General features: G+C 41.1%; 65 protein-coding genes (2 of these 65 running past the window's edge). 23 read left to right on the forward strand and 42 right to left on the reverse strand.

The window, feature by feature from the left end; translation table 11 throughout:
* From pntA to CHJ_RS21400, 3 genes are all read right to left on the reverse strand, one after another.
* A protein-coding gene (gene pntA / locus CHJ_RS21390) for a Re/Si-specific NAD(P)(+) transhydrogenase subunit alpha (protein WP_171753620.1) crosses the window boundary here: on the reverse strand, nucleotides 1–287 show its 5' end (the start). It extends 1249 nt beyond the left edge of the window; only the first 287 of its 1536 coding nucleotides appear in the window; the start codon lies at nucleotides 285–287; its stop codon lies off the left edge, out of view.
* Between the two features lie 326 nt (nucleotides 288–613).
* Nucleotides 614–889 (reverse strand): HlyU family transcriptional regulator, encoded by a 276-nt coding sequence (locus tag CHJ_RS21395; protein ID WP_171753621.1) that lies wholly within the window; start codon nucleotides 887–889, stop codon nucleotides 614–616.
* A gap of 22 nt (nucleotides 890–911) precedes the next feature.
* Nucleotides 912–1277: a late competence development ComFB family protein gene (locus CHJ_RS21400; protein WP_171753622.1), complete on the reverse strand. Its 366-nt coding sequence runs from the start codon at nucleotides 1275–1277 to the stop codon at nucleotides 912–914.
* A gap of 217 nt (nucleotides 1278–1494) precedes the next feature.
* On the opposite strand from CHJ_RS21400, the gene CHJ_RS21405 reads away from it, so the two are divergent.
* From CHJ_RS21405 to CHJ_RS21430, 6 genes are all read left to right on the forward strand, one after another.
* Nucleotides 1495–2724 carry a GGDEF domain-containing protein gene (locus tag CHJ_RS21405; RefSeq protein ID WP_253822097.1) on the forward strand — a complete coding sequence of 410 codons (1230 nt, stop codon included), beginning with the start codon at nucleotides 1495–1497 and terminating at the stop codon, nucleotides 2722–2724.
* A 117-nt stretch (nucleotides 2725–2841) separates the two neighbouring features.
* Nucleotides 2842–3291, forward strand: a complete 450-nt coding sequence (locus CHJ_RS21410) for a DUF1499 domain-containing protein (protein ID WP_317918972.1) — start codon at nucleotides 2842–2844, stop codon at nucleotides 3289–3291.
* A gap of 195 nt (nucleotides 3292–3486) precedes the next feature.
* Entirely contained in the window at nucleotides 3487–3699 is a 213-nt protein-coding gene (locus tag CHJ_RS21415; protein WP_171753624.1) for a cold-shock protein, read from the forward strand.
* A gap of 314 nt (nucleotides 3700–4013) precedes the next feature.
* Entirely contained in the window at nucleotides 4014–4454 is a 441-nt protein-coding gene (locus CHJ_RS21420) for a DUF3069 domain-containing protein (protein WP_317918973.1), read from the forward strand.
* Between the two features lie 171 nt (nucleotides 4455–4625).
* Complete coding sequence (locus tag CHJ_RS21425; RefSeq protein WP_317918974.1) at nucleotides 4626–5090, forward strand: GNAT family N-acetyltransferase; 465 nt, start codon at nucleotides 4626–4628, stop codon at nucleotides 5088–5090.
* Between the two features lie 128 nt (nucleotides 5091–5218).
* On the forward strand, nucleotides 5219–5401 hold the full coding sequence (locus CHJ_RS21430) for a hypothetical protein (protein WP_171753627.1): 183 nt from the start codon (nucleotides 5219–5221) through the stop codon (nucleotides 5399–5401).
* A gap of 47 nt (nucleotides 5402–5448) precedes the next feature.
* Here CHJ_RS21430 and CHJ_RS21435 read toward each other — a convergent pair whose 3' ends face one another.
* Entirely contained in the window at nucleotides 5449–6672 is a 1224-nt protein-coding gene (locus CHJ_RS21435) for an HlyD family secretion protein (RefSeq protein WP_171752456.1), read from the reverse strand.
* Nucleotides 6665–7009: an MFS transporter gene (locus CHJ_RS21440; RefSeq protein WP_317918975.1), complete on the reverse strand. Its 345-nt coding sequence runs from the start codon at nucleotides 7007–7009 to the stop codon at nucleotides 6665–6667. Before CHJ_RS21440 ends, CHJ_RS21435 begins: the two co-directional genes overlap by 8 nt.
* Before the next feature lie 124 nt (nucleotides 7010–7133).
* Here CHJ_RS21440 and CHJ_RS21445 point away from each other — a divergent pair, with 124 nt between their 5' ends.
* Nucleotides 7134–8135, forward strand: a complete 1002-nt coding sequence (locus CHJ_RS21445) for an AraC family transcriptional regulator (protein ID WP_171752458.1) — start codon at nucleotides 7134–7136, stop codon at nucleotides 8133–8135.
* A 268-nt stretch (nucleotides 8136–8403) separates the two neighbouring features.
* Here the strand turns inward: CHJ_RS21445 and CHJ_RS21450 are convergent, their stop codons facing one another.
* From CHJ_RS21450 to CHJ_RS21460, 3 genes are all read right to left on the reverse strand, one after another.
* Nucleotides 8404–10125, reverse strand: coding sequence for an SgrR family transcriptional regulator (locus tag CHJ_RS21450; protein WP_317918976.1), 1722 nt, complete (start codon nucleotides 10123–10125; stop codon nucleotides 8404–8406).
* 102 nt (nucleotides 10126–10227) lie between these two features.
* The gene (locus tag CHJ_RS21455; protein WP_171752460.1) at nucleotides 10228–10461 is read right to left on the reverse strand and encodes a DUF3389 family protein; all 234 of its coding nucleotides are present in this window, start codon (nucleotides 10459–10461) and stop codon (nucleotides 10228–10230) included.
* Nucleotides 10461–10892 (reverse strand): hotdog fold thioesterase, encoded by a 432-nt coding sequence (locus CHJ_RS21460; protein WP_171752461.1) that lies wholly within the window; start codon nucleotides 10890–10892, stop codon nucleotides 10461–10463. The genes CHJ_RS21455 and CHJ_RS21460 overlap by 1 nt, the downstream gene beginning before the upstream one ends.
* A 263-nt stretch (nucleotides 10893–11155) precedes the next feature.
* Here CHJ_RS21460 and CHJ_RS21465 point away from each other — a divergent pair, with 263 nt between their 5' ends.
* Both CHJ_RS21465 and CHJ_RS21470 read left to right on the forward strand, forming a co-directional pair.
* Complete coding sequence (locus CHJ_RS21465; protein ID WP_253822059.1) at nucleotides 11156–11941, forward strand: M48 family metallopeptidase; 786 nt, start codon at nucleotides 11156–11158, stop codon at nucleotides 11939–11941.
* 121 nt (nucleotides 11942–12062) lie between these two features.
* Nucleotides 12063–12632: a PhnA domain-containing protein gene (locus CHJ_RS21470; protein WP_317918977.1), complete on the forward strand. Its 570-nt coding sequence runs from the start codon at nucleotides 12063–12065 to the stop codon at nucleotides 12630–12632.
* A 180-nt stretch (nucleotides 12633–12812) separates the two neighbouring features.
* Here CHJ_RS21470 and CHJ_RS21475 read toward each other — a convergent pair whose 3' ends face one another.
* The 5 genes from CHJ_RS21475 to CHJ_RS21495 form a co-directional block, all read right to left on the reverse strand.
* Nucleotides 12813–13532 (reverse strand): hypothetical protein, encoded by a 720-nt coding sequence (locus CHJ_RS21475; RefSeq protein WP_317918978.1) that lies wholly within the window; start codon nucleotides 13530–13532, stop codon nucleotides 12813–12815.
* Between the two features lie 99 nt (nucleotides 13533–13631).
* The gene (locus tag CHJ_RS21480) at nucleotides 13632–14738 is read right to left on the reverse strand and encodes a hypothetical protein (RefSeq protein WP_317918979.1); all 1107 of its coding nucleotides are present in this window, start codon (nucleotides 14736–14738) and stop codon (nucleotides 13632–13634) included.
* A complete protein-coding gene (locus CHJ_RS21485) occupies nucleotides 14735–15496 on the reverse strand; it encodes a molecular chaperone (RefSeq protein ID WP_317918980.1) in 762 nt (253 codons plus the stop codon). The genes CHJ_RS21480 and CHJ_RS21485 overlap by 4 nt, the downstream gene beginning before the upstream one ends.
* On the reverse strand, nucleotides 15489–17915 hold the full coding sequence (locus tag CHJ_RS21490) for a fimbria/pilus outer membrane usher protein (RefSeq protein ID WP_317918981.1): 2427 nt from the start codon (nucleotides 17913–17915) through the stop codon (nucleotides 15489–15491). Before CHJ_RS21490 ends, CHJ_RS21485 begins: the two co-directional genes overlap by 8 nt.
* A 32-nt stretch (nucleotides 17916–17947) precedes the next feature.
* Entirely contained in the window at nucleotides 17948–18544 is a 597-nt protein-coding gene (locus CHJ_RS21495) for a fimbrial protein (protein WP_317918982.1), read from the reverse strand.
* A 240-nt stretch (nucleotides 18545–18784) separates the two neighbouring features.
* Here CHJ_RS21495 and CHJ_RS21500 point away from each other — a divergent pair, with 240 nt between their 5' ends.
* Entirely contained in the window at nucleotides 18785–19726 is a 942-nt protein-coding gene (locus tag CHJ_RS21500) for a helix-turn-helix domain-containing protein (protein WP_317918983.1), read from the forward strand.
* 203 nt (nucleotides 19727–19929) lie between these two features.
* On the opposite strand, the gene CHJ_RS21505 is transcribed toward CHJ_RS21500, so the two are convergent.
* Nucleotides 19930–20265, reverse strand: a complete 336-nt coding sequence (locus CHJ_RS21505) for a hypothetical protein (protein ID WP_171752469.1) — start codon at nucleotides 20263–20265, stop codon at nucleotides 19930–19932.
* A 166-nt stretch (nucleotides 20266–20431) separates the two neighbouring features.
* Complete coding sequence (locus CHJ_RS21510) at nucleotides 20432–21352, reverse strand: LysR family transcriptional regulator (protein ID WP_317918984.1); 921 nt, start codon at nucleotides 21350–21352, stop codon at nucleotides 20432–20434.
* A gap of 174 nt (nucleotides 21353–21526) precedes the next feature.
* Between CHJ_RS21510 and CHJ_RS21515 the strand changes: the two genes are divergently transcribed.
* Nucleotides 21527–22618, forward strand: a complete 1092-nt coding sequence (locus CHJ_RS21515; RefSeq protein WP_317918985.1) for an alkene reductase — start codon at nucleotides 21527–21529, stop codon at nucleotides 22616–22618.
* Nucleotides 22619–22739: 121 nt separating this feature from the next.
* Here CHJ_RS21515 and CHJ_RS21520 read toward each other — a convergent pair whose 3' ends face one another.
* The 12 genes from CHJ_RS21520 to CHJ_RS21575 form a co-directional block, all read right to left on the reverse strand.
* The gene (locus CHJ_RS21520) at nucleotides 22740–23195 is read right to left on the reverse strand and encodes a GNAT family N-acetyltransferase (RefSeq protein WP_317918986.1); all 456 of its coding nucleotides are present in this window, start codon (nucleotides 23193–23195) and stop codon (nucleotides 22740–22742) included.
* Nucleotides 23196–23347: 152 nt separating this feature from the next.
* Nucleotides 23348–23695, reverse strand: a complete 348-nt coding sequence (locus tag CHJ_RS21525; RefSeq protein ID WP_317918987.1) for an SH3 domain-containing protein — start codon at nucleotides 23693–23695, stop codon at nucleotides 23348–23350.
* 138 nt (nucleotides 23696–23833) lie between these two features.
* Nucleotides 23834–24433 (reverse strand): GNAT family N-acetyltransferase, encoded by a 600-nt coding sequence (locus CHJ_RS21530; protein WP_171752474.1) that lies wholly within the window; start codon nucleotides 24431–24433, stop codon nucleotides 23834–23836.
* Nucleotides 24434–24490: 57 nt separating this feature from the next.
* Nucleotides 24491–24997: a GNAT family N-acetyltransferase gene (locus tag CHJ_RS21535; protein WP_317918988.1), complete on the reverse strand. Its 507-nt coding sequence runs from the start codon at nucleotides 24995–24997 to the stop codon at nucleotides 24491–24493.
* A gap of 40 nt (nucleotides 24998–25037) precedes the next feature.
* Nucleotides 25038–25550, reverse strand: a complete 513-nt coding sequence (locus tag CHJ_RS21540; protein WP_317918989.1) for a DUF6653 family protein — start codon at nucleotides 25548–25550, stop codon at nucleotides 25038–25040.
* Nucleotides 25551–25711: 161 nt separating this feature from the next.
* Nucleotides 25712–26227, reverse strand: coding sequence for an adenylate kinase (locus CHJ_RS21545; protein ID WP_317918990.1), 516 nt, complete (start codon nucleotides 26225–26227; stop codon nucleotides 25712–25714).
* A gap of 176 nt (nucleotides 26228–26403) precedes the next feature.
* The gene (locus CHJ_RS21550; RefSeq protein WP_317918991.1) at nucleotides 26404–26553 is read right to left on the reverse strand and encodes a hypothetical protein; all 150 of its coding nucleotides are present in this window, start codon (nucleotides 26551–26553) and stop codon (nucleotides 26404–26406) included.
* Between the two features lie 578 nt (nucleotides 26554–27131).
* A complete protein-coding gene (locus CHJ_RS21555) occupies nucleotides 27132–27620 on the reverse strand; it encodes a hypothetical protein (RefSeq protein WP_317918992.1) in 489 nt (162 codons plus the stop codon).
* Nucleotides 27621–27633: 13 nt separating this feature from the next.
* Nucleotides 27634–27825, reverse strand: a complete 192-nt coding sequence (locus tag CHJ_RS21560; RefSeq protein WP_317918993.1) for a hypothetical protein — start codon at nucleotides 27823–27825, stop codon at nucleotides 27634–27636.
* A gap of 126 nt (nucleotides 27826–27951) precedes the next feature.
* On the reverse strand, nucleotides 27952–28341 hold the full coding sequence (locus tag CHJ_RS21565; RefSeq protein WP_317918994.1) for a hypothetical protein: 390 nt from the start codon (nucleotides 28339–28341) through the stop codon (nucleotides 27952–27954).
* A 33-nt stretch (nucleotides 28342–28374) separates the two neighbouring features.
* Entirely contained in the window at nucleotides 28375–29403 is a 1029-nt protein-coding gene (locus CHJ_RS21570) for a HEPN domain-containing protein (protein WP_317918995.1), read from the reverse strand.
* A 628-nt stretch (nucleotides 29404–30031) separates the two neighbouring features.
* Complete coding sequence (locus CHJ_RS21575; protein WP_317918996.1) at nucleotides 30032–30481, reverse strand: GNAT family N-acetyltransferase; 450 nt, start codon at nucleotides 30479–30481, stop codon at nucleotides 30032–30034.
* 703 nt (nucleotides 30482–31184) lie between these two features.
* Here CHJ_RS21575 and CHJ_RS21580 point away from each other — a divergent pair.
* Together CHJ_RS21580 and CHJ_RS21585 are read left to right on the forward strand one after the other, a co-directional pair.
* Nucleotides 31185–31571: a phage antirepressor N-terminal domain-containing protein gene (locus CHJ_RS21580; RefSeq protein WP_317918997.1), complete on the forward strand. Its 387-nt coding sequence runs from the start codon at nucleotides 31185–31187 to the stop codon at nucleotides 31569–31571.
* Between the two features lie 225 nt (nucleotides 31572–31796).
* Complete coding sequence (locus CHJ_RS21585) at nucleotides 31797–32726, forward strand: DNA/RNA non-specific endonuclease (protein WP_317918998.1); 930 nt, start codon at nucleotides 31797–31799, stop codon at nucleotides 32724–32726.
* A 299-nt stretch (nucleotides 32727–33025) separates the two neighbouring features.
* On the opposite strand, the gene CHJ_RS21590 is transcribed toward CHJ_RS21585, so the two are convergent.
* A complete protein-coding gene (locus CHJ_RS21590; protein ID WP_171752486.1) occupies nucleotides 33026–33217 on the reverse strand; it encodes a hypothetical protein in 192 nt (63 codons plus the stop codon).
* Between the two features lie 631 nt (nucleotides 33218–33848).
* Nucleotides 33849–35588 (reverse strand): bifunctional metallophosphatase/5'-nucleotidase, encoded by a 1740-nt coding sequence (locus tag CHJ_RS21595; RefSeq protein ID WP_317918999.1) that lies wholly within the window; start codon nucleotides 35586–35588, stop codon nucleotides 33849–33851.
* A gap of 368 nt (nucleotides 35589–35956) precedes the next feature.
* Here CHJ_RS21595 and CHJ_RS21600 point away from each other — a divergent pair, with 368 nt between their 5' ends.
* On the forward strand, nucleotides 35957–37597 hold the full coding sequence (locus CHJ_RS21600; protein WP_171752488.1) for an ATP-dependent endonuclease: 1641 nt from the start codon (nucleotides 35957–35959) through the stop codon (nucleotides 37595–37597).
* A 172-nt stretch (nucleotides 37598–37769) separates the two neighbouring features.
* On the opposite strand, the gene CHJ_RS21605 is transcribed toward CHJ_RS21600, so the two are convergent.
* Both CHJ_RS21605 and CHJ_RS21610 read right to left on the reverse strand, forming a co-directional pair.
* Complete coding sequence (locus CHJ_RS21605; protein ID WP_317919000.1) at nucleotides 37770–38270, reverse strand: DUF1097 domain-containing protein; 501 nt, start codon at nucleotides 38268–38270, stop codon at nucleotides 37770–37772.
* A 263-nt stretch (nucleotides 38271–38533) separates the two neighbouring features.
* The gene (locus tag CHJ_RS21610) at nucleotides 38534–38827 is read right to left on the reverse strand and encodes a hypothetical protein (RefSeq protein ID WP_317919001.1); all 294 of its coding nucleotides are present in this window, start codon (nucleotides 38825–38827) and stop codon (nucleotides 38534–38536) included.
* Between the two features lie 358 nt (nucleotides 38828–39185).
* Between CHJ_RS21610 and CHJ_RS21615 the strand changes: the two genes are divergently transcribed.
* Both CHJ_RS21615 and CHJ_RS21620 read left to right on the forward strand, forming a co-directional pair.
* The gene (locus CHJ_RS21615; protein WP_317919002.1) at nucleotides 39186–40358 is read left to right on the forward strand and encodes a MerR family transcriptional regulator; all 1173 of its coding nucleotides are present in this window, start codon (nucleotides 39186–39188) and stop codon (nucleotides 40356–40358) included.
* A 3-nt stretch (nucleotides 40359–40361) separates the two neighbouring features.
* The gene (locus CHJ_RS21620) at nucleotides 40362–40868 is read left to right on the forward strand and encodes a GNAT family N-acetyltransferase (RefSeq protein ID WP_317919003.1); all 507 of its coding nucleotides are present in this window, start codon (nucleotides 40362–40364) and stop codon (nucleotides 40866–40868) included.
* A 172-nt stretch (nucleotides 40869–41040) separates the two neighbouring features.
* Here CHJ_RS21620 and CHJ_RS21625 read toward each other — a convergent pair whose 3' ends face one another.
* Nucleotides 41041–41946: a LysR substrate-binding domain-containing protein gene (locus tag CHJ_RS21625; RefSeq protein WP_171752493.1), complete on the reverse strand. Its 906-nt coding sequence runs from the start codon at nucleotides 41944–41946 to the stop codon at nucleotides 41041–41043.
* 200 nt (nucleotides 41947–42146) lie between these two features.
* On the opposite strand from CHJ_RS21625, the gene focA reads away from it, so the two are divergent.
* Complete coding sequence (gene focA / locus CHJ_RS21630) at nucleotides 42147–43601, forward strand: formate transporter FocA (protein ID WP_317919004.1); 1455 nt, start codon at nucleotides 42147–42149, stop codon at nucleotides 43599–43601.
* Nucleotides 43602–43721: 120 nt separating this feature from the next.
* On the opposite strand, the gene CHJ_RS21635 is transcribed toward focA, so the two are convergent.
* The 3 genes from CHJ_RS21635 to CHJ_RS21645 form a co-directional block, all read right to left on the reverse strand.
* Nucleotides 43722–44291, reverse strand: coding sequence for a YceI family protein (locus CHJ_RS21635; RefSeq protein WP_317919005.1), 570 nt, complete (start codon nucleotides 44289–44291; stop codon nucleotides 43722–43724).
* Nucleotides 44288–44827, reverse strand: coding sequence for a cytochrome b (locus CHJ_RS21640; RefSeq protein WP_171752496.1), 540 nt, complete (start codon nucleotides 44825–44827; stop codon nucleotides 44288–44290). The genes CHJ_RS21635 and CHJ_RS21640 overlap by 4 nt, the downstream gene beginning before the upstream one ends.
* Nucleotides 44828–45068: 241 nt before the next feature.
* A complete protein-coding gene (locus tag CHJ_RS21645; protein ID WP_171752590.1) occupies nucleotides 45069–45308 on the reverse strand; it encodes a DUF2164 domain-containing protein in 240 nt (79 codons plus the stop codon).
* 96 nt (nucleotides 45309–45404) lie between these two features.
* Between CHJ_RS21645 and msrP the strand changes: the two genes are divergently transcribed.
* The 4 genes from msrP (at nucleotide 45405) to CHJ_RS21665 (ending at nucleotide 48125) form a co-directional block, all read left to right on the forward strand.
* Nucleotides 45405–46418: a protein-methionine-sulfoxide reductase catalytic subunit MsrP gene (gene msrP, locus CHJ_RS21650; protein WP_317919006.1), complete on the forward strand. Its 1014-nt coding sequence runs from the start codon at nucleotides 45405–45407 to the stop codon at nucleotides 46416–46418.
* A gap of 29 nt (nucleotides 46419–46447) precedes the next feature.
* Nucleotides 46448–47056 (forward strand): protein-methionine-sulfoxide reductase heme-binding subunit MsrQ, encoded by a 609-nt coding sequence (gene msrQ / locus CHJ_RS21655; RefSeq protein WP_317919007.1) that lies wholly within the window; start codon nucleotides 46448–46450, stop codon nucleotides 47054–47056.
* Nucleotides 47057–47087: 31 nt separating this feature from the next.
* Nucleotides 47088–47726 (forward strand): hypothetical protein, encoded by a 639-nt coding sequence (locus tag CHJ_RS21660; protein ID WP_171752498.1) that lies wholly within the window; start codon nucleotides 47088–47090, stop codon nucleotides 47724–47726.
* A 198-nt stretch (nucleotides 47727–47924) separates the two neighbouring features.
* Entirely contained in the window at nucleotides 47925–48125 is a 201-nt protein-coding gene (locus CHJ_RS21665; protein WP_171752499.1) for a DUF2986 domain-containing protein, read from the forward strand.
* Here CHJ_RS21665 and CHJ_RS21670 read toward each other — a convergent pair whose 3' ends face one another.
* Nucleotides 48126–48599, reverse strand: a complete 474-nt coding sequence (locus CHJ_RS21670) for an NYN domain-containing protein (RefSeq protein ID WP_171752500.1) — start codon at nucleotides 48597–48599, stop codon at nucleotides 48126–48128.
* 6 nt (nucleotides 48600–48605) lie between these two features.
* Nucleotides 48606–49001, reverse strand: a complete 396-nt coding sequence (locus tag CHJ_RS21675) for a nitrous oxide-stimulated promoter family protein (RefSeq protein WP_171752501.1) — start codon at nucleotides 48999–49001, stop codon at nucleotides 48606–48608.
* 221 nt (nucleotides 49002–49222) lie between these two features.
* Between CHJ_RS21675 and CHJ_RS21680 the strand changes: the two genes are divergently transcribed.
* Nucleotides 49223–50593, forward strand: a complete 1371-nt coding sequence (locus tag CHJ_RS21680) for an L-serine ammonia-lyase (RefSeq protein ID WP_171752502.1) — start codon at nucleotides 49223–49225, stop codon at nucleotides 50591–50593.
* Nucleotides 50594–50705: 112 nt separating this feature from the next.
* Here the strand turns inward: CHJ_RS21680 and CHJ_RS21685 are convergent, their stop codons facing one another.
* On the reverse strand, nucleotides 50706–50897 hold the full coding sequence (locus CHJ_RS21685; RefSeq protein WP_171752503.1) for a hypothetical protein: 192 nt from the start codon (nucleotides 50895–50897) through the stop codon (nucleotides 50706–50708).
* A 198-nt stretch (nucleotides 50898–51095) separates the two neighbouring features.
* Between CHJ_RS21685 and CHJ_RS21690 the strand changes: the two genes are divergently transcribed.
* Nucleotides 51096–52763 (forward strand): AMP-binding protein, encoded by a 1668-nt coding sequence (locus CHJ_RS21690; RefSeq protein ID WP_317919008.1) that lies wholly within the window; start codon nucleotides 51096–51098, stop codon nucleotides 52761–52763.
* Nucleotides 52764–52847: 84 nt separating this feature from the next.
* On the opposite strand, the gene fucU is transcribed toward CHJ_RS21690, so the two are convergent.
* The 4 genes from fucU to CHJ_RS21710 form a co-directional block, all read right to left on the reverse strand.
* On the reverse strand, nucleotides 52848–53279 hold the full coding sequence (gene fucU, locus CHJ_RS21695) for an L-fucose mutarotase (protein WP_317919009.1): 432 nt from the start codon (nucleotides 53277–53279) through the stop codon (nucleotides 52848–52850).
* 177 nt (nucleotides 53280–53456) lie between these two features.
* Nucleotides 53457–54410 carry an ABC transporter substrate-binding protein gene (locus CHJ_RS21700; protein WP_253822061.1) on the reverse strand — a complete coding sequence of 318 codons (954 nt, stop codon included), beginning with the start codon at nucleotides 54408–54410 and terminating at the stop codon, nucleotides 53457–53459.
* A 57-nt stretch (nucleotides 54411–54467) separates the two neighbouring features.
* Nucleotides 54468–55463: an ABC transporter permease gene (locus CHJ_RS21705; RefSeq protein ID WP_317919010.1), complete on the reverse strand. Its 996-nt coding sequence runs from the start codon at nucleotides 55461–55463 to the stop codon at nucleotides 54468–54470.
* A gap of 4 nt (nucleotides 55464–55467) precedes the next feature.
* Nucleotides 55468–56876 carry the 3' portion of a sugar ABC transporter ATP-binding protein gene (locus CHJ_RS21710; RefSeq protein ID WP_317919011.1) on the reverse strand. The gene runs 91 nt beyond the window's last position, so the window shows 1409 of its 1500 coding nt (coding positions 92–1500); its start codon lies beyond the right edge, outside the window — the gene reads right to left on this strand; its stop codon occupies nucleotides 55468–55470.

Consider the following 56876-nt stretch of genomic DNA (forward strand, 5'->3'; position numbering starts at 1 on the left):
GCAGGCCAAATAAAGCTGACTAAGCTTGCGCCCTCTTTCATCGATTCAATTTCGTTGTCAGAAGGTGCATTCACTTTAAAGACAATGTCTGCATTCCATATTTCTTCAGTAGAGGCTACTGAAGCACCCGCTGCGACGTACGCAGCATTATCAAAACTGGCTAAAGCACCAGCATCAGATTCAACAATGACGTCGAATCCCAGTTTTTTAAGCTGTTCCACCGATTTCGGTGTTGCAGCAACTCGAGTTTCACCTGCGAGTATCTCTCTAGGCACACCAATTTGCATAGTTATTCCCTACTATTGGCACAATGAATTGTTGGTTTTTATCAAAAGATGGAGTAATAGGATAAAATATAGTCAATATACTAATATTTAATACAATACACCTAAAATAGCCGTGAATTTTCTCTCTTCGCCAGTGAAAAGACAACACATTAAGCACTGAGCTGAGGTCAAACCAGATACAGAAAATATAGGCTAACTAGTCGATAGTACGTGTCTGATCTTATCTAATTACAAAAAGAGTCATCAGCATATACGCTAATGACTCCTTCAAACATGATAAATATCAAACTGTATAATTTAAACAGTTGGAATATCAGTAGTTATCTTTAATCGAATATTTTGCCATTCATCTGATCAATAAACATCTTTGCTTTATTCAACATTAGATCATTAGCATCTTGTTCTGAAGAAACAACGTCAGAACGAATAAATCTATGTTCCTTTATCTCGCCGTCAATTTCTTTGGTAATTCTACCAGCAATTCTATACTGACCGGATTCAGCGATCGCTTGCTGATAAATTAAAAAATCTTTGTACTCTACAGGCTCAACATGCTTTGCTTGTTTCTCTTTGCCTGAGAATAAACTTGAAAAAAATCCCACCAACTACTCCTTAAAACCGAGGTTATTTCTTTTTATTACCTAAAATTGGCTCTTCAAACCATTCAAGTTCACGATCTTCTAACTCTTCTTTATCAACCGAGATAACTTCTTCTTCTGTGCGTTCCAATCGTCTGTCGTCTTTAATCATCGTCTCAGCGGCTTCTATTGCCATAGTTACCTGATGTTGGAACTGCACTCTTCTTTCTTCCGCTAAGCGGGACAGAAAGTCAATATCATAGCGAATATAAACAGGTCGTAACTGATTCAAAGCTAGGCAGGCAAGATCCGCAAGCTGTTCGTTATCGTAGTTTTCTGTATACACGTCTTCGGCCAACTTGGTCCCTACCAAAGTTTCCATATAATTGTGTACATCAACATTTATTTGCATATTCAAACTCCATAAATGACACATAGTAAAACTAGCACTATGAGAGAGAGTAGAAAACTATTCAGCGACATCTATTATCATTTTTCTACCAATTATGCCGATTTAACCACATTTTGCGGCGGTTAGAGGTTTTTTATTAAGACGATAGTCGTTATCCTATGCTAATGAGCTCAACGTTATTAAAACGCTAAATACAAAGCGTGTGATTCTATAAAAAATGTCAATAATTCATAGCAGTTTCTTTCGACTATCATTGCCTATTGTCCTTATTTCCATACTGTTTTACTTTATGGAAGAAGTAGCGATATTAGTTGAAGTAAACTTTAATCTAGCAGCTCAACTGCCCTACTTTCTATTTGCGCTGTGCATAATCCTTTGCCAGAGCTTTAATCAAGGCCGAATGGGAATGATCGCTGTAGCCATGGCGATTGCTTACTGGGTTATTCAAAGCCGTCTACAGCACCCGCTTAGCTTTGGCACCACAAAAATAGAGTATGTGCTTCTCGCCTTCACATTCCCTACTGCCTGTGTCGTTGTTTATCTGTTTCCCGAAAAACGTTTCTTCTCTTTATCCTTTTCCGGATTCGCGTATTGCGCATTAATCGCGGCGTTGTTAGCGTGGAGTAACTTGTTTGTTGATCACATTGCCATCAATGGCATCAGTGAAACATGGCAAACCATCTTGTTTGAAATCCCACAAGTCTCACGTTTGCCCTTTATCATTATCTTATACAACGCTTTAGTGGTTGGCTTATTTGGTATTTTTATTCTTAAAAAGAACGTCATTATTGATGTGGCCATTTATACTGCATTGATCATTTCAACCCTAACATTTGTATTTTTTCAATACTCTTATATCTCAACCATTTTGTTCTCACTCGGTGGTGTATTACTTATTCTATATATAATGATCACCAATCATAGCCTTGCTTATGTCGATCTGCTGACCAATATCCCCGGACGACGAGCGTTAGAAACCGAGATCAAACATCTTGGAAAAAAATACACAATCGCCATGTTAGATGTAGACCACTTTAAAAAATTTAATGATACATACGGACACGATACCGGAGACGATGTTCTAAAATTAGTCGCATCTCAAATGACAAAAATTGGCGGTAAAGCAAGAGTTTATCGCTACGGTGGTGAAGAGTTTACAGTACTGTTTAAAGGTAAATATGTAGATGAAGCATTAGAGTACTTGGAAGAGTTGCGCGAGAACATCGCCAATTATCAAATGATGATACGAAACCAAGACATGAGGCCAAAAAGTAAACTGGGCCTAGTTAACCGGGGTAAAGGCACCAGAGATAAATCCGTTTCTGTCACTATCAGCATAGGTGTCGCCGACAGTTATGAAACTAAAAAACCACACCATGTACTGAAAAATGCAGATACTGCTCTCTACAAAGCGAAAAATGCGGGCCGTAACTGTGTTTCGTCATAAGCAGGTCTTTCATAATCGCCTTTTCATCATAGAAAATTATCTAATAAACGACTAAATTGATAACGCTCAGTACCAACACAGTCTCATCATAACAACAATGAAAACAAGGAAATGTTAATGATTTTAAAGATAGTCTCAGCTCTAGTTTTACTGGTCGTTGCTTTTATGTTTTATAAAAACAGCACCACTCCGGATTATTTGGGCGTTCAACAGGGCAAGTTTGCGCCAATGCCCAGCACACCAAATGCCGTTTCTTCTCAGACCGACATTGCAGAGAAAAAGGTCGCTTCATTGCCTTTTGACAGTGTTGAACAAGCTAAGCTTACCGTTACTAAGGTATTGCAAGCGATGGGCAACAACAGCATAGAGAGCGAGAGCGACAATTACATCCACATTGTTTTCACCACAGATAAAATGCGTTACAACGACGATGTAGAGCTGTTTTTTGATGTACAAAATCAGCAACTTCATTATCGCTCGCAATCTCGGGTTGGTTACAGTGATGGCGGCGCAAATTTAAAGCGTTATCAACGTTTTACTAAACACTATCAAGCGCTATCTGAATAACGATAACCTCTGGTAAATATTGACAATAGTCTTAGTAAACCGATTCACTTTGGAGCCACTTCGCGAAATTGCTACATTAATCGTTGTCGAGATCACATCTTAGTGAATTGGTGATTTTTTCGCCTATTTTGTTATTGTAACGTAAATTATGTGATGCGCTTTTGCATCAGTTACTTAGGTGAATAGAGTTTTATTATGAGTGAAAAAATCAATGGCACTGTAAAGTGGTTTAATCAAGACAAAGGATTCGGCTTCATTACCCCTGAGAATGGTGGAAAAGATGTGTTTGTTCACTTCTCTGCGATTAACGGTTCTGGGCGTCGAAATTTACAAGACGGTCAGCAAGTTTCGTTTGTGGTTACCAATGGCCAAAAAGGCCCTCAAGCAGAAGATGTTGATGCCGTTTGATAAGCCAACACATTAGCTTATTATTAATGCAACGGTTACAACGCAATTTCATATATTACTTTCAAGCCACCGACTCTGAGTTCGGTGGTTTTTTATTTCTATCGCAACGTTATCTGCTTGCACTCAAGGTCAATTCTATCAATACCGTGATTCAGTAATTGATGATTTTATCTACAAATCATCACTGTCCTCGCTCTTTTTGCGTTACAACGTCTCTTTTATCCGAGTTTAAGTACCGTTTTTAATCGATAATTATTGACTTTTTTTAGGTTCTTTTTAGCATTGATTATTCAAATAACGACTAAGATAAAATTATGACTACCGATGTAAATGAACCAACACCAGAAGCTGTAGATTTGGATCAAATTTCACCTGAACTAAAAAAGGTAATAGAGTTTGATCAAGTTCCTGAACAGATGTTCGATATGGTGGTTTCTATTCACGAAGTTTCCGAGCAAGCTGTTCGAGAATCATGGGATGCAATGCCAGCAAGCGCGCAAAACGTGTTAGACAATTTTGAACAGTTTCACGCGTTAATTTCTGTAAGCCAAGCATTTGCAGGTGTGAATTTTATGGAAGAATTCCCAACATTGGATCTTCCTAAAGATATGTCTGAAAGCGATCAAGAAGAGTACCGCGCACAACTACTCGATCAAGTGTTGCATAACTGTGTTAAAGACATGGTTAAACAAGTCAAGAAAGCTCGTAGAGACGCCATCCTTAAGAAAGACTTTAAAGACGTATTTGCGAAATAGCCACCGCTGATTGCTTGATACAGTAAAGACTCTTGCTATAACCCAAGAGTCTTTTTGTATGCAGCGGGTTCTTATATAGAAAATAGCTGTATAACAGAGAACTTATTGCTATTTGACAGAACTGTAAATAACACTTATTTTCTATAGACATTGTATATACTTTGTAATTCTATGGACATTAGTATAAAAAAGGCCAATAGACGAGATATCAGCACCATAAAAGATATTCTCACTGAATCTCGCAATGAGCACTTACCCTATGCTCCAATGCGTTATAGCGAAAAAGAGATACGCTATTGGGTTGGAGAAATACTGTTGGTAAAAGCCAACGTTTGGCTGGCGATTAAAAACGGTATTGCTATTGGCGTTTGCGCCTGTAGCGACAAAGGAATTGATACTTGGATAGAGCAACTCTATATTAAACCGGGTTACTTACAGCAAGGAGCAGGCTCTAAATTGCTCGACGTTGCTGTGAAGCAATCTAAGTTTAAACACATTAAAGTTGCCTGCTTTGAGAAAAATATTCAGGCAAAAAACTTCTATATTAAGATGGGTTTTAAAGTAAAACAGCAACGTGATGGTTCGCAAAACGAAGAAGGTTTGGCAGATTTGATCCTTGAGAAAAGGGTCTCTTGATTATAACTTCAACAAAAATTGTTCAGTTATTCTACATAATCGCCATTTCTTTCAATCCGTTGTTGACTCCGATTATTGAACGCATATAAAGTTCTATGCGTTGTATATACATGACTCAAGGTGTCACTGTGAACACTAAGAAAAAAAAAGAAGCAAACAAAAAAGATAGCCAACTGATCATTCGCATTAATGGCGAGCAAAGAGACGAATTTGTATCTCTTTGTGAAGATCTAGATACTTCCGCAGCACGAGAAGTTAGGCGCTTTATTAAACATTTTATTGCTGATAACAAGAAAGAAGAAGATGAATAAAAAAAAGACCAGGATTACTGGTCTTTTTTGTCTCTTTTTTTGCCATTCTATATCGAGTATATGTAGTAGATCTGCGCTTTCATTCTAATGATAATTCCGCGTATTACATCTAAGAAACTCATAAAGCTATTCGGCTTCTCGCCACTTATCCATGCTAATCCTACAGAGCCTACCGGAATGTCATAGTCCGCACCCTCTTCCAGCTTAAGCCTTACAAAATGGTGTTTATTCTGTAAGTTCTGCACTGTCGTCTTCGCCACTGAAGGTTCTAGCCCTAATAAGTTTGACTGTGCTTCTGCTGTCGCTTCAACTATCCCTTCCACTTGCGCTGAAAATACTTTACCCGGATAGACAGGGCTCGCAAATTCAGCCGCTTGACCTACTTTCACGTTTCTAATTGCCTGATGATTTACACGAGTCAAAATGTACTTTTCATCGGTATACATCTGGATTCTTGGTACAACCCCAACGTACTGTCCCTCACGCAAAATAAAGTTAGTAACATAGCCGTCTGTTGGCGCATAGACTTTTGTCTGCTCTAAGTTCCACTCTGCTTGAGCCAATGCTTCTGTTGCACTATCAATTTGAGCTTGCTGGTTTTTCACCGTCAGCTTGGCTCTATCAATCGCAATCACCGCTTTCTCTTTTTCAACTAGGTACTTGTCTATCTGAATAATAATGGTGTTCAGTTTTTGCTGAGCTAACTCAACCGCATTCTTTTGTTCATCAATCATACTTTCGGTAATGGTGTGTTTTACCGCGCTATTCTGTTTTTTATAGCGATCTAGTGTTGTCTTTTTCCAGTCTAAATCCGCTTCAGCTGCGCTTTGTTCACTTTGGCTTATCTCAATCGTTTTGTCTGCTGTTTCAAGCTGTGCAATGGCAACTTGAACATCTTCTAACGCAACTTGATAAGACACCATAGCAGACGAGAGAGTCACTTTAGCCTGATTAAGAGCAATTTGGTAAGGCTTGTCGTCCAACTCATATATAAGTTGACCGGCAGTCACGCTTTCATTTGGTTTAACATGAATGGCTTCTACTTTACCTTTGATATTAGTATTGCCCGGTCGTAATTGAATATGAGGCGACTGAACAATGGATCCACCGCTAAGATCCATCGGCGTGTAGTTGATCAACCCGATCCAAACAAATATTAGCCACGCACCACCGCCAATATAAGCAAACCCTTTGCTAAACTTGTTCCAAGGCATTCCTACTAGTCGCAATAAATAGATAAACAGAGCCCATACCGCTAAACCTTCAAGCATGATTGTTCTCCTCTTTGTTTGAATCGATGTCTGACTCTAATTTGGCTTCGCTTTTCCAGATATCTCTAATTCGAATCAGCGCTTTTTCAGCATCCAAAAATGCAACAATGACCGCCAGTACCCAAACCCAATGCCAAATAAACCCTATCCAAGTTAATGTAGTAATCAAACCAACTTGTTGGTGCTGCTTACTGTGAGCCTGATTAATTGGCATTTCATGGAATTTCCAAAAACCAATGGCAACGGCAATAACACTGCCTAACAACACAGTCGCAGCCACAACATGAAGCACCGTATCAGTGCCAGTACCAACAAATGGAACACTTAATAAACTCAAGATAACGCCCTCAATTAATAACTTGGCTGAATTATTGTCTATTAAACACTCTATTCTCAATGATAATGTACAGATTCTTTTAATTTGGCTACTATAATGAGGTTTTCTGTTGCAGGGTTGTGCTATGTTTGAACCTATCTCCTTTATTCGATCGGTAACCATTGAAGAGATATACAATAATTTATACAAGTATTATCGCGTTAATCCTGATGAGTTAGACTTGCCTGCATCGATCTTTCGTAATCCAATGACATTGATTCCTTGTCACGAAGTCGCCAACTGGTATCAAAATATTGAAGTCGTATCTGGCGATGCCGACTTTATGTTTAATCTCTCTAAATACGTTCACTTCGATCGCTTGGGTAGCTTAGGGCAGTGGTTCTTATCCGCAAAAGATCTGGCGTTGACCTTCAGGCGCTTTAATTATGGGATGAGCTGTGTTCAATCTGGTGCTTACTTTTATGGAGTGCAGAACGGAAAGATTCTGAAATGGACATATAATACCGACAGTTTTTCTGGGCGTGCGCGCTTTCACGACAGCGTTCGTGTCTTGCTGCTCATGATTGGCTTGCTAAGAAAATATTTAGGCGACGATTTTTGCCCACTAAAAGTTTGCCTTCCCTACCGCAGTGAGCAAAGAAAACGTTACGAGGCGTTTTTTGGTTGTGAGGTTGAATGGAATAGTCCTCGAACCGAACTGTGGTTAAATATAACCACAGTCACAAACCAACACTACGTAGAGTATCAACCAGATAACCAAGCTGGGATGAACTTTGGCTACTTAGACAATTATATTAATATGCCTCAGCCCAACGACCATATAAAAGTCATCTACGAGCTGATCAACTACAGTTGTCACTTTGGCACTCCGTCGTTAAACAAAGTCTCTGCCATGATAGGGTTATCACCGCAGCAGTTTCAACGGAGGCTAACCTCACTTGGATTCAATTTTACCAATATCACCGGATACGTATTGTGCAATATAGCGGCGCAGCTACTGCAACATGAAACAGACATAGAACAAATTGCCAAACAGTTGGGCTATCAGCATAAATCCAGCTTTGTACGCACTTTCAAAAAATATCGTGGATTAACTCCCAGCGAATACATTAAAAGCTTACAGTGACCTAAGGGCTGTTGACCTTTCGCAACAATTTTTTGCAGCAGTTTGTTGGTGTTTTATACAAGGCTGCACCTGTGCAGAGTAGTCATCTACGCAAATCAGGTGATAACGCGGTAGAAAGTGCCAACAAACGCTGCCCGAAAGGTTCATCTGAAAATACCTTGAGCTGTGTTATGAGTCGTTTACATCGAATAACGATGCTGCTCTCCTCATACCTTGCTCGAACCCCTTTCAGGTTGAACAAAATCTATTGTCGAAAGATCAACAGACCCTAGAGATATGCTCTGTTTTGCGCAATTTCAGGATCGTTTATCGTCGGCTTCAGCCAAACCTTACTAAAATCAAACCAACCTAACGCATTGCATTTCGCATTTTGTAAAGATCCACACTGATCTTTACTTACACCTAACCAGCAGTGAAACATCGGAATGATTTGGTTATTTTCAACCAGTGACTTACCAAGCTCTCTTGCTGGGAAAGGTTGTTCTTTCTCTTCTCGCCACAGATCCACTAATCGTTGCCATTGGGCAAAAGTATCCGAATTACTTAGTAACTCGATATCGCTATAGCCTAACAGCCAACTTGCAAGCGCATCGTCCCGATAAGTCGCTAGCCCCATAGGTTTAAGCCAAATATCGACAATATTGGGATCATCAACTGTTTGCTGATACTCGATAAACTCAACCCGAAGGCCAATATTAGCTAACAGCTTTTTAATCACCTTGGCCAAGATGGGAAACACCGGATGCTCACCATGGTATGCCACTGTAACCGGCTGTTTGCTTTCTGTTTTTGGAGGCGTCGCGCTACCGACAGTATGGTACCAACCCGGTTTTAAACCGTGAGCAGGCAATAATCCCAGTTCAATCACTTTGTCTTCAGGCAACTCATTAAATAGATTAAACGAGTTTAAAATGGAGCTAAGGTATCTCGCCCACTCATCATCTTTGGCAATACCCTGCTTTCTATTTAAGAGCAGATAAGTACAGCCTGGATCCAAAGCTACATCATTATCGCCAACGTCGGTTGGTTTGCTGGGGTGCGATAAACTTGGGAAAACAAACGAGGAGTGAGCTTCATCCACTACCCACACTTCCACTTTATCTACCAGCGGTCGATAGCCAAAATATCCATCAAATGCTTCTAACACCAATCGTTGGTCATCATTTCTCTCAACCTTATAAGGTCCAGTACCAATTGGATAAAGGTCACCATTCGTTGAGATCCACTCTGATGGTGGTAGTACCTTAGCGCACGATTCAGTAAAGAGCAGCGGTAAGTGCCAATCGTCTTGGTTCAGATAGATATCAAGCACTAAAGGCTTAGGTGAGTCTACTTTTTCGATATGAGAAAAAAGAGGCAATGCCGCGAGAGCCGTGATTGACTCGGTGATATGACCCTGCTCTAACAAGTTGCCATTATGAAAACGAACCCCCGGCCGGAGGTAGAACCGCCAATGCCGAGCACTGAGAGCTTGCCATGAATGAGCTAGATCAGGCTTCACTTTCTCATTTTCATCCATCACGGTTAAACCGCTAAATATCTGACTAATGATATTCTGTTCAGAACGTCTATGAGGCTTGGAAGGATTTAACATAGATAAAGGACGATAATACGGCAGGCGCATCACCTGCTGGCCTTCGCTATGCTGGATGCCGAGATAACCGTGCAGAATTTGACTCAGTCGACTGACGTCTTTACCAAGTACATTTAACGCTTGTTCTATTTTACCTTCTTCGAGGTAACGTTTGGCCAAGCTTTCACTGACATCATTTTGATTTTGAATGAAATTTAAGCGAGACAAGTTCCCTCTTCCCGCTGCTGGCATCCACTCTATCCAGCCTTCATCACTCAACTTATTTAAAACAATACGCGCATTGCGGCGCGTACAAAACAGAATATCCGTAATATCCTCTAGGCGAATATCACTGTCTTTGCCTTTAAAATGTTCGAATAACGCTTCAAATTGAGTACGAAGTCTTGGACTGCTCATAAAGAGGAAATCTCGCTATTTAAGCAAATATAAGTATTTCCTATTTTATCACAGTAACCCTGTGTCAGTTAGACGCAACGGTTACATTTTTTTATGGCGCGGCTAAAGAATAGGCAAACTCATTTCTTTAGCAATTTGTTCTAACTGCTCTGCCTGCGGTAGCTTAACCGACCATTTGCACTCACTGCCATTAACAGAGATAACATTTGCCCCCTTACCGATAAGCTGAATGGCGTCATTTTGAGCCTGTAAGGTTGTTTTATAAGCATCATCTAAACGAACCACCAGCTCAAATGCATTAACAATGATTTTTCCGCCTTCAATTGGGATAACCATTATTTTTCTCGCTTATGCTTTTTAACCGCAATGGTTAAACGGCTGGTACACACTAGTCGTTCCCGGTTATCTGTAATGGTAATTTGCCATACTTGGGTCGTCGCCCCTAAATGCATCGGTTCTGCTTTACCAATAACATGACCACTGCGCATGGCTCGTATATGATTGGCATTAATATCTAATCCGACACAGTAGTGGTTTTGATCAACACAAAAATTCGCCGCGATTGAGCCTAATGTTTCTGCCAGCACAACAGAGGCACCACCATGGAGCATACCTAACGGCTGATGAGTAAAACTACACACAGGCATAGTGGCAGAAATAGTATTATCGGTTAATTGACAGTACTCAATGTTCAGATGTTCCATCATTGTGTTTTTCGATGTAGCATTGAGAAGATCAAGGCTGATCTCTCTTTTCCAGATAGACATATTGTGTCCTTAATGAGTGACGTTTTGTAATACCCTTAGCAGCATCAGATAATCTTGAATAGGGTCTATTATATTTTTGTATATTGTAATAAGAATTAAACTAAAAAATCTTCGCTCAAACAACTACTAACAAAGCAAAATTAATCATAAACGACTTTCTAAGGCAATTCCTTGCTCAGACATTTTTCAGTTTTACTATAACGTTATAAAAAGCATGCTGTTATAATTGAGGTAATAATTAAAATCAAATTGGATAGAGCATTTTGACCTCACATAAATTCGCCATTTTAACGTCGGTTGTACTTTCGCTTGCTGCATGTACCTCTTCTCCTACCGGAAGAAGTCAATTGATCCTCTTTTCTGATCAGCAGATGAGTTCATTAGGGTCACAATCTTTTGAGCAGATGAAAAGTAAGCAGAAAATAAGCACCGATAAAAAAACCAATGAGTACGTGCAGTGCGTAACGAACGCAATACTGCCTAATGTACCTAAGCAAGACGGTTTTTCTGAATGGGAAGTAGTGGTGTTTGATAGCGACCAAGTTAACGCATTTGCCCTCCCCGGCGGTAAAATAGGCGTCTATACCGGATTACTAAAAGTCGCAGAGAACCAGCATCAACTTGCCACGGTTATCGGCCATGAAATCGCTCACGTACTCGCGGATCATAGCAACGAAAGAATGTCTCAGACTCAACTGGCTCACGCCGGTTTGCAAATAACCAATATCGCTATGAATAATTCTGAGTATAAAGTCGCGACAATGGCGGCGTTGGGCTTAGGTGTTCAATACGGTTTACTACTCCCTTATGGACGAACTCAGGAGTCAGAGTCAGATATTCTTGGTTTAGAACTAATGGCAAAAGCAGGATTTGATCCGTACCAGAGTGTCGACTTGTGGAAGAACATGGCCAAAGCCTCTGGCGGTAATCAGCCACCTGAGCTGTTGTCGACTCACCCGTCCCACAGTACGCGAATTAAAGATCTCAAAAACAAGGCAGACTCGTTACCTCGTTACGATGTAGAAACGCCACAGTGCCAAAAACCATAATGTTGTGGAATTAAATCACAGCGTAATATACTATTCCGCCCAATTAGTTAGCCGACCATATCGCTTATATTCTTTACGATATGGTCTTGCTTTCCCTTTCTAAAATACACAGGTAATAAATATGTCTACTGAAGCAACTATGCTAGAGCGCTGCGATTCTAAATGCGAATTGTGCGGCTCTTCATCATCTTTATCTGCTTTTGTGGTTGCACCGCACAGCCAAGTGACGGTTGATCATGCAGTTATGCTATGCGACACATGTCACTCACAAATTGAAAACCCAGAAACAGTAGATGTTAACCACTGGCGCTGTCTTAATGACAGTATGTGGAGCCAAACACCTCCTGTTCAAGTTATGGCATGGCGACAACTTACCCGTCTTGCAAAAACTGAAGGCTGGGCAACCGACCTACTAGATATGATGTACCTAGAAGAAGACGTGGCTAAGTGGGCAGAGACTGGGATGGACGCAGACGGCCAAACACACGTTGATTGTCACGGTGCTGAGCTTAAAGCGGGTGACAACGTCACTATCATCAAAGACTTACCGGTAAAAGGCTCTAGCATGGTAGTAAAACAAGGCACAATGGTAAGAAACATCGGCCTTGCAAAAGATGACTTCGACCTGTTCTCAGGCAAAGTAGAAGGCCAATCCATGTGGTTACGTTGCGAATATTGCCGTAAGAAGTAAGCTTACTGAGCTATATTTGAAACAGAGAAAAGGCGCTGATTTGGCGCCTTTTTTTTGTAAAATATTCCATAGTCTCGCTTTCAATATAACCTTAATCATTACGAACGTTGTCTTGAACTGGCGTATCCATGCACTATCAAGTTTAAGCACAACTTCAGTTATGCCTTTCATTTATTACTGTTATGCACTGCTACGTATTGTATCAAAGGCATATCCTTGCATTAAAACCTTAGCATGGCATATCCGTTTTACATCATCACTCGTTTCAACACGTTCGACGATAATAGATAACTCCGGAAACTTACTGGTCAGCTTTTGTAGCTCCCTTGAAAAGTTCTCATTTCTTGAATAATCAACTTTAAGGTAGTGGTACACTCCCAATCCGACTTCTTTGATCCGAAAATCCTTCTGTATATCAAAGTCATCTGCTGCTAATAATACTCCGGATTGATCCAACTTAAGCAACGCCTGTTTTATTTCAGGACACTCGCAGCAAAAACTTAATTCCCTTTCGGTTATTTCAACCACTAATATGATATCAAATGCTTGCAATAGACTATTAAATAGAATGACTTCATTAATGAGCATTTCTACACAGAGGCAGGAGCGTTCAACATTAATAAAAAGCTTTTTCCCTCTTAGTACATTTAAATCCCTGCCATTGAGCAAAGAGCCCAATAACCGAGTCATCAAATTGCTAACTAAAAAGGGACTATTAATTTCGTAGTTAAGTACGCTCTCTTTCTGTCCAACATTAACATCTGTGAAATCAATCAGGCATTCATAACCAATGGATACACCACGACGATTAACTATTGGCTCAAGCTTGTAGCCAAATACCGTCGAATATAACTTATCCGAACTAGAACTTAATAAATTGTTTAAATGAACGCAAGCCATAAGGCACTTCCTTTTTTGATAGTCTATTTACTATCTAAACTGTCATTATTTCCGAAATTATATTTATTGCTAACAGGTACAGCTCGTAGCGACAGATCCCTAGTTATATTCAATGGTAGAAATAACATTAATCTCGTAATTGCCACTTTTCGAATCGTTGTTCGCTTTCAGATGTGCGGTAAAAGGAACTTCAAATCTATTCCCCGTACCAAATGAAGGCAATTTGGTTTTCCTTCCGAACACAACATTTTTGTTGGTGGAATTATCGAATAGCCGTAAATTAACCTTTACGCCATCTTTGCTATAAGAGGCGAATGTCGGGTTAGAAGGATCAAAAGAAACCGAAGAGGATTTCACTACATCAAAACTGTAGCTGATATTTTTAGTCCCCCCAGAGGATACATTTGGGCAAAATATCTCTAATTTAAAGTTCTTACTGACACCTTCTCCACCTCGCGTTACAGAATCAAATTCAACAAAGGAAGGAATCTCCTTTCGGCAACTTGGATCATACAACTCTATAGTCGGTCCCTGTATTTTGAGATTAGAGTGCCAGACACTTTGGGGGCTCTGCTCATGTAAGTAAGTAGAAAACCTGACCGGAGAGCTCAGCCAAATATTTTGTAACCTTGTAGAAGCAGACGACGAAACATTCTTATTTTTGTGCACGTAGAACATAGTCACACTATAGCTTCTTCTAACTATGTCATTCGGTTTATAGTCTCCTCCCCAGCCGTAACGCTCTAACAAAATAGATCGCGATTCTCCACCGTAGGTTCCGGTTCTCATTCCTGTATTCTTTGTCAGTGTTCCGGCCACATCACTTTTCGGAGGCAGTCTCAAAACTAGACCATCGATATTGCTCTTATAAATTCCTTCCGTTCCCCAGCTAGGTCCTGAAATAAAGCTCCGGCTGGAACCTGAAAAAAAAATACCTAACGATATATTATTGCTGGGCGCCGATGTATGAGTTTTGCAGGTAAAATTAAAATGCCCGACAATCTTTCCAATAGGCGATCTGAAACTTGAATCCATAAACTCCGTTCCTGTCGGTATCTTACCTGACTGCCCTCTTAGAGAAACGTACTGAGTAGTTACAGAGATCGGATTGCACTGTCCGGCTGACAGGCTCGCATAAGCGCCAGCACTCCAGAAACAGAGAGCTAACAGCACCATCTTTTTAGTAAAAGGAGAAAAAGGAATCACTGCGCTACCTCTTCAACGTCGATCTGCTGAGTGATTAAACCGCTTACTCCCCCAAAATCATTAATATAGGCATAGTTAAAGGTAAGCGTATCTTTCTCTAGCTTTTCCCGGCTTACAACAAGTTCATAGTCAGAGTAAGGAGAAAGATTCACAAAGACATCGCTTAAGGCGTTTAACTTGCCGTCTTTTTGGTATTCAAAGTCGGTAATGGCAAAGTTGAAGGGGGTTGGATTGTCAGCTTTCAGCAGCAGTTTTTCGCCACGCTCAACCAGCTGCCAAGTTACTTTTTTAAATTGCTTGCTGATATCGAGTTTATTTAACTGTTCAGGGCGAACAATAAGTTTGATTTTGGTTCTTACCGCGATACGCAAGGCGTTCTTATCGCCGTCTGTTTTCTTTGGGATCTCCTGAAATACCAGTAGATAGACGCTTTCTCTCTCCTTTGGCAGTGCATCGACAACAGGTAGAACTTTCACTCCCCCTTTAGAATTGCCGTCAATTCGGAATATAGGTGGGGTAACGACAATAGGAATATTTTTTCGTTTTCCCTGCAATGTTTCCATCCATACCTGAACCATATAAGGTGAAGAAGAGCTATTCTCAACATCTACCTGATGTTCCTTCGGTTTTAGCTCCACAATTTCACGGGTGCGCTCAGGCCGAACACCTGAGTAACCCGAAAAACTTACCGTGCTTAATAACATCAGTAAAAGAGTAACCATTGTACTGTTAATAATGGGTTGACGAATTCTACTCACAGGAAACCTTCTTAATATTGGTTAAATTGTTAACATCAAACTCAGGACTTGAGTTCACTTCAAAACGGCACTCAATACTCTCTACGGAACTTCCGATTCGGTAGCTCAGTTTTTCTCCCATTGGTACACCAGATAAATAAACAATATTTTCGTCACCAACATAGGAGACAATCTTATTGTCGTTATTAAACACAGGCTGGCCGAACAGAGATTCCTTTGCGGTTATTCTGTAAAGCCCGCGGTTGCCTATCATGGCGTTCGGTTTCACTTTTACTAAGCTACCTTTCGACGGATAAACAGGTTTAATCTGCCCCTGAAGCTCTACCATTGGGCTCTCTTCACTATTCAGGTAGACACGGTTCTCGTCATAAGCGGTAATATATGGAACAACCCCAAGGCCTTCTTTATTGGTGCGGTTATTGTTTCCGTAACCAAGCTGTACGTTTTCAGCTCCCTGACCAAGGTCGATCAACAGGCTGGTTTCGCCAAGGCTTTGGGTCATCAACACATTGTCTCCGGTCAACAGAACACCCCCGCTGACAGACAGGCTGGAATCATACCTCTGTTCATTGGCCGACAATCCAAAGGCGTAGCGTCCTTTAGCTGACTGCCAACTAACATTGGTGTTGGCCGCCAGTACATTGTTATCTGATCCGTAATTTAGCGAGGCACTATATTGGTAATCGTCGTTACTTCCGCTATAGGAAATGTTGTGATTGTTTACGCCTTTGTTATCAAAGTCGGAGTTCAGCCCGAGCCGGCCTGACGAGTAACCCAAAGGAATAGAAAGCGAGACACCAAATGCAACATCATCTTCTGAGGATCCACTCCTCTCTTCCTGCCGACCATAAACCCGCACCGGAATGCCCGCCACATCAAAACCGAGGGACGCATAGAGTGATCGACTGATTTCTCTGTCTTGCTGATGGTAGGTCTTAATATTGTAAGAAATATAACTGCTTATCTCGCCGATAGGCTGCGATAAACTGAGAGTAAACTCGTTTTTTGGTGCTGATAAATCGCTTCGTTGGTCGTGCCGATCAGCCAAATAATCATTCAAGTTATAAAAATTTTTCGAGTTATAGCGCAACGCCGCTAAACGGATGTCTGAACCAGTAGCAAAAAAGCGTTTTGCGTATTCAATACCCAACTTATAACCAAGCTGATCACCATCATCAAATTTAGCGCTGGATACCGCGCTTTCCATGCCGACGGCACCAATCATGCCTAAATTGTAATATCCATTATATCCACCGGATAGGTAATCCGAATCTGTGGTTAAAGTGGTAAAAGTGCCAAGGGTAAACTGGTCAAAACCTCTCGAATAGTAGCCGGACATCACTACCTCTTCTCCGTAGTCAGAACGGTAACGACCAAACGAGAGTGAATAGTCATTGCGACCGGGTCTTAATAGGTTGGGCAAGCGCGAGTATACGATTGTACGATCTATGGTTCTTCCGTCTGACTCTTCTATGCGCAGCAGCAGATCGGAGCTTGTACCGGGAAGATCTAACGAGGTAATTTCAAATTCACCGGGAGCCACTTTAGATTGATAGAGCAGCTTCCCTTGCTGCAACACAGATACCGTTGCCTGTGTTGAGGCATAACCCTTAATAACTGGCGAGTATTCCCTTTCTTTGCGGCTAAGCATATCGGACGGGTTTTCAACACCAACACCTGTTATCGCCAGACCATTGTTTAGTGAACTGTTGGTTTCAGAGCGGATCTGACCAGCACTAATGCGCAGTTTTGACTCATTCAGATCAGTGTAGAGATAGGCGTTACCCCAATTCAGGTTGGCTGTATCAGCGGAATAAGACACAGAGCCGTTAATTCTTGCCCTGATCTTAGCATATTTACTAAAACTATTGAGAGACAGGTAACCTGACACATCATCGTCTGAATTTAACCCAGCAAACCCGTTGTAATTAAGTTTGGTGTGGTTGATCCCCTCGTCCCATACCACATCATTAAGATAAGAAAACGCACTGGTATCTTTGTGGTAGATATTGGGAACCTTCAAAGTCAATGTTGAAAAGCTAGACTGATACTCGGTGGATGCACCTTCAAGGTAATCACTGGCTATCTGACACGAAGAAGTAGCTACTTTCTCGGGCAGTTTTTCAAGGTTAATACCCAGCTCATCCAGTTGCTCTGGCGTGAAGCAAGGCAAAACCTGACCATTGCGTTTTACAAATAAAATGTCCATTTGAATTGGCGCATTCGGGTACAACTCAACCGCTACCGAGTGGTTGCCCTCGGTAATACCGAAGTCAAACCAATCCATATTAAACTGCGAACGGTCATACCCTTGCGGTAAATTGAGGAATGCAATATCAAACTCCTCACCAGCCGTTGTTTCTGCCGCGCTGCTTACAGCCGGGCTTATCAGCATCGCCAATAAGCCCGAGGTAAGCATCGCTTTTACCTTGAACCTTGCCACCGACAGGATTACTGGTAAGTAACACTAAATGCAACGCTTGCACTTACATCCCCTGAGGGTGAAGAATTTCCGCCATAGTTGTAATACTTAGCGACTAAAGGCAGATTAAGAATAGCATTGGAGATAGGCCTTGAGGTGGCATCCATTGTGATAATCTGGTTTTTATCGTGGGCACCGTTGATTATCATTTGGTCGCCGTTATTGTCACCACCACCAGAATAAATGGCGATACCAATACCCGTCGCTCCGCCACTCGTTTCATTAACCAGTACATTGGTTGCGTCGGTGTCAGTTGTACCTTCGAATGTCAATCCTACGGTTTTTTTGCCAGTAGATAAATCACACTTCTCAAGACTGATCACAAAAGGCATGCTACCAAACGCCGTCCCTTTCGCGCTCAATGCACTATTTGAAATTTTTTCCAGTGTCACATTGAGGGTTTTTGATTTGACACTACAGGTTGGCGCATAAACTGAACCGGCAAAGGTTATTTGACCATCTGCCGCGTATACACCGCTCGATAGCACTGCTGAGCACAACAGTAAACTTGCGTGCTTAAAGGACTGGCCATTATTTTTACCTATAAATATTTTGCTAAACTTCATTACTACTATTCTCCATTTGTACTTGTGTTTTCTGGGCGTCATACTATATTGGAGTCAACGCCTGACGAATTAGCATTAGAGAACTGTTTTTAACTGAACTGCTAAAAATTCATCACCTCGCTATATGTATAATAAAAACTTATAAATCATAGAAATAACTCATTAAATTGATACCAACGACATCAGTAGATTTAAATGCAACTCAATTGCATATATATTAATTAGGAGAGACTGTAACTTATGAGTCTTAGATTTCATGAACAACTTGCAAAATGGTTGGATGAAAAAGAAATAACCCGAAAAGATTTTATCGCTTTATTACAAAGTCACTATCACGCGGAATTTTCAGGATTAGATTCTGTCACTTTATCTCGCTGGATTAAGGGGCACAGCACACCAAGTGTTGATAAACAGTTGTATATAGCAAAATGCTTAAATGTTGACATGGTTAACTTAATTACGGATATCGAACTCAGTAAAAGAAAAACACCAGTCAAACACAGCACGGCAATATCTGAACTATCAAAAATTCTCGATAAAACAACATCATACTTCTCTTATGACATAATAATCGGTGAAGCGGATATTGAAATTAAAGCGCTAACTCATAGCGAATACGTTGAAAAATTTGGTAATTTCGACAAAAATGCGTCGGCACTAAAAGGTTATTATCACGAGTTAAATAGCATGGGGAATGAGATTAATTACTCCTGCATACTGATCAATAATGAGCATAACAATACCATTGGGCACTTATCTGGCATTACAGATATTCGCAAATTAAGTTTATTTAAATCTCTTAATGATATTCCAAAGAGCGATTTCGAAAGAAGTTGCATTATACATCTGGGAAAATACACAAGTTCAAAGCATTATTTTGAATTGGTTTATCAAGCCCTTTGTCTTTACTTATTAAAATATTCAAGCCGTCTTGATAAAGCCTATTTTTTTATTCCAGACTTCACCGCTATGATGCTTTTCTGCAAATTGGTGCTTAAAGCAAAGATCATAAAATACTTCCCGTCTAGTACAAAAACAGAGATCGGAGTTTATCTTGTTTCATTCGATATATTAAAAGTAATTGCATCACCGATCATTACTCAGGAAATTAGGTCCAGATTAGAGTGTGTCATGAACTGCGATCCTAACTGTAGGAAATGTAACTTGCGTGACTTCTTATAGTTAATATGGTCAAGAAGAACCGATGCCCCCTATTCAAAATCTAAAGTCATGTTGATGTTGGTGGACTCAAAGATAATAATGACCACCAGCGCATGTTGATCCTTACAAAAGTAGAAACAGAATCCTTTAACAATAGCCCCTACAACCTGCAAATAGATAACTATCGGCAGGTTATAGCTTAAACAGTTGCAGCCTAGAAAATATTAATGCTTAACGACATTAGTGTTGCTTAAGGATATGTCACCCGTTGGGTTTATAAGATGTGGTAGGATTTTCGGCAAGTTGAGTTCAATGTCTTTGTCCGTCACTGGTGTAATGGTTTCGTTATACCAGCCCAGTAACCCAAGAACGGCATAGCCAATTGCATCATCCTCTTCACTATGCTCAATAATGATCTGCAAAAAACGCAGGATCGCTTTTTCATTCGAACCCGCTTGTCCCCGTGTCTGGTGAAAAACAACGGTTGCTTCTTCAATTAGGTTATCAAACTCAGTTTCAATCGCTACTTTGAACGAACCGCCATCAACGGAAATTTTCATTTTTGTCCCAAATATCTACATTTTAATTAGTGCAGAATTGTAACGATTTCCATTAGAATTGTCGCGTTCTAGCATTCAGTTAAACTTTGCAAATATTGATATTGTACTTGTCAACATAACAGAAAAAGTGGTGCTAATGGCGATAATTAGAATATAAGAAGTCTCGTTACTTAAACTTTTCATGAAAATGTTCAATTAAAAAATCAAGAAACAAACGCAGTCGTTTTGGTTGATACTGACGACTTAAGTAAATCACATTTAGGTCTGCCCCTGCTTGAGAAGTCGACGAGTTAAAATTCTTCATATAACCATCAAGCACCGTGACTAAGCGATTCTGCTCTATGTCATCTTGAACATCGAGAATGGACTTTAATGCTATTCCCGCACCGTCTAATGCCCACTGGCGAATCACTTCACCATCATCAGAATAACGCTTTGGTATCACAGTGATCACACTGTGCTGTTCTTGGCTTTGAAAGTGCCATGTTTTTAACTCTTCATTACTCCGAATCATCGCTAGGCAGTCATGTTCAACTAAATCTTGTGGCGTGTTTGGTACGCCCTTTGTTGCAAGGTATCTAGGTGATGCACACAAAACACGTCGACTCGACGCGAGCTTACGCGAGATTAAATTACTGTCGGCCAGTTCACCGTAACGAATCATCATGTCCATCCCTGATTCCGTTAAACTGGATAAGTTATCGTTCAGATATAGATAAGGAACCACATCTGGATATAGCGCGTTAAATTGTGACAATATTGGCGAGATGTACTGTTTACCTATGTCTCTTGGAGCGGAAATTTTTAACGTCCCGCGCACTTGCGTATTTCCGGTTTGGAGGCGGTTCTCCATCTCCTTAACACTATCAATGAGCTCCAAACAAGCTTGATAATAGGTCGCGCCGGAGTCAGTTAATGAAATGTGCCGAGTACTGCGATTAAGAAGCTTCACTCCGTAGCGTTCTTCTAGCGCTTGTAGCCGTGCAGTGACAGTTGCAGGGGATAAACCTAACTCTCTACCAGCCGCCACCAACCTTTGATTTTTGACAATGCTCACAAACAACGTCATATCAGAAAACTTGTCCACGCTCTCTCCTTCAACCTTATTATTCGACTGAGATGAATAATAAATTCACATATTACCCAATTATCAATTATTTCCAAATCAATATACTCATTTCATCGTAGTGTGACCCCAAAAACACAGTGAGAATCAACATTAAAACTATCGGTGTACAACTAATTAAGTAAGGAACCAGCAATGAGCAGACTATTTGAAAGCGCACATCTAAAGCAATTGAAACTACAAAACAGAATCGTTATGGCACCGATGACGCGAGCACGTACCACTCAGCCGGGAAACATCCCAAACCAAATCATGGCCACCTACTATAAACAAAGAGCTAGCGCTGGGCTTATCATCTCTGAAGCAACACAGATTTCTGATGACGCACAAGGTTATTCATTCACCCCAGGTGTTTACAACGATGACCAAGTAGCCGGTTGGAAAACCGTTACTCAGGCGGCAAAAGAACAAGGTGCAGCCATATTCTGTCAGCTATGGCATGTTGGTCGCGTATCGCATCCTGTTTTCCAAAACGGCGAGTTACCCATAGCTCCATCAGCACTCGAACCGGTTGAAACTCAAGTTTGGATCGCCGATGAACAAAACAGTGGCAAAATGGTGGATTGTGTAAAACCAAGAGCGATGACTGAAGCAGACATAGACCGTGTTATCAAAGATTTCGCCAATGCAGCAAAACGAGCCATCGAATCCGGCTTTGACGGTGTCGAAATTCATGGTGGTAACGGCTACCTTATCGACCAATTCTTACGTACTAATTCTAACCATCGAACCGACAGTTACGGGGGCACACGCCATAACCGAATTCGTTTTTTATTAGAAGTGGTTGACGCAGTAACTGCCGCTATTGGCGTAGACAAAGTAGGCGTACGACTCGCCCCCTTTATCACATTTAAAGATATGAACTGTCCCGATATCGTCCCAACGATTTTAGAGGCATCTAAGCAACTTCAAGCACGCGATATCGCCTATTTGCACCTGTCCGAAGCAGATTGGGACGATGCGCCAGTGATTCCTGAAAACTTCCGTATTCAACTTCGTCAGAATTTTACAAATACTATAATCGTAGCGGGAGGCTACACCCAAGAAAGAGGCAGTGAAATAATCGAACAAGGATATGCAGATTTAGTCGCTTTTGGACGACCATTTGTCTCTAACCCAGATTTGGTTGAACGATTAAAGCTTCACCAACCGTTAGCTGAACTTGATGGGTCAACGTTGTTTGGTGGCAACGAACATGGTTATACCGACTACCCTACTATTGGTTAATGTCGCTAGATATTAATCACCCTCACACCTTGAACACTGAGTTGTGCCAAGGTGTGAGGCCATCGATTCCCAACGTCTAGAAAAATACTGTAAACAGGTAGCGGGTTCTCACAGCATTTTATTATGCATGCTTCTCTAGATACACACGAACAAAACCAAACTCCGCATCGGTTTCTTCATTCACGATTTGCCAACCATTCTTCAGATAAAAATTAATGGCTTGTGTATTGGATTTGAATGTTTCCAGTTTTAAAAGCGTATGGCCTGATCTGGCCATCGTTGACTCAATATATACCAAGAATGTAGAGCCTAATCCTTTACGTTGCACATTCGGGCTAACCATCAAGATATGAATAAACGCCTCTTCCAACACGCAATAGCCAACGAGGCTATCCCGCTCAATTGCAATTAAACAGTTTGAAAGGTTATTCGTCACTTCTTTATCAGATTCACCAGATGATAAATACCCGTCCACCGACTCATCACCAAGAAATGAGCGATAACATTTATCGATGGTGTCTCTCGCGAGAGTTTGAATTGACGCTAAGTCTGACTCTGTTGCTATTCTAAATTCCATAATTATTTCACTATGACTGTTTTTATGATGTCTTGATTCTAAGTTACTCAAGTGATTTCACAATAACGCTCATAAACGATTAAATCACGAAAGTGCCGAGTGTTGTGAATCTTTTTAGACTGTTTGTTAACGGTAGATTTGCGAAAAGCTAATTACACAGCACATAGGTGATTTAAAGGAGCCCAAGCTAACTCATCAAGATCAGCTAACTTTTTACTCCAGATCCAGCCATTTAACTCATATTCTTTTACTAGTATTTCATCAACGATTAAATTGTGCTCTTTGGCATAATAGTCCTTAAGTACGGTCACTTCTCCATTATCAATAACGAGTATTTGTTTAGGAACCCAGCCTTCTTTGTTTTCGCCACGGCAGAAAATCCAGTTTGCCCAATCCCCCTCTGAGTCGGATTCCTCTACCAATTGCAACGTCTCACCTTTTACTATTCGAATAGGAGATTCAGGTGCATCTTGATAGTCTTTAACCACTTTGTATTTCATAGCTTATCTCTACTCCATTCATATAACATCGAGTTAAGTGATGAACGATACTTACCACCCAGCCTAACTCGTTGTACCTTAAATACTTAAACCAATTTGAGTTTAATCACCACGTGTTTTAAATCAGTCTCAATCGCTTTATTCTGCGAGTTCTTTTAAGTCTAGCGTCATGGTAGTTGAGCCTGAAAAGCCGATTAACCATTTTAAGTACGGAAAACTATCTGACTTTACTGCAACAAACCCTTTAGATTCATAAAGCTTCTTTGCTCGCGGGTTGCTATCGATAACGTCCAAGCGTACAGAGGAATAACCGTTGTTTAATGCATAACTAATAATATGTTCAAGTAATAAAGAACCAACACCCTTACCTCGGGAATCACTCTCCACGGCAATACCGTCCATAACTAGCTCACCATTTTCCGGCTGGCGCTCAAATAAGCTAAATACCGCACAAGCCCAAAGCCCGGGAAGAACACCAAGTTGATTCATTAACCCTTTAGCGCCAATACCTCCCGTAAGCGAACCTGAAGAGATATTAAAGCCGCACAGCCCGACGATATTGTCATCGCAATAAGCAGCAAATGAATATTCGGGAACAAAGCTTTTAGAGAGAGTAATGATACGACGAGTTTTATTAGGAATAGCACGGCTAAACTTAGAACCGAATGCCTCTTCGTAGAGCTCAGCGACGGCCATCGAGTTCTGCAAATCCCAACCTTGTTTGATATGAATAGTCATTAGTTCTCCTCAAAATACCAAGTGCTGTGTATCCGTCCATTCCACTTTGTAAACGATTTAGGCTCGATACTCATAAAGATTATTTTGTAACCCATATAGCTCTACTCTCTTTTGGAAGCTAAAACCTACTTTCTTTAATAGTTTATTTGACCGCACATTTTCCAGAAGAGTGACTGCATAAACGGTATCTAATAAATAGGTGTCCATAGTTACAGTTAACGTCTTTTTAGCCGCTTCACTAGCATAACCTTCTCCACAAAATTCTGCCAAAAGCGCATAACCTAGATCGGGATATTCCAGTTCATCTCTTTTTAATACCCCACACATACCAATGGGTGTGAGGTCATTCTTTAGAGAGACCAAGTTCAGACCAAAACCATTTTTGTCATAGCTCGCCATTGGACCATGCTTGAGATAATGAATAGCCTCTTCTTGAGTTCGAACATTTTTGTCCGCAATATACCGAACAAACGACTCCTCATTGAGTAACCGGATAATAAACTCGGCATCGCTCAACTCAAACTGTCGAATAACTAACCTTTCTGTTTCACATACCACTTTCATGTGAGCACGTCCTCCAACTCAAGAAACGGCTTTTGCTTTATTATGACTTCAACCACGACAGGTAAACTGGGTTGAGATCTTTCACATCTTGATACAGCCAAACCATCCTGTCTACAAACCATGTTTTTGTAAACATAAGCCAAAGCATACTTAACAGCATTAAGTCATAACTTATTGTATAAACTGCAAAACACCAAAAAGGCACTCCTATCACTTGAAGCGCAATGATGATGCGACACATCTTTAAGTGATGAGGGGGAATTAGGTCTTCTTTTTGACGGTTTAGGTAAATACGCTCGCCAAATGTGCCCTTTGACGCCCAGTTGTTTGTATTTGTTGGTGCCGAGAACAACCGTGGGTTTAACCAAGTCCAAAAGGAGACTACAAACAGAGCGAGGAGAGTCCACCAGCCTAATACATCCCTGACAGCAAGAGCCATGGTGAAAAGAGGTAAAATGGTAAATCGAGAATATACACTCATGGGGTTAGAGTGCCGTTGCCACGCTTTCTCATCCATCGACATGAGTTTCTCTGTTGCTTTTAAAATGTCCATGAAACCTCCAAAGTTATAAGGCTGCATTACCAAGTGAGCAACACTATTTTAAACCTTACTATCTTAAGCCTTGTTACCCTATGCCTTGTTACCTTAAGTCTTGCTAACATGGCTATCAAAATCAAAGTGGCGAACCCAGCAAGATTTCTCGAGTATGCGAACTAATTAATTTGTTTTAAAGTAAAATCATTCAACTCAGACACGGTTTTGATGATGTAGACTTTTTTGCTACTTGAGTAGCCCATTAGCCTCGCAGAGAAGTCATCGTTCCAAAACTTAGGGCATAACTTCAGTGTCTTATAACTATTCAATGTACCTTTTAGTACTGAACTTCCTTCAGGCCAACCTTCCGGCTTTACAAATAGCCCTTTCAAAAAACGCTTAGTGACAAACCAGTAGCTAACTAAGTATGGCAAGTCTATATAAACCAAAGTGTCTGCTGCCGCTAAACGCTCATTAAAAGAACTGATAGGACCAAAACCATCAATGATCCAAGATTCAGAACGGAGAATTTCGTTGTGTGCAGCATCAAATTCCTCTCGCGCTACAAACTCACCATTTGGCTTGTAAACGATCGAATCTAATTGATGAAGCGGTAAACCGCTCACCACTGCTAATGCTTTGCTTACTGTTGATTTTCCGCTACCCGGCTTTCCAAAAACGGCTACCTTTTTCATTTAAATCCCTCCAAGAGACTATTTCCCAAAAGGTAGAAAAAGAAAACCCACCTTCTAGGGTGGGGTCGATTTATCAAAAGCATACCAAAATCCCACCATTCCTAAGGAATGATGATAATTCGATTGTTAAGTTGCACTTGATTAAATTTCATTCAACTACTTTTATATAAATGCGGTCAGTCGTCAATTAATCTTTGTATACGGGATAGTCGCTGGCAAAGCATATAGGTAGTCACCGACACTACCACTAAAGCTAACGCATATTCAGCTAAGATTCGAATGTCATTAAGATCTTTAGTCACTACATCTGTTAGTTTAATTTCCATTGTTATTCCATGCTCATAGCACTCTGTTAAGGGGTGAGCAACACTATTTTAAACCTTGCTTACATGGCAATCAGAACCAAAGTGCCTAGCGACCCAAAGTTTCAAGGACTATGAAGATATCGTTTCCAAAATATCTGTTGCATGGAATCGATCCCTGGACTGCTCAAAAAAGGTAACAAAAATGTTCTCAAGTAAATGGATTGACCTGACCTAATACCCCCTTCTTTACCTACATTTCTTTTAAGTCTTTTTAGGGCGTACAAACTATGTGATACTGTCACCTGTGGTACATATGCGAGCCCGGATCATATCTGCTCATGTTCTTTATCTCCTTGATTTGCTGGTTACAAACATGGATATATTGAACATGAGCGTCCTTCGAGAAAAGCCCTAATGTGCGATCTCCACCTTCCTAGAAGGAGGAGGTTTAAGGGTTGAAAACAAAAAAACGCCGGCAAATTTGCCAGCGCTTTTTCTAAATAAATCCGATTCAGGCTCGGGTTATTTTATATTTACTAACCTTGCCTTCTTTCTGGGCCTGAGTATATGCTGCCTTGATTTTCTTCATGGCTTCAATTTTACCGGCTTTTGCTTTGGTAACTTGGGGTTGTGATTTCATAACCTAAACCCTCCTCTCCTAAATCGTTCGTCACCTGAAATTGTAACTCATCTGCATAAATTTTAGCAAGCCGATCATAAAAGCGCTTTAATTTATTGTCTTCTGCTACACAAAGATAAGCTTCAGCATTGCTGTTTTTGTAATGGAACTCAAGTAAATCACGAATAATTATCCCTAGCTCACGCATGGCAGAAACACTCATTATTTCATCAGGCTTGGAAAAGTATGTGTCATCATTAAAGTTCTGTTTTAAATCAAACTTCACTTCATAACTGTTTTCCCGATATTCAATACCCAGTTCTTCCGCTTTCTCATTAATCATCTTTCTCGAACGGGTTGCATCGATCCGGTTGAAAACCATTACATAGGTATGCCCGCCAACTTCAAACTCAGCTATTTGGCAGGCAATATCACCAACAGAGAAATCTTCTAAAACCCAACTATCCAAAAATGGCCTCTACTTACTTTTTATGCCGAAACTCATTCCGGTTGGTAACTTCATCAACTAGAGTCAGCAGCTCTTCTCTATATTTAAGCAACTCTCCTAACTCAATATCTACTGTTTTCTTACAGTTAGTTACATCAAACTTATATTTATTGATTGGCGAGAGGAAAACGGCGATAGAGATCTCAGTTGTCGATACAGGTTTCATTTGAATCGACCAAGGTTCCTTACACACATTCTTAGATGTGTAGGTATTGCATCACAATGGTTATTATCGTTGGTATGGTAACTCATATATAGCAGTGACGTAACGTTACTCAATTTAAAACTATAGCTACCTACCCCGGAAAAAACGATAAGGCACGTTGCAACAAGAAAACCATAAACTAAATGAGGTTACGCAAGTCAAAGTTACAACAGTCACAACTTTAACAATCATCAATCGAATTACATCATCAATAACTTTTCGATGCTTATCGCAATAATAATCTGCCAAATAGACATTCCATATTGCGCCTATTGCCATTAGTGCCATAGCTTCTTCATACCAACCTAAGAAACCAACAAACGCGCTGTAAGCGAGGTAAAACGCGCCATGGGTAAGGTAAGCAACTTCTAACGTTTCATCAGGTAATTTTGCAATTTTCTGGTGTTGATTGGCCAGCCACCCCATAAAGCCGACATAGAAAAACCAAATAACTAAAATATGGAAAAGTGGTGACACAATGATAAACATCCCAGTCTAAATAGCTTGAATTTACTTCGATATTCCGCTAAGTAAACCAACGATTAAAGCAAAGGCCAATATTCCGGAACCATCACTCTCTTTAACTTCCTCTACTCCATTTTTATTATCTGCAGAATATGTTGCCTCGCCTTCAGCGACACATAGTTCACCTTCCACTACTTCATTGATTTTATCTGAGTAGGAAATATCGATAGCTTCGACTTTTATAGTAGATATCTTGCTTATTGCAGGAACAAGTTTGTCTTTTAATTCGGAAGTGATTTTCTTAACATTACTTAAATCTGTCTTGGTAAACTCTTTGTTATGAGCAATTTTATTCCTTAACGTATAGAGCTTTTTCCATTTCTTTTCTAAGTAGTTTGATTCACAGTCCACTAAGTCTGAAAAATGACGAGACCAGTGAGAACGGGGAACATAGGGCTCAACACCTTCACCTGTAATTTCTCCGTCACGAATTTTTCTAAGAACTTCAGCATCAGCTTCTTTCGCTGCATGTTCTTTAAAAAGAATGTCATTGATCTTGATAAAATCGATATTATATAGAGGGTTATTGCCATTAGTTTCGGCTTTTAGAGGAATACCTGGCACACCTTCAGGAAGAGTCTCAACCCACTTAGGCCCCAAGTTTATCAAAGCATATTTTGAGAACAGCTTTCTCATCAGATTCTCAATGTAATGTATCTCTGGATAGGCCTTTTCTGCATAGTACCCCGATATGCCGTCAAACACCGGAGTCATTGTTCCGTACTGGCTTGAAACAGCCCTTTTTATCTCTCTCAGTAAACTGGATAAATGATTTACATCTTTCTCGTTTTTCTTGGACACTAAAACTAAGTCAAATAGCTCTGTATCATGGTCAGGGTATCGATCTCCTTCATCAATAAGGTTAAAGGTAAACTCACTCTCCTCAAACTTTATTGCATTTTCACTCAGCTCTACGCCTTTAAGTATACCTAGCAATTTTTGGAAATTTTCTATGCCTGAAAATTGGTTTTTCTTCTTATTAAATAGAATTAGGTAATTAACTTCAGTTGTCATGCTATCTCAAAATATCTTTGGTTAAGGGTGCAATAAAGTTATTACACCCATTTATGTTTTGAGATATTCTCATGCTTAAGACTTTACAAATCCACCAGTTTCATATGTTTTTGTGCTATCCAACTGTAAAAACATACAGTTTGGTGTAGAGTTTTATTAAATTCTCACAACCTCACTTAGCTCCAGCTCTTCCAATGCATCATCAGGTTTGTCGTTTAGCTAGGAAAGCAGGAAGTAGAGTTGATCGACAGTGAGGGTTTTAAAGCAGCCTTCGTCTTCGTTGGCCAGTAAGGTACGCCGCACATTTTAGCTGCTTCAACGGTTATGGTGTGGCGAGCTTTTCTGGATCGATGTTGTGCAAACATATTGCCGCTTATCAGCGCTAAGTTGATCAACACCGGAATAAACACGGGGCCGTCGATAGCAATAAAGTTCCTGCAACGTTGGCTGAATGCTTACAACAAGCAAAGCCAATATTCAGATTTAGGCGTCAACGGCCAGATAGGCTCAGCCAATATCAATGCGCTATATGCATACCTAGAACTCACAAAGAACGGGAAAAAATAATGTTTTGGCAGTCACTAAATTGCAGCCAGAGAGAAAGGTATTTGGAGATAATAGAAGCCTGCTAAATCTCAAGTTCCATCGGAACATAGCGCATTCCATTGATGTTGAGCTCTTCAGATAACGCTTTAAAACCCACTTTTTGATAGAAGCCTAACGCATAAATTGAAGCCTTAACTGTTATCTTATTGCTATCACATCTTTGCTTCATTTCATCTACCAGCTTGCTAGCGATTCCACAACCATGATAACTGCTATCAACGTATAATTGACCGAGATAATTTCCATCTCGCCACGCTATATAGCCAACAAGTTTATTGTTACATGATGCCTTCACCGCCTGATAGACAGTTTTATCTAAAACTCTTTCAACATCCGCTTTTAAAGCAACCCTTAAAGCCTCTTTGCCTTCTGTATTCAGTAAAGGAGCAACATGCTTTTCATTTACCGTTTCAGCTAAGATTCGAATGTCATTAAGATCTTTAGCCACTACATCTGTTAGTTTAATTTCCATTTTTACTCCAAGCACATAACACTCTGATAAGGGATGAGCAACGCAGATCACGCACCCATCCCATGGCATCATAAACACAAGATTCAACCGGAATAAATAAGATTATTCGCATTCATCTCAATCTCAAAATACATTCCATTCCCTTTACTGCAAAGAGAGCTTAAAAGTACGCTGAAACCCCTTTTTATCTATTAAACCACATCAATTTTCCTACAAGGCATTCTGCCTGTGCCAGCACATCCATATAAATTTACGTCTATTTGAAGAGTGTCCGTCCCCGGTGACGGATGATACCGATGATGATTCTGAAATATACGACTGTCCCTTCCCCTATTGGAGTCATGACTATTTTTCTAAAGAAATATGTCTCAGCAAAAGATTAAAAAGCATCAAGAACTTTTAAAGGAGTGGTACTAAGTCACTCTTTTTCAGTTTAAAAACCGATAGTAACTCTCTATACTAAGCTTTCATTGGCAAAATCCAATGATGGGATTGGTCTCCCGCTTAAATCAAGGCGTATAAACGCCAGCGTATTGCTGGTTTTTTTGTACGCGGCACCTGCACATCTCTATGGTGGGCTGGGTGAGAGCACTTCGGTGCGCCGTTACTTGATTGCGGTAAGACCAATCTCATTCAGTTCGCCACCCTATGATTGGTCTCATTGAGCGTGGTGATCTATTCATCACAAATCAAGGAGGCAATTATGCCTTACCAAATCTCTGTTCCTTTCCATGGATCCACTTTGATCCTGATTGATCATAATAACGAGCCATTTATTCCACTCAAGCCGATCGTTGAAGGCATGGGAATAAACTGGAGTTTCCAACTAACAAAGCTTAATCAAAACCCTTCTCACTGGGCTATTGCAGTGTTAGCCGTGCCTGCCATAGATAAACATCGGCCAGTTCCTTGTATTCCCCTTAGGAGACTGTTCGCGTGGTTACTCACGCTTAGGACTTGTTGGCTTAGCCCTACCGCGCAAAACAACATTTTCCTTTATCGAAATAAGTGCGATAGCGAGTTGTGGAAGTACTGGAGCCTCACTCATCAATTGTCCCCAGCGAAACACTCAATCAATAAGATGAACTAATACGCCTAAGCGAGCATTTGGCGGGGAAACTCACATCTCAGCAAATTCGTGTGGCTATTCTCGCCCATCTTTCGTGTATTAATTTCGCGAATATCTATTTGATGTATTATTCTAGTACTACATATAAAACTAAACTCTTATGTTAGGACGTTATGGATAACTCAGGCCTCTCTTTCTCTACTTTTATCTTGGCGTTATCTCCTAAGGCTAGCAGAGGATAAAAGAATGAATAAACTGAATACCACTCTTCTATTAGGGGCGCTTTTTTCTAGCTTTGTTAGCGCCCAAAAACCGATTGTTCTTGACGACAGTTACCAACACGACAAGTTTGGCACCCAGCCCCATGAAACGGTTAAACAGTTTCGCGCCTTTACCGCCAGTATGGACTCGCTAGATATTGATAATCCATCAGCCATACATAACGCCATGGGCACCCCTGAATGGGTTGCCTATGAGATCAAGCAATACGGTGGTGAGTGTATTCCTACTAAAAAACGCCCTAAGTGGGCGTCAGAGACGCAATTTGTAGAACAAGGGATCGCGCCAAAAGACAATTCCTACGTCTATTCAAAAGGGTTTCGTAAAGATAATCCCGACTGGTTCGTTCGCGGCCATTTACAAATGAAATTGATTGCGGAAAGAATGGGAGCAGATGCCGCCGCCAATACCCACACCTTTTTAAACGCTGTACCTCAGCGTTCTAAATTTAACGGCGGAATATGGTTAGACCTTGAGTACATTACCACCGCGTGGGCAGATAAGTTTGGTAGCGTTTGGGTAGTTACAGGCCCTATCTATTTAGATCAGTTTGCATATGCGTTTGTAGGGCAAGATGATGAGTTCCCAGTGGCGATTCCTGATGCTCTATTTAAGATTGTGATTAAAGAGAACGGCGAAAGCATCGACACTCTCGCTTTTATCTATCCACAGATCAGCGCTGGCTATTATCAGAAACATTTTGACCATAGCCGTTACCTAACCAGTATAAAAGAAGTGGAACAGTTAACTGGGCTCTTTTTTCTTAACTCGCTTGATGCCAAACAAGCGAAGAAAATAAAGTCGCTTAGAGCGGATGATCTATGGCCTTATCAAAAATCCGATATTATTAGAGCGTGTAAAAAACAAAAAAAGAGTGAGTCATCGAGCAAAGGTTAAGCAAAATAACTTCTTTGTATTATTTTTAAGAATTTTACGGTTCTCAAATATGAGAAAGCGTGATAGAGTGCTTGCCGTTAGGTTCTCTCAAAGGTTTCTAACATCGAGCCTCGGCCAGTTTTCTGGTTGAGGCTCACTCATTTCTAGGGTAAACAACTCTACTCGCCAATTGTTATACATAACCAATGGCTAAACTCAGCCAGTTGTTAAACATAGCTGATTGTTAAGAATAGCCAAACGGCAGACAAAAAAAGCCCTCGACACATAATGCCAAGGGCTCGGTATTCTGTTGCATTCGATTAACGGTAAAGACCCAAATCTTTCTGCATATGGTTAGATAATTCACTAGAGTAATAAGACTTTTCAACGTCTCCTTTACCAAACAAAATATCCAACATGTGAGCAATCAATCCTTTGATGTTAACCGTATAGGTTTTTTTGTCCATAGAGGTTGGTACAACGATATCGTTAGCGTGCATTACCTGAGCCATAAGCGCCTCTCTGATTAATTCTGATTACTGACCTGATAGAGAGAATTTTAGAGGGTAATTGGTGAGATATTAAATGACAAATATTGGTATTTCGCATAAGTTTTTCTAATGAAACAAGCTGATAACAAACCAAGGTATAAAAATTCAATCTTAGTGAATTATAATAGCATTTCGATTAATAATCGTGCATAAAAGACAGTATCTGACGATACATAGCAGGAACAAGAAACATTTCATTAACATGAAATTTATCGACAAGACAGGCTAAACGATAAAAATAAGTTATCTAAATTCCAATAGAGATAAGAGTAAGGAATCCGCTAGAAAGAACTAGCAATTGGTAAACTAGCAGACGTATATGATGTAATACTTAAGAGATACAGCATAAAAAACGATTTAGCCTTTTTTTAGGCAATAAAAAAGAGTCTTTCGACTCTTTTTTCACATACCTGATAGTGGTACAAGATATACTAACGCAGACCAAGCACTTACCCAGCCAACAATTACCGCAGTATCAATCCAGTCTCTGCTCCACATAACAGCCTCCGAAATAAACAGTTCAATGGCAACACCTTACATATAAAAAGATGTTTACTCGCTCATTTATTAAGCAATCAGCGTGCCAATACTTCTAACCTGTTTGTCCGACCTCATTATTTGGAAATTGGTTCAATTTTTCTGGATGAGATTTGATAAATGCCACAAAACAATCCGCCATTGAGTAATTTGTAACCACAGCGTTGTCTAGCATATGGGTTATGGCAAAATATCCCTCTTTCCCTTTCATGGTATAAGCTGATGATGTCCCAGTATATATACGCTCAGGCTGAACGCTAACCCACCCGTCAGCATCATCAAATATCATAAAGTCTGTTAATCGCTGGCCTATTGGTCGTTCTGGATGATAACTAAAATCTAAGTTGTGGCAATACGGATAACTACCCGACCCTGTCCCCACCACACCGTTATTGGTGGCGTTGTTTATTGCCCCTTCTATCGCTTCTGCAAGGTAGCGCCCTTTTATCTGGTACACACCAATTGGAACGGCAAATGGCAATACTTTTCCGGCAATATCCGCTTCGGTTATTTTGCCAGGGTTTAATGAACTTCTAATGCCGCCAGCGTTATGAATAGCAAACTGTACTGCGTGTCCCTTGCTCTTCATCATATAATGGAAAGACTCTGCCACTAGAGGAACCAGATCACTTCCCCCAGACTGATCCGGGATACGCACATGCCTAAGTGGTTTCTCTATCTCAGCGATGGTTGTCTGCTGTAACTTACGCACAATGGGGATATATTTATCTAATAATATCTCTTGAACGTCACTGTCTTTCTTACACACCACGATATTGTCATTGGCTAATAACGCTTCGGTAGCCTTACTATGAATCGATTGGTCATGAACACTTGATAATGTTGCGTCTAAACATAATCTCCGGCCAATAAGAAGCTCGTTGCGGCCATTAAAGGAACTAACGCGACCATCTCGGGCAAAGTCTATTTGGCAGTGACCAATGGCTTGCGCGTGATAGCCGGCCTGAACTACATGGGTACCATTTACTTCAATACCGTAATCTGGCTGCGGCTCAAATCCTATAGAAGAAAAATCGCCCATTAATGTGTGAGAGTGCCCACCAATAATGATGGCGACCCCTTCTACACTTTCTGCTAGCTTAATATCAACGTCATAACCCAAATGGCTAATAATAATGATCTTATTTATATCGTTAGCCTGTATCTCTTCTATGGTGTTTTTTACTGTGCTAAACACATCTTTAAACGACGTATCTGGATCTGGGTTAGAGATCTCACTCATCAAGTCCATTGATACGCCAAATATCGCAATCGGCTCGCCATCGACTTGTTTGATCATATAGTTGGCGGTCTGTTTTGCCGCGTTATAACAAAGTAGATGAGAGTAGCTAGAAAGCTTATGAGGCTTGTCAGGATTTTCAGTCGAAATATCCCAGTTACCTGCCAACAGTGGAAAATTAATCCGTCCAAGAAAATCGGCAACAGGTTGATTACCCATGTCCAACTCGTGATTACCTAATGCCATAGCATCAATGTTCAGCGCATTAAGAAGTTCTGCGTTAGCCACCCCTTTAAAGAGTGAAAAATAGAGCGTTCCTTGAAAACAGTCACCCGCATGAAAAAACAGAAACTCTCGGCCGTCCATCTTAGCTTGCTGTCTTAGCCATTTAGCTCTTGTTGCAATTCGCGCAAAGCCACCATTACTCACATACGGTGTCACCGTTTGTTGCTCTACCTGAAGCTCAAGCTGTAAAGATTGTGGCTCAAAATAAGAATGAGTATCGTTGATATGCGTCAATGTTAATTGAACGGGCTTATGTTGGTGTTTGGTCATCAGTTATTACTACTCGCGGAACAAAATTTTGGATTTGAGATTTACCCCTGATTCAATGCGATAGCTGAATCATCAAAAAGCGTAAGAGAGGCATGTTACTCCTTTAAGATGACATTTTCATATATAAATTTGAGTCACTTCACCGTGGGGGGGAGATAGAAGCTATAGACATGTTGATGTCATTCCAATATCACTTCGTGGCAAGCCGCACTTTTACCTTGTGTTTGCGGTAACTAAAACCGTAAATAGTGCTTAAATTTTGGTCTGATAAAAAGCGAGCAAAATAAAATAAACTTGAAGTGTGATAGTAAGTTAGGCGAAATGTCAGTTTCTCATATATGCTTAAGTTAACAAGACAGGAGTACTATATGCAGTTAGAACGTGTAGAAATATCTGGCTTTCGTGGCATTAGACGTCTTTCACTCGCTTTCGATGAACTTACTACCTTAATTGGTGAAAACACTTGGGGTAAATCTTCTCTCTTAGATGCATTAACCGTGGCACTTCCCGCTGACGGTTCTCTGTATGAGTTTGAAATGCAAGACTTTCATGTGGATTACTCTATCGCCCATCCACAAACCCAACACTTACAAATTATCATCTCTTTCTTGCCGAGTTATGAAGGTGAAGAACACTCCGGCCGTTATAGAAGGCTTAAACCTATTTGGGCACAGGACGAGAAAGGCCAAAAACGCGTTATCTACCGCGTGAGTGCCACCAGAGACCTTTATAAGATCACCACCAATTACTGCTTCTTAGACGGTCAAGGCACGCCTCTGTCGTTGCATCACTCAGAAAAACTAGCACAAGAATTGATGAGTCTTCATCCTGCAATACGCTTACGTGACGCACGCCGATTTGACCGAACCATCATTGGTAACGGAGATGATGTTCAAAACTCTCGTATCGAACGTCGCATAGAGAACACCTGCCGCAGATTGTTAGCCAAACCGGGGCATGTTAATAAAGGGGAAATTAAGAGTAGCCTCTCCTCAATGAAGAGCCTTGTTGACCATTACTTTTCTTTTAAAAATACCTCGAGGAAAAATCCAAGACGTCAACGAGATAGCTTGCTATTGACCTCCACCAGCACCATTTCTGGAGGCCTTAACCAAGTGATTGAAGAGACGAAAGACAACCAAACTCGGTTACTTGTTTTAATTTTATTGAACTCCTATCTACAAGCAAAAGGACCAAACGAGTTACGCCGCTGTGCACGGCCTATCTTAATAATCGAAGACCCTGAGGGTCGCCTTCACCCAACTCATTTATCACGGGCTTGGAACTTGTTACAGATGGTTCCTACCCAAAAAATATTAACCACAAACAGTGCGGAGTTGCTCTCTTCCGTTCCCCTTTCATCCATTAAGCGATTAATACGTAAACCAGACAAAACCATAGCTAAAAGCATTCCTCCTCGGCTACTAAGCAAGGATGAGATTCGCAGAGTCGGTTTTCATATTCGTTTCCATCGCTCCAATGCCCTATACGCTCGTTGCTGGCTGCTGGTGGAAGGTGAAACTGAAGTTTGGCTATTTAGCGAACTGGCAAAACTATGCGGTTATAACCTTGCATCCGAAGGGGTTCAGATCATTGAGTTTGCACAGTCAGGACTTAAGTCACTAATTAAAGTTGCTAAAGCTTACGAAATAGATTGGCACGTAGTTACCGACGGAGACGCCGCGGGTAAGAAATACGCCACCGCGGTGAAATCTCAACTCGGTGGCGAGATGGAAACTCACCGCCTGACTGAGCTTCCCGATAAAGATATAGAGCACTTTCTCTACGCAAATGGTTTTGATAGTTTCTTTAAACAGCTAGTTAAAATTCCGCAGGATCACCCAATACCAGCCAAAAAAATCATTGTTAAAGCATTGAAGAAATTTGCCAAACCGGATCTTGCATTAGCCATCGTTTCCTACTGCGAAGAACAAGGGCCGCAATCCGTACCGTCACTGATTCGTAAAACGCTAAAACGTGTAATGACCATGGCTAATAGCAATACCTAACGTTTCCTCTACAGATAGGGAGTGAATTTGGGCAAAAAAAGCATGCCAAACGGCATGCTACAGTATCAAATTAGTTGATAACAAAACGGGATTCTTTTTTAACTTAAGATAAAGAACCTTAAGCTGACGATCACAGCAGCACTACCATGCTGCTGTGGTAATTTAGGTAAGGTTACTGAGCTGACTGCACTGCGGACGGTTTTGCTTCTGACTGTCTGTTTCGTTTTTCTAACCACTCTTTAAGAGCAATACCAGACGCTTTCATTAGATAACCAAAAATACCACCAACAATAATAGACGGAACAACAATACCCCAGTCTCCGTTTGCAGCAAAAGTTGCACAAGAACCAATAAAAGTACCCGGGATATAAGCCAACCAAGTTTGCTTAGCCTGAATGCACATCATAAAGGCCACTAATCCAGTGACAACGTAACCCAAAATTTCAAGTGCCAGAAAATTCGAAGCATGGATAATCACCATAGCCCAGAATACACCGGTCATATTAGTCAGTAGACTTGAAGCAAGCCCTTTCAGCCCTTCTTTTGGTGATGCAAAGTAACTGGTACAACCTAGAAAACCGGCCCAAGTTAATAACCCTAGAGAGATCGACATCCATCCCCATACGGCAGAAAGAATTCCAGTTGTAATTGATATAGCTAGCAATACGTTCATAAACGCCACCAAAAGTTGACTCATTAAACAAGATGGCATTTTAGTCGACTACTCAGGTAACAAATATGATATTCATCACAATAATTACTGTACAAACATAAAAATTGCATTGAAAATGTGACGCAAGCGGTTAATCAACAGATTTAGGTAATATCAGAAAGGGAAAGATCTGCACCAGCTTAATCCCTAGCTTTTTGCATCACACCACCCGCACTAAATTGGTCTCGTACTCAATACAACACCAGCGGAGGAGAATAGAAGTGCTACTTGCGTATTGAGAGACGACGGCGAATCTCTTGATAACTTTCTACAATGAACGTCGCGACACCGCTCTCTAAATGCGCGTTGTTGTATTCATCGCATAAGTGAATATAGTTTGATTGAAACTTGTCCACCGCTTCTTGTGACGTGCCGGCAAATATCACATCCCCTTCCACTTCAAAGCCGATCGACATCAGTTTCTGTTTATCATCCAAAAACGAATCACTCGCCATCGCTAAATAAGTAAACTGTTGACGATGAGTATTTGGTTTACAAAAAAATTGATATTTAGTCATCTTGCAATATCCCTCAATATAGATGTGAAAAATTACTAACCAATAATCTCCGGCGAATGATTACTAAAATCAATCGCCCTCGAATTTTAACGGTTCGGTGTTATCAACTCAGTCAAAGCACACTATGCACCTTAATCTACCTAAATGCATAAAATCATTGTAATAAAGTCTTATTTATTGGCGTGGTTAATTTTGCTAACTCTGTGACTAATCGAACCAAATCACCCAGAAAACGCCTTTAGCGTTTTTCACTAGTTTTTCAATAACCTCAATCATGACAAATTTCTGCCATACTAACTGTTGACCTGTCTAAAGCTTTACACTTTATAGTGCTCACAAGTTTCGAGGAACAACTGCTATGTATCGAATTTCTGAACTGGCTCAAAAGGTAGGACTAAGCCGTTCAACCTTACTCTATTACGAAAAGTTAGGACTCATTGCAGGCCAACGGCAACTAAATGGCTATCGACACTACTCTGATAAGGATTTGCAACGACTGAAGTTGTTACAACAGCTACAGGCGGGAGGGTTATCTCTTAAGGAGTGTCAATCTTGTTTAGAAGGAGAGATCAACCGTTCAACCTTGATGAAGAGATTGCAAACCTTAGACACTGAGATAAAAGAAAAACAGCATGCAAAAGAGTTACTTTCTTCCATGCTTGGCATGAGTTCGATGCGTAAATGGCATGAAAGTATTGAAAAAAACGCCCCTTCGGCTCATTTAGATTGGTTAATAAAGCAAGGCTTCAGTGAAAAAAACGCATTAAGACTAAAATGGCTTTCAAAAGATATGAATAAACATGAACAATATATGGCTGATTTTAACTCTATTTTTCAAGGGTTAGATCGGCTGGGACCCGGAGATGATAGTGATACACTCAAAGCGCTACATTCGCTGCCAATCAAGAGTGGAAACGCGTTAGAGATTGGCTGTGGTAAAGGGGTAACTACAAATTTGCTTGCTAATTATTCGGCCTTTCACTTGACCGCACTCGATAATGATGAGTACAGCCTAAGTTGTGTTAAAGAAAAAATGACAAACAACTCAAATGAACAGCGAGTAACAACCGTCTGTGCCAGCATGACAGCAATGCCATTTGTTAACGATCATTTTGATCTGCTTTGGTCTGAAGGTAGCGCTTATATTATGGGGGTCAAACAAGCCCTTAAAACTTGGAAGGCGTTTCTGAAGTGTAATGGCTATTTAGTTATTAGCGACTTGGTTTGGCTAACTGATAGCCCTGATGAGAGAGCAAAGGCGTTTTGGCAACACAACTACCCTAGCATGACCTCGCACGAGCAACGAATCATAGATATGACGAAAGCAGGCTATGAGGTAATAGAGAGCTTTACGCTGAGTGAACAGTCATGGCGCAACTATCTCGAACCGTTAAAGAAAAAGCTCTCTCAAGTTGATATTGAAGATTTTATTTCCGATGCAGGTCATGATCTTCAGCGTGAACTGCAAATACATGATCAATATTTGGGTCAATATAATTACCAAATATTTATATTAAAAAATAAAGGTTAAACAATGAACATTAGAGTAGAAACTGACTCAGATAGTAACAAAATCGAGACACTTATTTATCGAGCATTTGAAAATCATCCACACCATAAACCAGGTGCGAAACCAACAGAGCATTTGATTGTTAGTAAACTAAGAGAGGCAAAAGCACTGACCCTCTCTCTAGTGTGTGAAGATAAAACATGTGTTGTCGGCCATATTGCATTTTCTCCAATTATGATAAATGGCGAGAAATCTGGCTGGTATGGTTTAGGCCCACTGTCTGTTATACCTGAACGTCAAGGTGAAGGTATTGGAAGTGCACTTATTCGCGAAGGGTTGTCTCAACTTAAAGCGCAGGCTATTGAGGGTGTCGTGTTACTCGGAGAGCCAAGTTATTATTCGAGATTTGGCTTTATTTCGCAGCCTAGCCTAACATTAGCGGACGTCCCTGCTGAGTATTTCTTAGCTCTATCGCTAACCCAGACAATACCAACTGGCGAAGTGGCTTTTCACACGGCATTCTTTGAGTGATCACACGCTACAAAGCGATTAGCTTTCTGTTTTACCAATCCATGTTATTTTGCCACAGCAAAAAGAGTTAGAGTGCATACCCTAACTCTTTTAATCTCTATGGGATCACCAAATGGTTATGATTTTGCCTGTCACGGCAAGGTTTTTGTACGCGTTAAAAACAAGCTAGAGTCTACAGTTTAAAGGGTTTATCTTGCATCATCCTTAACCCTTCGCGTTTGATGCAGTCCGCTAGTGGATTCTCCGCCATATCGACTCGCCAGATAAATGAAAGTGTCCGATCCATGGTGAGCTCTGGGACGTTCAACGCGACCAACTTGCCGCTTTCGATATGCTTTTCAACATCTAAATAAGGTAAGCAAGTAACGTATGGTCCGTTAGCAACCATACTCCTTAATACTGGTACGTGTTCATATTCTCGCCACACATCTAAATCAGCAATTAAATGATGAATGGAGCTATCAAATATTTTTCGGGTACCAGAACCTATCTCTCTTAGAACCCATTTCGCTTGTTCTAACTGAGCTAAACTGACTTGATCTCGCTTAGCAAAAGGGTGATGGGCAGAGACAACAACCGTCAGATGATCTCGACACCACACCTCTTGGTGAATTCGACTGTCATCGCAGCGCCCTTCTATAATGCCAAGGTCATATTGGTAGTCGAGAACAGCATCAATAACACCCTTAGTACTCTGTACGCCCAGATCAATACGCATCTCTGGGAAGTCATTATCAATTATGCTTATAAGGTCTGGAACTAGGTGTTCAGCAGGGGTTTGGCTTGCGCCTAACCTTATTTCTCCGCTGATTAAATGCTGCTCTACAAAACCAAGTTCTATCTGTTGGGCATCTTGCAATAGTCGTTTTGCTTTCGGTCTTAACCACATTCCCCAATGCGTTAACGCCATTCTTTTACCCTGCCTGTTGAACAGTGGGCGCCCTAACATTTTTTCCAGCTGCGCAAGAGACATGCTAGTAGCAGACTGGGTTAGTGAGAGTCTTTCCGCTGCTTGGCTAACACTTCCTGTGTCTGCTACAGCTTCAAAAACAGTTAACTGTTTTAGTGAATAACGCATAGATGATCCCTGTAGATTTTACCGTATGCACCATCTTACATAAGCATTTTAAGTTCATCAATATTTTTGATGAGGTAATTGAATATTATCAATTTTACCTCTAGCAATTCTCACCATAACCTAACTCTCAAGCCATCTGGTCTTTTAGGTGGCGTTAACGCTAGGAGCAGTTATGAAAAGAAAATTTAGGGGAGTCAACGATGTCGACAGCTAACCCACCAGAGATGAAGGCCGTTTTGTCTCCCAAAGAGATGATGACGGAAGCAGCAAGTTTTGCGTATAACAAGACTCAAAAATCCACTGCTATGATCATTAGTCTTGCCATTATGGCAGGCATATTTATTGGTCTTGCCTTTTTATTCTATATCACGGTGACCACAGGAAGCAGTTCTAGTTGGGGAATCAGCCGATTTGTCGGCGGTATCGCTTTTAGCATGGGGCTTATCTTAATCGTGTTATGCGGCGCGGAGCTATTTACAAGCTCGGTACTCACCAGCATTGCATGGGCAAATAAACAGATTCGATTAAACAAAATGGTCTCTATCTGGGGTCAAGTTTATATCGGTAACTTTATTGGTGCGTTACTGCTGCTTTTATTGGTCTCCATCGCAGGGCTTTACCAGCTTGATCACGGCCAATGGGGAGTAAATGCATTAAACATCGCCCAACATAAGTTAGAGCATTCATTTAGCCAAGCATTCGCTCTAGGGATCTTATGTAATCTGTTGGTCTGTCTAGCCATATGGCTGACCTTTAGCAGTCACAATGCTTTGACCAAAGCGCTCATGGTTATGCTACCTGTCTCTATGTTTGTTAGCAGCGGCTTTGAACACTGTGTCGCCAACATGTTTATGGTCCCTCTGGGTATTGTAATTCAATCAACTGCGCCTGAATCATTTTGGTTACAAACGGGGTTGTCCCCTGATCAATACGCCAATCTGAACGTCTACCAATTTATTACCAGCAACCTTATTCCTGTAACCCTAGGCAACATAGTTGGGGGAGCCGTGCTGGTTGGTCTGGCAAACTGGTCCATTTATCAACGCCCAGCGTTAAAAACAACTCAAACAAAATCTATTTCATCAATTTCACTTACAACGTCAGTTAAGGACATCGCCATGAACTCTAATTTAATCGCTCGTCAAATCATGAACAACAACGCATTTGCTCTACAAGCAGACATGCCTACTGAGCTTGCTATCGATTCTCTCACAGACAGAAATTTACAAGGCGCTCCTGTTTTAAACGTTCAGGGCGAGTTGGTTGGTTTCTTCTCTGTTCACGATGTACTGATTGATCTTTGGTGCCAAGACTACTTGCCATCCGCGAAACAAAAAGTGGTCGACATCATGACAAGAGACGTGGTTGCTATTGAGTCAACAGAGTCTCTGCTTAATATCATTGAATTTATGTGTATCGACAAAGAACAACTTTACCCAACCACCAGCATGGGTATAGCAACTCAATTTACCAGTTTGTCTTTAGAGGAGAGAGCAAAGAATATGAAGGTAAATAGACCTCAAATCTTGCCTGTTATCGACAATGGTATTTTTGTAGGCACCATTTCTCGCAAAGAAGTGATGATCGCGGTTCGCTCCATTTATGGAGAGCGCATTAACGTAGTGGAGAGCAATACTGTACTAGAGAGCGCGTAATACACTACTCACCAATAAGATAGAATAACGCCCCTTCCATTGGCTAACACGACAAAATAGTGAAAGCATATAAGGGGCGTTTTTTAGTAGACGGTGATGTTCAAACGTCGTTGCCGACGATTATTTTCTAACACCTTCTACCACTAATTCCATATCAACAGTATCCACCATACCCATGGCTTTGATACCAAAGTCTTTTAGTTGCAGCGTTGTTGTGCCAGTAAAACCAGCGCGATAACCACCCCACGGGTCTTTACCTTCACCAATGAACTGCGCATCGATAGTAATAGGTTGAGTCTGGCCATGAAGCGTTAGGTCACCCATCACTTCAACCATACCATTGCCTTTGTCAGTCACTTTACTACTGACAAATTTAGCATCAGAAAATTTGCCTGCATCAATAAAGTCTGCGCTGCGAATGTGCTTATCTCGCTCAGCATGGTTTGAATCCAAGCTGGTTGTATCAATCATGACATTCACTTTTGATGCTGCGATATCGTTAGCATCATAGGAGAAGTCTCCACTAAAGATATTAAAGCGTCCTTTTATAAAGCTATAACCTAGGTGACTTACAGAGAAGTTTACCGAAGCGTGCGCTCCTTTGGTGTCAATAACGTAATCGGCAGCATTAGCGGTTAACGGCATAGCTACTGCAAATGCGAGTCCCATCGTTAAAAGTTGTTTTTTCATTTTATTACTCCTGTCATTTTTCGTAGCGTATCGTCTTTGTCTATGAGGTGGTGCTTAATCGCTGCTGCTGCGTGTAAGCCAGCAAAGCCGATCAATATAAACGCACTGTAGTAGTGAACTTGCCCAGCAAGATCGGATTGGTTAGGAAACAACTCTCCTAAACTGGGTAGAGTGAATAGGGAAAATACCTCTATTCCTCGCCCATCAGAGGTTGAAATTAGATAACCGGAGAGAAACAGAACAGCCAACAATAGATAAAGAAAATGATGCACCGCTTTTGCTGCTTTCACTTCGTAAGGCTTGCCTTCTATTGAAGGGGTTGCCGTCACCGTTTTCCATAACACTCTGAAAAGCGTTAGTGCAGCGAGCAATATACCGACGGATTTATGCCAGAAGGGTGCCGTTTGATACCAAGAGCTGTAATAGTTTAGGTCTACCATCCATAAACCTAATGCAAACATGGCAATAACAACAACAGCAGATAGCCAATGGATCAGCTTTGCAATGAAATTGTAGTTCTTTACGTCTTGTTTCATATCTATCTCTGAACGTTATTATTCGCATAAAAGTAAAGTTAAATGCGAATGTTTCTCTTTCAGGTAAGTATCAAACAAATCTAGAACAACAAAAAGTGATCATTTTTGCTGTTATTGTTCAAAAAAATTGAATCTAACTATCAATGAGATAATCCGTTTGTTGATCAGTGATTTATACCGCCAAATACCGCTAATCGTATGTTGAGTATTTGCCGGTTAACATCACTTTCAACACACTAGTTTATAATTCACTCTCTTTCTCAATTTGGTATAGCTCATCTGAGATATCGAGTATTTTTGCGTCAATCACTTTTTGTGCATCTCGCACACCTTGGTTATAGAATACTGGACCCATTTTTTTACTTACAAAATCAAATAGGAAATCGGCATCAAACTGCCCTAGTTCCATATCCAATTCATCTTCAAAAAAACGTTGCAGCTCTAACAAAATGTCCTGACGCTGCTTACTAGTAAAACTCATTTCTGACACGGTTAATTCCTCTCGAAAAATAATTAATGAAATTTACCACGGTTAACTGGGGTCTTGTTGTTTATATATAGACAATTAGGAAACGTTATGTTGATCAAAACAACTAAAAACTGGCATCTAAAAGAGAACGATACAACGTCAGAAACCATATACCAACAACGACGCGATATCATTAAAAAAATGGGCATTCTCACCGCTACTGCTCCTTTTGCCAGCAACGCGACAGCCGGTTTGTTTGATTTCTTTAGTAAAGCAGACGACGCTGTCCTTGATAACCGGAAACCGCTGGCGTCTATAGCTTCTCCCTATTCTGATACGTCACTTCCTTTGACGCCAGAAAAGAAAATACTCACTTATAATAACTTTTACGAGTTTGGTACCGCCAAAGATCAACCCGCGAAGAACGCCGCTAACTTTGTTACTGACCCGTGGAGTGTGGAAATAGCCGGTGAAATACACAAACCAACAACCATCGACTTTGCCGACATCATCAAAAAAATTGATATAGAAGATCGTATCTATCGCTTGCGATGTGTCGAGGCATGGTCGATGAATGTTCCTTGGCTTGGCTTCCCATTAAGCAAGCTTATTGAGCTCGCGAACCCAAAAGGCAGTGCTCAATATGTGGCATTTCAAACCCTGTATGATCCAAAAAGAATGCCGGGACAAAAAGATCGGCGACTTGGGGGTGGGATCGAATACCCTTATGTTGAAGGATTAACGATTAAAGAAGCAATGCATCCGTTAACTTTTGTTGCGGTAGGCCTTTACGGCAAAACTCTTGCTCCACAAAATGGCGCACCATTGCGTCTGGTCGTTCCTTGGAAATATGGCTTTAAGAGTATTAAATCCATCGTAAAAATAACCCTAAAAGAGTTTCAGCCAAACACGACCTGGAACAAGCTTTCTCCCGGTGAATATGGTTTTTATGCCAACGTTAACCCCAATGTTGATCACCCTCGCTGGAGTCAAGCATCCGAACGTTTTATCGGAAGCGGCAACGTGTTCAGCGCACAGCGACAAGATACCCTGATGTTTAACGGGTACGCTGATGAAGTGGCATCGCTCTATAGTGATATAGACCTAAAACGTCAGTATTAACTGCAAATCCCGATTGGTGAGCCAGATTGATGATAAATACTCCCTTTTTAACCAACAAAGTCACCCTTATTAAGCTTGCTATTCATGCAGCATCAATCGGGTCATTAGTCTGGTTAATTCTTTCTGCCGTTAATGGTCATTTAGGAGCCGAACCGGTAGACGCGATAATACACTTTACCGGCAAAAGTACCCTGCACGTACTCTTTGCCACGCTTCTTATTACTCCAGTAGTACGATTTTTTAAATGGGGACAGCTTATCCGAGTTCGCCGATTGGTCGGTTTATACTGTTTTTTCTGGGCTAGCCTACATTTACTTTCGTTCGCGTGGCTAGATTTAGCATGGGATGTCTCGTTACTTGTAGAGGAAATCACCACCCGTAATTACCTCATATTAGGCATGCTTAGCTGGATACTTTTATTATTACTTTCAATAACCTCAGTAAACTTACTGCGCCGTAAACTTGGCAGTTCTTGGCAAAAGCTGCATAATTGGATTTACGTCATAGCGATACTTGGTCCAATTCATTACTATTGGTCATCTAAATCTGAAATACTGGAACCTAGCCTATATCTATTGGTTGCAGTGATTCTGCTTATAGCACGCAAAAATAAAATAGAACGTTGGTTATTTAGGTGAGAGAGACTTCTCTTCATCTTAGGAGAGAAGTTTGCTTAAAGATCTGGTTATTCAATCAATTCACGACTTTCAAAAAGATTGCTTAAAATTGTGTGAGAATCACTATCCTACGGTGCACAACCGGGGAATGAGTGAGCACCATTTAGGCAGAGCTTTTGCCCGAAGAATGGCAAGTACTCTCGACAAGTTTAACCAGCCAAATCAGTTTGAGCCTATCGATACGGTGTTATCACCGGAACATGCTCATCACTATCGCATCGCGTCAGGTTTAGGAACCGTATGGGTCATCACTCACCACTTAACCAGCGCCAATAAAAACTGTAGAGACAAGCTATTAAAAGATATAGGTGAATGGCAGGCTGAATACGGCTTTGCCATTCAGCCTAATGATCTGTTGGTGTTGCTTAGCGATCACTGGATATCTCGCAGTAAACACAGCAGAGAGTTACTTGATTGGTGGATTGGCGAGCTGCCTGATGATATTAACGAATATAGCCAACAGGGGATCTCTCTGTATCAAAGCCAGTCCAAGTTGATAAACGACTTAGATCACTGCTTTCAACTGAGACCATGCTATTTAAGATTTGGTCACCCGCTCATTCGTTCGTCTGACCATCAGTTAGTACGAAAGTATATTCAGCTCTATGCCATTTTAGAGTGGCAACGCTAACGATAGAGGCATGAGCAGCCCTTACTTAGCAACTCGCTTTATTCTCACGACCAACAGGCAAACTTGCATTGAGTTCTTGGTGATTTTCTTTTATTCTTTCGCGCTACTTTGTCAGTGGCGCTTTTATCCTTGCCCGACAGCACTTACTTATTAACAATCGTTGACCTAACGATGCCATAATTTAGCGATAATCACTCTATGAACCGTAAAAAAAAGATCAACGACACTCTTAAGAAAAAGCAGAAGAAAATGAACGCTAAATTGCATAAAAGCAACAAGCCTCGTTATATTTCGAAAGCTGAACGTGCAAAGCTGGAGCTTCAGGAGCAAGAGGCACAGCAAGTTGAAAGCAGCGACAATGTTGACAACGCAACTGCCGCTGACGATCAGCAAGCGTAACTAAAGCAGCAACGACTCGCCAATTGGGTAATACTCACTGGCTGAGTCGATTAGTGATTGAGCAGTAAGGGTCTCCACACCATACACTTCGACTTTTTTGCCATGTTTTTCAATAATTCGTTGTGCTAGAAGATCAAAATCACCATCTCCGGATGCGAGAATAACCACGTCTGCTTCTGCGGCTAACTCAATCGCGTCGAGGGTAATGCCAACATCCCAATCCCCTTTTGCAGAACCGTCTCGTCTTTGAATGAAGGGTTTCAATTTCACGTTAAAACCGATGCCTCTTAAGATATGATGAAACTGACGCTGTTTTTCGTTGTTGCTGGCAATGGCATAGGCATTGGCTTGAACAACGGTTCTATTTTGCGTTGCTTGGCGCCAAAATGCATTGTAATCGAAGTGTTGTTGGTACCTGTCACGCGTTGTGTAATAGATGTTTTGTACATCAACTAAAATGGCTACTGTTTCCATTTTTTCCTACTTATCGTCAGTTGTTTTACTTAATCGCATATGGCGATTAGATGCATTGGCTTTTGGCTTTTCGGGCACCGCTTTTTTTTCATGTCGTAAATGACGAATCGCTAGGATCGGATGATTCAATAACATCCTCGGGCCAGCGTATATCATCACCTGTTTCATCTGTTCTTTAGGTTCAGGTTTGTAACAATGAATAGGACATTTATTGCAGGTCGGTTTTTCTTGCCCATAAGGACAACGATCCAGTTTTGTTTCTGCATAAATTAACAGTTCTTCACAGCTGGCACATAAACCACTGTTAACGCCATGATGCTTTTTACAATAAATTTCCATCATTGCAGAGACTGTTTTAAACTCTGTAGCTAACTCCCCTACCAGAATTTTACTCTGTCGCATACTGTTTCCATCTTACTTCTTGGTGGCAAATCATACCTAACAAGTGCCATTTTACTAAGTAATAATTACTTTCCAATTTTTGAGTATAAGAAATAACTTTTTATACCATGCACTATATCCCATCCATGAAAGCAATACCTTGAACTAGATAGTCACAAAAATGTAGTATGCACTCCTAATTCTAATAGGCTAATCGCCATATTGTAATAAAGAGTAAAGTCATGCTATCTATTTTTGATATCTATAAAATCGGGGTAGGCCCATCAAGCTCACATACTAACGGTCCAATGATCGCAGGTTATCAGTTTGGCCAACTCATTTCCGATAAACTCAATAACGTTTGCAAAATTACGATTGATCTCTACGGTTCCCTCTCGCTAACGGGGCGCGGACACCATACAGACAAAGCAACGGTAATAGGCTTAATGGGTAACCGCCCTGACGCTATTGATATAGAGGCAGCGAATGCACTGCATAAAGAGAGCATTCACAATAAAAAGCTGGCCCTATTAGGACAACATACTATTTCTTTTGATGCAGAGACTGACATTGTGTTCCACAGTGATAATCTTCCTCTGCATGAAAATGGCATGTCTATTTCTGCTTTTGACGAGCAAGGTAACTTGATCGACAAAGAGGTGTATTACTCTATCGGTGGTGGTTTTATTGCCACAGAGAATGAACTTAAAAACGGCAAAAGCAGTGATGATGTGACTTTAGAGTTCCCATTCAAATCTGCTGAAGAGTTACTTAAGCAAGCAGAAATCCACGGATATTGCCTAGGCGGATTAATATTACGTAACGAACTCGCTTACCGTTCAGCGGAAGATATCGATGCGAGAGCTGATCAAATCTGGCAAATAATGTCCAGTTGTATTGAGCGCGGACTCACAACCGAAGGGATCTTAGAAGGTGGACTTAATGTGACCCGTCGTGCCGCTGCTCTATTGAAAAAGCTGGAAGCCAACAGCGCTTTAGAAAGTGATCCAATGGAAATCATGGACTGGATCAACGTATTCGCCTTTGCTGTCAGCGAAGAGAACGCAGCTGGTGGTCAAGTTGTCACTTCTCCAACAAACGGCGCGGCTGGTGTTATTCCTGCGGTGTTAATGTATTACCACAAGTTTATCAAACCGCTCGATACCAAACAGATCAAAGATTTTCTTGCGGTGTCTGGTGCCATCGGCATGCTTTACAAAGTAAATGCGTCAATATCAGGTGCCGAAGTGGGTTGCCAAGGGGAGATAGGTGTGTCGTCTTCCATGGCTGCTGCCGGATTAACCGCGCTACGTGGTGGCAGTAATGAACAAATCTGTATCGCAGCAGAAATTGCCATGGAACACTCTTTGGGCATGACCTGCGATCCTATCGGCGGTTTAGTCCAAGTGCCTTGTATCGAACGTAATGCTATGGGTGCGATGAAAGCGATCAACGCATCACGCATGGCCTTAAAAAGAACCAGTAAATGCTTAATATCTTTAGATAAAGTTATTGATACCATGTATCAAACTGGTAAGGACATGAATAAGAAGTATCGTGAAACATCACTTGGCGGCCTAGCGGTTATTCATATCGCACCACCATGTGAGTAATAACGACGCTAAACCGAGCTATTTTAGCTCGGTTTAGTCAATACAAAATGGACTAAATCTTTGGCAAAGTCACCTCAATCAGAGTGTTCCAAGTGTCATCATTCGTCTCTCGCTATAAATTGACCTCACAGTTTCTTAGCAATTCTATCAATTCATTCTCCGTTTGTGGCTCTCTTGCCAACTCAACCTCTGGTGACGCACCACCTCTTAAAATGTACGCTTTAGTGCCACAATGGTCATAATGATACCAAAGACCATCTACGCAAACGTCGGTATAACAACGGGGGTCTTTTTTAAGTTCCATATATCGCTCTCCTTAGGTGTTACTTAAAGGATAGTTGTAATCCATAGTTTTTGTACGGATTTGGACTAAAGTCTTAAATCTGTTGACTGTCCGGCTAATTTTTAGACGCTTGCACGGCATTAGTGCAAATACTCTATTGTTCGCTTTTCGAATAATGTAATCTATGGGCGGGAAATTTATGTCGTATTGAGAAGAGTAATGAATAGCGAATCCAAACCTTGGTTAAACAGCTTTCCTGATGATGTTCCAGCAGAAATAGACGCAGACCAATATCAGAATATTAACGATATGTTCCGTGAGACATTTGCTAAGAACGCAGACAAAGCCGCTTTTGTTAACATGGGCCACTCGTTAACTTATAGAGAGTTAGAAGAGAAAAGCACCGCATTTGCGGCCTATTTGCAAGTTACCTTAAAAATGAAAAAAGGCGATCGTATTGCGTTAATGATGCCTAACTTGCTGCAATACCCCATTACCATTTTAGGTGCACTAAAAGCAGGATTAGTGGTGGTTAACGTGAACCCACTCTATACACCTCGTGAGTTACAGCACCAACTTCGAGACTCCGGTGCCACTGCCATCGTGGCGGTGACCAACTTTGGTAACAACTTACAAAAGGTGGTGTCTCAAACCAGCATCAAGCATGTAATTTTGACCCGAATCGGTGATGAGCTCGCACCGTACAAAAGAACCTTAGTCAACTTCGCGGTAAAATATATTAAGAAGATGGTGCCTAAATACAACCTACCCGGTGCCATCTCATTAAAAAGAGCCTTAACTCAAGGTAAAGGCTTGACCTTAGATCCACCGAGCATTTCTAGTAGTGACCTTGCTTACCTTCAATATACAGGGGGAACAACGGGACTGGCTAAGGGTGCGATGCTAACCCACAGAAACATTATTGCAAATGTACTCCAAGTTTATGGACATTTTGCGCCAAGAACATCTTTAGAGAACGAACATGCGGTAACCCCGCTTCCTCTTTATCACATCTTTGCTAACTCGGTTAGCATGATGCTCATTATGTTTTTTGGTGGTACAAACCTTCTTATTACCAACCCGAGAGATCTTGACTCATTTGTAAAAGATCTAAGCAAGTACCCTTTTACCATGATGTTTGGCTTAAACACCTTATTTAACGGCTTAAACAACCATGCAGGCTTTAAGAATCTTGATTTTAGTAAGGCTCACTTTACCATCGCCGGAGGCATGGCAACGCAAAAGCATGTGGCCGATGAATGGCAAAATATCACTGGCATGCCAATCGTTGAAGGGTATGGATTAACAGAGTGTTCACCCGTTGTTGCAGGGGGTGTTCACACTCAACAAAGCTTTGTTCCCTCCATTGGCGTTCCGTTACCGAGTACTGATCTGCGCATCGTCGACAGTAATAACAATGAGTTAGACGTTGGTGAGATCGGCGAAATTCAAATTCGCGGCCCTCAAGTCATGAGCGGGTACTGGCAACAAGATTCTGAAACCCATGAAGTGATGCACGAAGGGGGTTGGATAAGCTCCGGCGATATTGGCCGAATGGATGCACAGGGCTTCTTCTATATAGAAGACCGCAAAAAAGATATGATTTTAGTCTCCGGCTTTAATGTGTTCCCTACCGAAATTGAAGAAGTTGCTACCCTGCACCCCCGAATCATCGAGGCCGCAGCGGTAGGTATCGCTGATGACGTCGCTGGCGAACGAGTAAAACTTGTTGTGGTGACAAATGGCACAGCAGTAACCGAAGACGATATTAAGAAACATTGTCGCCAACATTTAACTGGCTATAAGATCCCTAAAGTCGTTGAGTTTAGGGATGAGTTACCAAAAACCAATGTTGGAAAAATATTAAGACGAGAGCTTAGAGACTAGTTTTAAGTTAATAATCTATCCTTGATAAAAAGCGATTGGCTCAGTGGTGGGCTAGTCGCTTTTTTGATTCCAACGAGTATCTCATCAAAAGCCTGTTACACCTTTCTTCAAGATAATGTTGCCATATTTTGCTAACTCTCCAGTTAACACAACAGCGGTACATGATTGCGTTCGTTGATAAAATGCAAACCTCTCTAACCGTGCAATATCAGCAGAGTTTACCCCTTCCGAGCTCATCGCTTTGATATATCGTTGTTCTACAGACGGGTCTAAGCTGTCTCCCTCTACAGGTTGCATCATGAGTATGGGTTGCTCTACATATTGGTCGAGTTGAAACAGCATAATCACGCCTTCAAGCAGGGTATCAATAGCTACCCCATCGCAACGTATAACTTTTTTACCATAGGTATGTGCGGGAAAATGCGCATCTGCAAAAACAATCTCATCACCATGGCCCATTTCCGCCAACGTTGATAAAAGAGTAGGAGTAATAGCTGGATGTATACCTTTGAGCATATATCATTCCTTTGATTTGATTGACTAAATTTTGCAAAGTTAGAAATACAAAAACGTTCTGAAAATTACCATGAATGTCTACAGGGCGTTCGCTTCTTTTTTTGCTGCTGTAGCATGAGGGACAAGAGACCGGAAAGAGCCAACCTATTAGGCTCTTTCCTGCACTAAATGGCTATTCTACTTACCGAATGGGTAAAGCAGAGTTTGCATGTCTGGGTTGTCGATGTTTTCAGCCGTCACGACTTTAACCGGGATATCGATAACGCTTGTTACTTTCTTCCCTTCTAGTACGTTGTAAAGTGTCTTCAAACCTTGGTAGCCAATTTGATAAGCATCTTGTACAACAAAGCCTTGAATAGTGCCGGCTTTAAGGAACGCGATAATACCTTCGGTGCTATCAAAACCCATCACCTTAACTTTACCTGCAATACCTAAGCTATCGATTGCGTTAGCAACACCAAGAGTAGAGCCCTCGTTAGTAGCATAAACCGCTGAGATATCTGGGTTTGCGCGTACCATATCGATGGTTTTATCCATCGCTTTTTGTGGATCACCATCGCTATATTGAACTTCTAGTACCTTGATATTGGGATAATGTTTCGCCATTGCATCGATAAAGCCATTAGAACGCTCCATCGCATTTTGAGTCCCTGCAACATGGGCAATAATACCGACCTTACCTTCTCCACCTAACATTTTACCTAACGTTTTAGCCGCATCAGCACCAGCTTTTACATTGTTTGTTGCAATAAAGCTTTTCGGAATTTCAGAGTTGATGCCTGAGTCAAATGTCGCAATTTCAATACCACGAGACTTAGCTTCTTCAACTGGAACTACGAGTGCATTGGAGTCCAAAGCTGCCAATAGTATCGCGTCTGGCTGTCGAGCCATCATATCTTCCATTAACTGTATTTGTTCAGAAATCTGCGTTTCAGCAGCCGGACCCACAAAACTCGTTTTAACTCCTAACTCTTTCGCTGCGGTGTCAGAACCAAGTTTAACGGTTTGCCAAAACTCATGCTGGTAACCTTTACTTACCACAGGAATATACATTTCATCTTTCGCCTGCGCGGCACTCATTCCTATTGTTGCTATAGCGGCAAGTAACGTAAGTTTCATAGATTTCATCATTAATTCTCCATTTATATGTAGGGTAGTACTGTTATCAAATCATCAATGTTTCATGTATTACTTAATTTTTTTTCTAAGTGTATCTAGGTAAACCGCCGCGATGACTACTGCTCCCATTGCAACCATTTGCCAAAATTGCGAAACCTCCATCAGGTTTAATCCGTTTTTTAGTATGCTCATGATGAATGCACCGATAATCGTTCCGCCTATGGTTCCGATTCCACCCATCAAACTTGTTCCACCAATAATCACCGCGGCAATCGCTTCAAGTTCATAACCGACACCAGCAGTTGGTTGGCCTGAGTTCAAACGTGCTGTAATGATGACGCCGGCAATACCTGTCATAAGCCCACAAAATGCGTAAACAAACATTTTGACTCGATCAACCTTAATACCAGAGAGGTGAGCGGCGTCTTCACTGCTGCCTACCGCGTAGATATAGCGTCCAATGACAGTGCGTTTAAGTATGAATGCGGCGACAAACGCTAATACGCCGAAGTAAATGACTGGATAAGGGATAGCATCAAAGAGTTTGCCCTGAGCCAGTAATTTAAATGTTGGGTACTCGGTAAAATAGAGCGCACGCCCGTCGGTTAAGACTAAGTTGATACCACGAATAGACATCATTAAACCTAGGGTTGCGATAAAAGGTGGAATAGTAATCCGAGTAATTAATGTGCCATTAACAAAACCACACAGTGCGCCAGCTAAAGCACCAACAATAATGCAGATAGGTAAAGGCAAGCCTGCGGATGCGGCAAGACCAACCGCGACACCAGAAAATGCCATCACAGATCCCACCGACAGGTCTATACCTGCGGTAATGATCACGTAGGTCATTCCTATCGCAATAATCCCAATGACTGACGTTTGAAGGGCCACCGTCAGTAAGTTGTTAACGTTTAAGAAATAAGGTGTGCCTAAGCTAAAGAAGATCATAAGCAAAACAAGACTGATTAAAGGGGCAAACTTCATTAATAGCCCTTTATTTACCAGCGATTTCTTTGATGACTCATCTTTTGGTTCAGTAGCGGCCGTTACATTGCTATTCATGTTTTTATCCCTCTAAAGTCGCATATTTCATTATGTTTTCTTGGTTGGCATTTTCTGCCAATAACTCACCCGTGATCATTCCGCTTTTCATCACCAGTATTCGGTCACACATCCCTAATATTTCCGGCAGCTCAGAAGAGATAACAATGATTGATTTTCCCTCTTTGGTGAGCTTATTTATCAACTCATAAATCTCTAATTTGGCACCGACATCAATACCTCGAGTCGGCTCATCAAATATCAGAATTTCGGTATTTTTGCAGATCCATTTAGCGATGATTATTTTCTGTTGATTACCGCCACTTAAATTGCCCGCCAGCTGTTCTAAATTTGGGGTTTTAATTCTCAGTTTCTGTTTCAGATCTTTTGATATCTCGTTAGAGCTCTGTTCATCGATAATGCCTAAGTTGCTTGAGTAATCTTCGAAGCTGCTCATCATAATATTGTCTTGGACTGACATACCGAGTGCTAAGCCGTCTTTCTTTCTGTCTTCTGTCAAATAAGCGATGCCATGCTTAATGGCGTCATGAACAGAATTGATCTTCAAACAAGTCCCAAACAGCTCTATCTCACCACTGTCGATAGGATCAGCACCAAAAATGGCTCGCGCAACTTCAGAGCGCCCTGCTCCCATCAAGCCAGAGAAGCCAAGAATCTCTCCTCGCTTAAGTTCGAAGTTCACATCGCGTAATACTCCCTCACGATTTAAATTGCTTACTTTTAGAACCGTTTCGTCACTAGGTTTATTAGCTCTTACTGGGTAAATGTCACCTAAATCACGTCCAACCATCATGGAAATCAACTCATCGATCTGAACGGTGTGATAATCAACGGTTCCGATAAACATGCCATCTCGCATCACTGTCGCTCTATCAGCGATTTGAGCGAGTTCCTCTAAACGGTGGGAGATATATACAATCCCCACCCCTTGTGCTTTCAACATGTTAGTGACGTCAAAAAGGCTCTCAATCTCAGACTCTGTTAATGCCGCCGTAGGTTCATCCATGATCAGAACTTTAGCGTTAACAGAAAGCGCTTTTGCAATCTCGACCATCTGTTGCTGAGCGACCGTCAACTCTTCCACTAATGTGTCTGGTTTTATATCCAGTTTTAATTTATCCAATAGAGACTGAGTGGCGTGCGCCTGAGAACCATCATCGAGTAACCATTTATGTTTTATCGTGTGCTCTCGGCCTATAAATATATTTTCAGCAACGGACAACTCAGGAAACAGGTTGAACTCTTGATGAATGATGGTTATGCCTTTTTCCTGAGCGGATATTGGGCTCTTTAAAGTGACTTGTTCACCTTCATAAACGATGTGCCCGCCATCAGGAGTATGCACACCTGACAGCACTTTCATCAGGGTTGATTTACCAGCGCCATTTTCACCTAACAGGGCATGAACCTCGC

Source organism: Vibrio sp. MACH09, assembly GCF_033238805.1.
Lineage (GTDB): Bacteria > Pseudomonadota > Gammaproteobacteria > Enterobacterales > Vibrionaceae > Vibrio.

Coding starts and splice junctions, on each gene's coding strand:
- CHJ_RS21400 (WP_171753622.1), bottom strand. CDS start 1,277: ATGCAAATAAATGTTGATGTACACAATTATATGGAAACTTTGGTAGGG.
- CHJ_RS21405 (WP_253822097.1), top strand. CDS start 1,495: ATGTCAATAATTCATAGCAGTTTCTTTCGACTATCATTGCCTATTGTC.
- CHJ_RS21410 (WP_317918972.1), top strand. CDS start 2,842: ATGATTTTAAAGATAGTCTCAGCTCTAGTTTTACTGGTCGTTGCTTTT.
- CHJ_RS21415 (WP_171753624.1), top strand. CDS start 3,487: ATGAGTGAAAAAATCAATGGCACTGTAAAGTGGTTTAATCAAGACAAA.
- CHJ_RS21420 (WP_317918973.1), top strand. CDS start 4,014: ATGACTACCGATGTAAATGAACCAACACCAGAAGCTGTAGATTTGGAT.
- CHJ_RS21425 (WP_317918974.1), top strand. CDS start 4,626: ATGGACATTAGTATAAAAAAGGCCAATAGACGAGATATCAGCACCATA.
- CHJ_RS21435 (WP_171752456.1), bottom strand. CDS start 6,672: ATGCTTGAAGGTTTAGCGGTATGGGCTCTGTTTATCTATTTATTGCGA.
- CHJ_RS21445 (WP_171752458.1), top strand. CDS start 7,134: ATGTTTGAACCTATCTCCTTTATTCGATCGGTAACCATTGAAGAGATA.
- CHJ_RS21450 (WP_317918976.1), bottom strand. CDS start 10,125: ATGAGCAGTCCAAGACTTCGTACTCAATTTGAAGCGTTATTCGAACAT.
- CHJ_RS21455 (WP_171752460.1), bottom strand. CDS start 10,461: ATGGTTATCCCAATTGAAGGCGGAAAAATCATTGTTAATGCATTTGAG.
- CHJ_RS21460 (WP_171752461.1), bottom strand. CDS start 10,892: ATGTCTATCTGGAAAAGAGAGATCAGCCTTGATCTTCTCAATGCTACA.
- CHJ_RS21470 (WP_317918977.1), top strand. CDS start 12,063: ATGTCTACTGAAGCAACTATGCTAGAGCGCTGCGATTCTAAATGCGAA.
- CHJ_RS21475 (WP_317918978.1), bottom strand. CDS start 13,532: ATGGCTTGCGTTCATTTAAACAATTTATTAAGTTCTAGTTCGGATAAG.
- CHJ_RS21490 (WP_317918981.1), bottom strand. CDS start 17,915: ATGCTTACCTCGGGCTTATTGGCGATGCTGATAAGCCCGGCTGTAAGC.
- CHJ_RS21495 (WP_317918982.1), bottom strand. CDS start 18,544: ATGAAGTTTAGCAAAATATTTATAGGTAAAAATAATGGCCAGTCCTTT.
- CHJ_RS21500 (WP_317918983.1), top strand. CDS start 18,785: ATGAGTCTTAGATTTCATGAACAACTTGCAAAATGGTTGGATGAAAAA.
- CHJ_RS21505 (WP_171752469.1), bottom strand. CDS start 20,265: ATGAAAATTTCCGTTGATGGCGGTTCGTTCAAAGTAGCGATTGAAACT.
- CHJ_RS21515 (WP_317918985.1), top strand. CDS start 21,527: ATGAGCAGACTATTTGAAAGCGCACATCTAAAGCAATTGAAACTACAA.
- CHJ_RS21520 (WP_317918986.1), bottom strand. CDS start 23,195: ATGGAATTTAGAATAGCAACAGAGTCAGACTTAGCGTCAATTCAAACT.
- CHJ_RS21525 (WP_317918987.1), bottom strand. CDS start 23,695: ATGAAATACAAAGTGGTTAAAGACTATCAAGATGCACCTGAATCTCCT.
- CHJ_RS21530 (WP_171752474.1), bottom strand. CDS start 24,433: ATGACTATTCATATCAAACAAGGTTGGGATTTGCAGAACTCGATGGCC.
- CHJ_RS21535 (WP_317918988.1), bottom strand. CDS start 24,997: ATGAAAGTGGTATGTGAAACAGAAAGGTTAGTTATTCGACAGTTTGAG.
- CHJ_RS21540 (WP_317918989.1), bottom strand. CDS start 25,550: ATGGACATTTTAAAAGCAACAGAGAAACTCATGTCGATGGATGAGAAA.
- CHJ_RS21545 (WP_317918990.1), bottom strand. CDS start 26,227: ATGAAAAAGGTAGCCGTTTTTGGAAAGCCGGGTAGCGGAAAATCAACA.
- CHJ_RS21550 (WP_317918991.1), bottom strand. CDS start 26,553: ATGGAAATTAAACTAACAGATGTAGTGACTAAAGATCTTAATGACATT.
- CHJ_RS21560 (WP_317918993.1), bottom strand. CDS start 27,825: ATGAAACCTGTATCGACAACTGAGATCTCTATCGCCGTTTTCCTCTCG.
- CHJ_RS21570 (WP_317918995.1), bottom strand. CDS start 29,403: ATGACAACTGAAGTTAATTACCTAATTCTATTTAATAAGAAGAAAAAC.
- CHJ_RS21575 (WP_317918996.1), bottom strand. CDS start 30,481: ATGGAAATTAAACTAACAGATGTAGTGGCTAAAGATCTTAATGACATT.
- CHJ_RS21580 (WP_317918997.1), top strand. CDS start 31,185: ATGCCTTACCAAATCTCTGTTCCTTTCCATGGATCCACTTTGATCCTG.
- CHJ_RS21585 (WP_317918998.1), top strand. CDS start 31,797: ATGAATAAACTGAATACCACTCTTCTATTAGGGGCGCTTTTTTCTAGC.
- CHJ_RS21590 (WP_171752486.1), bottom strand. CDS start 33,217: ATGGCTCAGGTAATGCACGCTAACGATATCGTTGTACCAACCTCTATG.
- CHJ_RS21595 (WP_317918999.1), bottom strand. CDS start 35,588: ATGACCAAACACCAACATAAGCCCGTTCAATTAACATTGACGCATATC.
- CHJ_RS21600 (WP_171752488.1), top strand. CDS start 35,957: ATGCAGTTAGAACGTGTAGAAATATCTGGCTTTCGTGGCATTAGACGT.
- CHJ_RS21605 (WP_317919000.1), bottom strand. CDS start 38,270: ATGAACGTATTGCTAGCTATATCAATTACAACTGGAATTCTTTCTGCC.
- CHJ_RS21610 (WP_317919001.1), bottom strand. CDS start 38,827: ATGACTAAATATCAATTTTTTTGTAAACCAAATACTCATCGTCAACAG.
- CHJ_RS21615 (WP_317919002.1), top strand. CDS start 39,186: ATGTATCGAATTTCTGAACTGGCTCAAAAGGTAGGACTAAGCCGTTCA.
- CHJ_RS21620 (WP_317919003.1), top strand. CDS start 40,362: ATGAACATTAGAGTAGAAACTGACTCAGATAGTAACAAAATCGAGACA.
- CHJ_RS21625 (WP_171752493.1), bottom strand. CDS start 41,946: ATGCGTTATTCACTAAAACAGTTAACTGTTTTTGAAGCTGTAGCAGAC.
- focA (WP_317919004.1), top strand. CDS start 42,147: ATGTCGACAGCTAACCCACCAGAGATGAAGGCCGTTTTGTCTCCCAAA.
- CHJ_RS21635 (WP_317919005.1), bottom strand. CDS start 44,291: ATGAAAAAACAACTTTTAACGATGGGACTCGCATTTGCAGTAGCTATG.
- CHJ_RS21640 (WP_171752496.1), bottom strand. CDS start 44,827: ATGAAACAAGACGTAAAGAACTACAATTTCATTGCAAAGCTGATCCAT.
- CHJ_RS21645 (WP_171752590.1), bottom strand. CDS start 45,308: ATGAGTTTTACTAGTAAGCAGCGTCAGGACATTTTGTTAGAGCTGCAA.
- msrP (WP_317919006.1), top strand. CDS start 45,405: ATGTTGATCAAAACAACTAAAAACTGGCATCTAAAAGAGAACGATACA.
- msrQ (WP_317919007.1), top strand. CDS start 46,448: ATGATAAATACTCCCTTTTTAACCAACAAAGTCACCCTTATTAAGCTT.
- CHJ_RS21665 (WP_171752499.1), top strand. CDS start 47,925: ATGAACCGTAAAAAAAAGATCAACGACACTCTTAAGAAAAAGCAGAAG.
- CHJ_RS21670 (WP_171752500.1), bottom strand. CDS start 48,599: ATGGAAACAGTAGCCATTTTAGTTGATGTACAAAACATCTATTACACA.
- CHJ_RS21675 (WP_171752501.1), bottom strand. CDS start 49,001: ATGCGACAGAGTAAAATTCTGGTAGGGGAGTTAGCTACAGAGTTTAAA.
- CHJ_RS21680 (WP_171752502.1), top strand. CDS start 49,223: ATGCTATCTATTTTTGATATCTATAAAATCGGGGTAGGCCCATCAAGC.
- CHJ_RS21685 (WP_171752503.1), bottom strand. CDS start 50,897: ATGGAACTTAAAAAAGACCCCCGTTGTTATACCGACGTTTGCGTAGAT.
- CHJ_RS21690 (WP_317919008.1), top strand. CDS start 51,096: ATGAATAGCGAATCCAAACCTTGGTTAAACAGCTTTCCTGATGATGTT.
- fucU (WP_317919009.1), bottom strand. CDS start 53,279: ATGCTCAAAGGTATACATCCAGCTATTACTCCTACTCTTTTATCAACG.
- CHJ_RS21700 (WP_253822061.1), bottom strand. CDS start 54,410: ATGATGAAATCTATGAAACTTACGTTACTTGCCGCTATAGCAACAATA.
- CHJ_RS21705 (WP_317919010.1), bottom strand. CDS start 55,463: ATGAATAGCAATGTAACGGCCGCTACTGAACCAAAAGATGAGTCATCA.